We start from the raw sequence: 56,363 nt of genomic DNA on the forward strand, positions 1-56,363 counted from the left end.
TGCGTTCGGCCACTCCCCACGGATCAGGCCCTGCTCGGCGAGGAACGCCAGAATGCCTTCGGCCCAGGCTTCGGCCTGCGCCGGCGTGGTGTCAGCCTGACCGCCGAGTTCAACGGTAGTCGCCAGGCACGCCAGAGGAATCTGCGCGTCCGGGAACAGGCGCGACAGACGCAGCCACGGCAACGAACAGGCTTCATCGAACGAGCTGCCGCCGGAGTCTTCCGCCAGCAGGCCGACCTTCACGTCCAGGTGTGCAGCGAGCGACCGCCACTGCGGCCAGTGTTGCGGCAACGCATACATGTGCAGCGCGGCTTCGCAGTCACAATGCAGATCCAGCACCACATCGGCGGTGGCGGCATGCTGCAGCAGGATGCGCTGCATGCCTTGCAACTGGCTGCCGGCCTCGGGCAATGCGGCCAGATGATCAGCCATCGCCTGACGGATCAGACGGATGTTGGCGTGCGGATCATCACCGAGTTGTCCTTCCAGCGCAGTGGCCACGGGGCCGCTGAGCTCGACGAAATCACGGTTGAAATTCTTGCCGCTGCCGGCCTCGAAACGCCCCTGATGGTTGCCCTGCAGCAACTGGCCAAGGCCCAGCGGGTTAGCCACGGGCACCAGCTCGATGACACCGTTGAGCAAGCCCTTGGCTTCGAGTTCGCCGAGGCGTTTTTTCAGTTCCCAGGCGGTGCGCATGCCGGGCAGTTCGTCAGCGTGGAGGCTGGCCTGGATGTAGGCCTTGCGCTCGCCGCTGCCGAAGCGAAAGACCGAAATCCGGCGCTCGCTGCCCAGGTGGCTCCACGGCAGAACGTGGTCGATGCGTTCCATATCAGTGCTTCCTCGGGGCCAGGTAGCTCAGCCAGCGACGCTCGGCCAGCTTGAACAGGCGCACCAGAATGAAGGTCAGGCACAGGTAGAACACGCCGGCGGTGATGTACGCCTCGAACGGCAGGTAGAACTGCGCGTTGACGGTACGGGCCGCGCCGGTGATGTCGATCAGGGTCACGATGGACGCCAGACTGGTGGTCTGCAGCATCATGATCACTTCGTTGCTGTACTGCGGCAGCGCCCGACGCAGGGCCGATGGCAGCAGGATGCGCTTGTACATCTTGACCCGCGACATGCCCATGGCCTTGGCCGCTTCGATCTCACCGTTCGGCGTGGCCTTGAGGCTGCCGGCGATGATTTCGGCGGTGTAGGCGCTGGTGTTGATCGCGAACGCCAGGCACGCACAGAACGTTGCGCTGGACAGCCACGGCCAGAGGAAGCTTTCACGCACCGCTTCGAACTGGGCCAGACCGTAGTAGATCAGGAACAGCTGAACCAGCATCGGCGTGCCGCGAATCACGTAGGTGTAAAGCCACGCCGCACCGTTGACCACGGCGTTCTTGGACACACGCATCAGCCCCAGCGGCAGGGCCGCGAGCAGACCGAAGAACAACGACAGCGCGAGCAACTTGAGGGTGGTGACCAGACCGCCGAAGTACAGCGGCAGGGCCTCCCAAATGACGTTGTAGTCGAAGATCATAGATCAGCCGCCCTTACGCCTACCGAGTAGCGCTTCTCAAGGTGACGCAGCGCCAGCAACGAAACACTGGTGATCACCAGGTACATCGCCGCCACTGCGAGGAAGAAGGTGAAAGGCTCGCGGGTGGCGTCGGCCGCCTGCTTGGCCTTGAACATCATGTCTTGCAGACCGACCACGGAAATCAGCGCGGTGGCCTTGGTCAACACCAGCCAATTGTTGGTGAAGCCCGGAATCGCCAGACGGATCATCTGCGGCACCAGCACCCGGAAGAACACCTGGAAGCTGCTCATGCCGTACGCCATGCCGGCTTCGGCCTGACCTTTGGGGATTGCCATGAACGCGCCGCGGAAGGTTTCCGACAGGTACGCACCGAAGATGAAACCGAGGGTGCCGATACCGGCGGCCAGCGGATTCAGGTCGATATAGTCGTCATAGCCGAGCATCGGTGCGACGCGATTGAGCAGGTCCTGACCGCCGTAGAAGATCAGCAGGATCAGCACCAGGTCGGGAATCCCGCGGATCACCGTGGAATACAGATCGCCCAGCCACGCCAGCCAGCGCACCGGCGACAGGCGCAATGCGACACCGATCAGCCCGAGAACGATGGCCAGGGCCATGGACGACAAGGCGAGCTGAAGCGTCAGCCAAGCGCCATCGAGGATGACAGCCCCGTAGCCTTTCAACATGATTCAGGTCCTCGAAAGTTGGGATGAAAAAATGGCGCAAACCGCAGAGATCCTGTTGCTTGCGCCATTTCGGACGGGTCGAGCGACGTCTTTACTTGCCGTAAATGTCGAAGTCGAAGTACTTGTCCTGGATTGCCTTGTATTTGCCGTTCTCGCGGATGGCCGCGATGGCGGTGTTGATCTTGTCTTTCAGGGCGTCGCCCTTGCGCACCGCGATGCCTACGCCGTCGCCGAAGTATTTGACGTCGGTGAACGCCGGGCCCACGAACGCGAAGCCTTTGCCGGCGTCGGTTTTCAGGAAGCCGTCATTCAACAGCGTAGCGTCCGCCACGGTGCCGTCGAGGCGGCCGGCGGCCACGTCGAGGTAGATTTCGTTCTGCGAACCGTACGGCTTGATCTCGGCACCCAGCGGGGCCAGGACTTCGCGGGCGAAACGCTCGTGGATCGAACCACGCTGCACGCCGATGTTCTTGCCCTTGAGCTCAGTCAGACCTTCGCTGACCTGAGTGCCTTCTTTCATGACCAGGCGGGCCGGGGTGTTGTAGTACTTGTTGGTGAAGTCCACGGACTTCTTGCGGTCTTCAGTGATCGACATGGACGACAGGATCGCGTCGATCTTGCGCACTTTCAGTGCCGGGATCAGACCGTCGAACTCTTGCTCGACCCACTGGCACTTGACCTTCATTTCTTCGCACAGCGCGTTGCCGATGTCGTAGTCGAAACCGACGATGCTGCCGTCCGGCGCTTTGGAGGCGAATGGAGGGTAAGCCGCTTCGATACCGATTTTCAGAGGCTTTTCATCGGCGAATGTCGGCAGGGACAGCACGGACAGTGCCAGGGCGCCAAGCAGCACAAGTTTCTTCATCTTGGGACTCCATCGGTAAAGGGCAAAAACGGCAGAGTGAGCGACAGCCCAATATGCGAATGGGTGGAACGAAAGCGGTTGCTGCGTGCGTGGGATATTTCCGAACAAACCCTGAAGGCTTCAACGCGAGCCACGACGAGCGAGTGATCGGCATTCTAACGACAGGCCCGAAGCCGATATTTCTTCAATGCGACAACTAATTACAGATGCACCGAGAAACCCGCTTGAGCACATTGACAGCTCCGCAATTTCATGCAAGAGCGAAAGACAGTGAACCGATCTATGCTGCAAATTGCGGGCCTATTATTCGCAAACCCTTCTAATCCGGCAAGCGCGGGGTGATGTCTTATTTTTCACCGGGGGTTTTGAGGCCCTGAAACAGGGCAATGCGTTTCCGGATGCCCCGTTGCGGAGCGGGCGGTTACACATTCAGTTACTTGAAGGCGGACGGGTAACAGTGGGAATGGGCTGACGGAGCAATTCGATAATTATTGGCTGGATGCCGATAGGGTAAGACAGCGGAACACTGCGGAGAATGACAGGCCGTCTTCGCGAGCAAGCCCGCTCCCACACTTGATCCGCGCCAAACACAATTCCAATGTGGGAGCGGGCTTGCTCGCGAAGAGGCCCACCCCGACGCCACAAAAACATCAGACACAAAAAAGCCCCACCCGGCTAAACCGGACAGGGCTTTCTGCACTTCAGACCCGCCGCTTACGCGACGTTCATGGTCTTGTGCGTATCGATCAGGTGCTGCACCACACTCGGATCGGCCAGGGTGGAGATGTCGCCCAACCCTTCGTATTCGGCGGTAGCGATCTTGCGCAGGATGCGGCGCATGATCTTGCCCGAACGGGTCTTCGGCAGCCCCGGCGCCCACTGGATCACGTCCGGTGAAGCAATCGGCCCGATCTCCTTGCGCACCCAGTTTTTCAGTTCCAGACGCAGTTGCTCGCTCGGCTCTTCGCCATTTTTCAGGGTGACGTAGACATAAATGCCCTGCCCCTTGATGTCGTGCGGCACACCGACCACCGCCGCTTCGGCGACTTTCGGGTGAGCGACCATCGCGCTTTCGATCTCGGCGGTCCCCATGCGGTGGCCGGAGACGTTGAGCACGTCATCCACGCGACCGGTGATCCAGTAGTAACCATCGGCATCGCGACGGGCGCCGTCACCGGTGAAGTACATGCCACGGAAGGTCTTGAAGTAGGTGTCGACGAAACGGTCATGGTCGCCGTACAGAGTACGGGCCTGACCTGGCCACGAATCGAGAATCACCAGATTGCCTTCGGCCTCGCCCTCGATGATGTTGCCGAGGTTGTCCACCAGCGCCGGCACCACACCGAAGAACGGACGTGCAGCCGAACCTGGCTTGAGCGCATGAGCGCCCGGCAGCGGGCTCATCATGTTGCCGCCGGTTTCGGTCTGCCACCAGGTGTCGACAATCGGGCAACGGGACTTGCCGACGTTCTTGTAGTACCAGTCCCAGGCTTCCGGGTTGATCGGCTCGCCCACCGAACCGAGCAGACGCAGGCTGCTGCCGTCCGCGCCTTCAACAGCGGCGGTGCCGGAGGCCATCATCGCGCGGATCGCGGTCGGTGCGGTGTAGAGGATGTTGACCTTGTGCTTGTCGACGATCTTCGCCACCCGGGTGATGTCCGGGTAGTTCGGCACGCCTTCGAACAGCAGCGTGGTCGCGCCGTTGGCCAGCGGGCCGTAGACGATGTAGGAGTGACCGGTGACCCAGCCCACGTCAGCGGTGCACCAGTAGATTTCGCCCGGACGGTAATCGAACACGCGCTCGTGAGTCATCGCCGCGTACAACAGGTAACCGCCGGTGGTGTGCTGCACGCCCTTCGGCTTGCCGGTGGAGCCGGAGGTATAAAGGATGAACAGCGCTTCTTCGGCGCCCATCTCTTTCGGCGCGCAGACGGTGCCCGCCACTTTCATCAGGTCTTCGTACCAGATGTCGCGATGCTGGTTCCACTTGATGTCGCCGCCGGTGCGCTTGCACACGATGACTTTCTGGATGCTGCTGGTTTCCGGGTTGGTCAGCGCGTCGTCGACGTTGGCCTTGAGGGAAATCTTCTTGCCGGCGCGGATGCCTTCGTCAGCGGTGATCACCACTTTCGAGCGGCAGTCGATGATGCGACCGGCCAGGGCTTCCGGCGAGAAACCGCCGAACACCACCGAGTGAATCGCGCCGATCCGGGTGCAGGCCAGCATGGCGACCACGGCTTCGGGGATCATCGGCATATAAATGGTCACCACGTCGCCGCGGTGCACATCCTGGCCACGCAGGGCGTTGGCGAATTTGCACACTTGTTCGTGCAATTCGCGGTAGGTGATGTTGCGGCTTTCGGAAGGATCGTCGCCTTCCCAGATGATGGCGACCTGATCGCCGCGCTCGGCCAGATGACGGTCGAGGCAGTTATAGGAAACGTTCAGGGTGCCGTCGGCAAACCACTTGATGTCGACATGGTGATCGTCGAACGACGTCTGTTTCACCGTGGTGAAAGGCTTGATCCAGTCGAGGCGCTTGGCTTGTTCGCGCCAGAAGCCGTCAGGGTTGACGACCGACTGTTGGTACATGGCTTTGTAGGTCGCCTCGTCGGTCAGCGTATTGGCCAGAACCTCGGGACGAACGGGATACAGGGAAGCCGCACTCATCTTTCCTACCTCGGTGTAATAGTTGTTTTTGTATGACCCTGTTGTAGCCGGGGCGCCCGTATAGAACCATTCGACGATGGTAGTAACAAGCCCCTACAAAACATCCAGAAATGACCCAAGCGCCTCTGAAGCAAAGCACGCAGCCCTTGTGGGAGCTGGCTTGCCAGCGATTCAGACGACTCGGTTTTCGGGGAAAATCGCAGCGCTGATAACACGATATCCAGCGATTGTTACCAAATCTGCCAAAGGTGTTTATCAAAACCGGGTCTGTTTACCCCTACCCCGCCTCCCTAAAATTCACCTCGCCGACAAGGCAAAGTGATTAACAACGTTACAGCCCCCACGAAGGCCGTTAATCCAGCTCCGAAGTAACAAAGCAAAACGATGAAGCTGCACACGCAACCCCAAAAAGGTTGCGTGACCCCACTCGACCTCAAGAAGGTAAATTTCAGATGAAAGCTTTATTGGTTCTGGCCCTCAGCAGTCTGTGCGCAACCGCCATGGCAGACGAGGTTCCGACTGATGTCGCACAGCAACAACCGGCTATCGAGGAATACACTTACTCCACTCACCTGGACATCGCCAAAGTTGTATCGATGAGCGAAGTTCCAAATGTCTGCGAAGTTGTTCCGGCGAAAATGGAGTACGACGACTCCAAAGGTCAGCGTCACATCCTGCGTTACAGCGTGATGGGTAACGGCTGCACCAATTGATGCGTTGAGACTGCACCGAATCGGATCACTCAGCGCAACATCGAGGGTCGATTCCAGCCCGGCTTCGGTCGGGCTCAGTTGTGTTTGAAGCGACGTAAAAGGGTTGCAAAACACAAGATATAGTGAAAAACGCGGTTTTTTGCTCGTTTTTTGAGCAATCAATCACACGCCAAAAAATTAATGAAAAAAAATTCTCCGGGACCAATCCCGGCGAAAGCCCTGTAAACCCTCGCTCCGATCGAAATCACCCCAGCGCTCGACCGCCCTGCGCTGTTTCGCCCTCCCCCACGCCCGTGTTTTTTTCCCTATAATGCCGCCCAATCGGGTCAGCAATATTCCCTTACAGGGATCAAAGCCATTCTGAAGCCCCGCAGCAGCGACAACGCTGACCTGCGCCCGTCAGAGGCTCTCGGAAACCCGAAAAAATTTTCTGTTTATTGCCTGCGTAGCACCGCTGCAAAAAACGACATCCAACGCGGCCTGTACGGCCGTGTGAAAAACCAACAATCAGTTTTCACACGGGCACAGGCCCTCACGCAGGAGACGACACGTCATGCTGAGCTGGGACGAATTCGACAAAGAAGACAGTGAAGTAGCAGCAGTGAAAGGCGCCAACGCCGGCCACGCTAGCGAAGCCAACATGGACCGCCTCGACAGCGCCGGCGGTGCCGCCGCCCTCGAAGCCCGCGCCGTGACCGCCGAAGACTCGGCCGCCGTGGCCCGCGCCAAGGCTGCACTGGATTCCCTCGACGTCGCCGAAGGCCTCGCCGAACTCGAAGGCTCCGCCGCCCGTGTCGCCGTTGACGAAAAGCGCATGATCAACTGCCGCGCCGACCTCAACCAGCTCGTGCCATTCAAGTACGACTGGGCCTGGCAGAAATACCTGGACGGCTGCGCAAACCACTGGATGCCGCAAGAAGTCAACATGACCGCCGACATCGCCCTCTGGAAAAACCCGGAAGGCCTGACCGACGACGAGCGCCGCATCGTGATGCGCAACCTCGGCTTCTTCTCCACCGCCGACTCCCTGGTTGCCAACAACCTGGCCCTGGCCGTGTACCGCCTGATCACCAACCCGGAATGCCGCCAGTACATCCTGCGCCAGGCGTTCGAAGAGGCGATCCACACCCACGCCTACCAGTACTGCATCGAATCGCTGGGCATGGATGAAGGCGAGATCTTCAACATGTACCACGAGATCCCGTCGGTCGCGAAAAAAGCCGCCTGGGGCCTGAAATACACCCGCGCCATCTCCGACCCGGAATTCAACACCGGCACCGTAGAGACCGACAAAGAACTGCTGCGCAACCTGATCGCCTACTACTGCGTTCTGGAAGGCATCTTCTTCTACTGCGGCTTCACCCAGATCCTCTCCATGGGCCGCCGCAACAAAATGACCGGCGTCGCCGAGCAGTTCCAGTACATCCTGCGCGACGAATCCATGCACCTGAACTTCGGCATCGACGTGATCAACCAGATCAAAATCGAAAACCCACACCTGTGGGACGCCGAAATGAAGGAAGAAGCCTCGCAGATGATCCTGCAAGGCACTCAGCTGGAAATCGAATACGCCCGCGACACCATGCCTCGCGGCGTACTGGGCATGAACGCGGCGATGATGGAGGACTACCTGAAGTTCATCGCTAACCGTCGCCTATCGCAGATCGGTTTGAAGGAAGAGTACCCAGGGACGACTAACCCGTTCCCTTGGATGAGCGAGATCATGGACTTGAAGAAAGAGAAGAATTTCTTTGAGACTCGGGTTATTGAGTATCAGACTGGTGGGGCGTTGAGCTGGGATTGATTCCTGAATTAACCGCGACTTGACAGATCGATACCAAAACTGAAAAACAAAAAAGCCCCAATTCAATTGGGGCTTTTTTGTTGGGAATAGAAACACTCACTTCCTCAGCTTGACTACCAAAAATCCTACAACACTTGCAGCAGTTTCCACACTGACGGTTTCTGGAAACCTATTAATTTTGCGAAAGCTTGATATTTGAGGGCTCAGCAAAAAATAAATGGATTGGCAGCTTTAACGAGCTCCTTCGTTTAGTAAACTCACTGCCTCTGCCAAGGTTCATTTCTTGCCCGACATCAAGTTAACCGTTACCATTTATCGCACTTAGGGCGTGTCTATCTAACGCCGCATCTCTTCTGAGCGCTGCAATGCGCTTTTTTACTTTCTTCTTAGGCGCATCTACTAAATCAATGAAATACAAGGAATCTATACCGGTCATCGACCTCTTTGCGGGCCCTGGGGGACTTGGTGAGGGATTCTCTTCAATCGGCGGCGCTGAGAAGGGAGTACGTAAGTTTCAGCTTCGCGTTTCGATCGAAAAAGACCCCATCGCTCACAGGACCTTATCGCTCCGCGCACTGTTTCGCAGCTTTCCGAAGGGCGAAGCTCCAGACGCATACTACCAATACATCCGTGGCGAAATTACTCGTGATGAGCTTTTCAATCATCCGGATGTACCGGTAGAAGCAAGGGAAGCAGCGCAAGAAGCCAAGCTCGCAGAGCTTGGTAAAAACTCTCCCGAAGAGGTCGACAATTGGATCAAAGAAGCCTTGGAGGGTGTAGATGAATGGGTGCTTATAGGTGGCCCGCCGTGCCAAGCATATTCAGTAGCAGGTCGTGCACGTCGAACGAGAGAAAGCCAAGAAAAGTTTGAGAGCGACGAGAAGCATTTTCTCTACAAAGAATATCTGCGGATTATTCGCGAATTCAAACCGACTATTTTCGTTATGGAAAACGTGAAGGGCATACTTTCCTCAAAACACAGTGGCTCGCACATATTCCAACAAATCCTTGATGATCTATCGACTCCTGCTGAAAACCTTTCTTACAACATTCGTTCTTTAGTGGTTCCTAAAGACGTAGAAAAACTAGACCCTCACGATTTTGTCATTCAAGCAGAACGTCATGGACTTCCGCAGGCTCGACATAGAGTTATCTTGCTCGGAGTTCGCTCTGACGTTGCCTCAAGCTGCCCTGCCTTGTTGGAGCGTCCGCACACACTTGTAATGGAAACCAGCCAGAAGGTTTTTACCGTTCAACAGGCTATATCGGGCCTTCCACCAATTCGGAGCAAAATATCAAGGGGCGGAGACTCTATCGAGGCATGGCTTTCAACTTTGAATGAAGCAAGCTCTATGCTTTTACACTCCTATGAAGCAGGTCGAGGGGATTTGATAGATGCCGTAAAAAAAGCGGCTGATGATGCAAAAAGTCTGAAAACCAGCGGCAGTAGATTCATACCTTGGAGCGTGTCTCCAGACATGAATGCCAAACAGCGCGAGTGGTTTCTCGACCCTAGGCTGGGAGGGGTTCTACAACATGAGGCAAGGAGTCATATGCGCTCTGACCTGCATAGATATATCTATGCAGCGTCATTTGCAAAGTTGAATGGTATCTCTCCGAAAATACATCAATTTCCTGAGCAGTTTCTACCTGCTCATGAAAACGTTTCCTCTGAGTCCGTCCCCTTCAGTGATCGCTTCAGGGTTCAATTAGAGAATGGTCCATCTACCACAGTCGTCGCGCACATTGCTAAAGACGGCCATTACTACATACATCCTGATGCCAGTCAGTGTCGTAGTTTGACTGTTCGAGAGGCAGCACGATTGCAAACATTCCCTGACAATTACTTCTTTGAAGGAAATCGAACAGAACAGTACACACAGATAGGAAACGCGGTCCCGCCGCTCCTTGCTAGAAAAATTGCAGCAGTTGTCTCAGCAATCATTGACTCTTATCGCGCAGGAAAAAGCCGCCAAACATTAGTAGGCAGCTGATCAAACCTATTATTTTTATATATAAAAGTGTGGCTTCAAGGGGGGGGGAAGGTAGGAATTTGTAAAAAAATTTTAGCCCCCCCCTTCCGCCACGTACCCCATTTCCGCCCTCTTGGAGCTTAATCTACAACGGGCCCGCTGTATCAGACCGCCTCAGGAATATCCACTGACGGAGAAGAAAAAGGCAGTGATAACATAGCATCTCGGCATTCGGGACGCTTTGCCCACTCAGAGATCATCTTGCCTTTCGCTGTTTCATGAAGTCGATCATTTACTTCCCGCGCCCAAACTTCAATCTGTTTAACAAGTTGAGGAGAAACACCTTGTTTACTCCAAATACGCTCAAGATTAAAAGACTTACCATAAGTCTTAGAAATCACTGCTACTGTATAAGCAGCAACGTTCGCGAGAAATGCAGGCACCAATGGCCGCGCTGTTTTATGAACTGCCTTGAACAATAATGCTTTCGAAACAATGTCCTTAAAATAAGTAACATCCGGAGTAAAAGCTGTTCCTTGAGCCTCCATATCAGCCATACCAGCCATGAAACGGTCAAAGCACTTCTGTGCACCCAGACTAACAACATCTGCATGGCCATCCCACGCAACAGCGTACTTCGCCAGTTCAGTTTTTGTAATTTTTCTCGAGGTCGGCACGGAGTCTTTCAGAGCACGAAGCTTGGCGGGTGTTGCACCTTCACGAGCAAGAAGCGTGTTGTAGCTACCTGCTGCTCTCTCATAGAACCATCGCCCCATTCCGTCAGGGCAGTAGACAGAAAGCGACAACCGTTCAATATCAACATGGAACGGTTTGTTAGCGGATAAATCTGACTGCCTGACAGCATTTTGACTATTGGCAAAACGTGAAATATCAGAGACAAGAGCCTCTTCTTTCGCTGGGTCTTGTTCTTTCATAACGATGATTTTGGCGGGGACACGGACTTTACTCAAATCAGTGTCTGCGTACTTTTTCTTGGCAAAAAAAATGGAAGCTGTAGTTTGACCGCCATTAACAATTTGCATGCCACGTAACCAAGCGATACCAGGGGATCCATCTAAAGCACGATCCAACAGCATTTCATCAGCGACTAAAACAATCCCATTATTGTAGGCCATGAACCTTTCCGGTGCGTTCCGTAAAGTGCTCTGCAGTCCTGCATTAACACCCTTGGCCCTCACACTTAGGAATGATCTCACATTGGCCTCTAGCAGGCGAGGCCCAAACTTCTCATAAATAAACCGAAGCGCCTCCCCGGGAATTGCAGTAAGCGCATAGTCATAATCCCCTGTTTCACCTGGCACGAAAACGCAAGGCAGTGGGGAGCCTGAGACATCTTTGAAGTCAACAACAAGCTCATCACGAGGCTTGCCTTCTGAGCGATGCCGGAAAAGCCGCTCGATATCCATAACTTCAAGCTTCACATGCTTTCCGCCAACATCTCGACCTTTGAAGTTTTTCGACTTTGCTATGCCATCCGTGAGTACATAAACACGAACTTGCTCAAGTCCGTCGTAAATTTCTCGAATCGTCAGCGCAAGAGAATGGACGTCACTTGACGGATCTAGCTTTTCCGCAATGCGTCCCGCTGCGCAAAGCTCTAGGAAGCGAACACATTGAGCCGCCGCTGTTTTGACGTCTTGCTCGACAATCGGACTCAAATTTTCAAAGCCTTCGTAGAGACTTACAAATAGGTCAAGTTGGTCTGCATCTTCAGACATGGCATAACCGCTCAAACGCAAATTTGCATTGGCAACTTTACCCTGAAAGTGGCAAACAACTGGATCGAAAGTCATTCCTGCATCAACGAGATGCTGCATCACCACCTCGGAAAAAACTAGCTCACCAAATGCGGCACCTTCAGACATCTGGGCCGCGATCTCTCCCTTGGTCTCTATGAAAAAATCTTCAAGTGTCATCCAATTACTCCTAGTTTTTTTAGCGCAGCGTTGAGATCCAAGAGGAAGTCTTTGGCGTGGTCAAGATTTATTTCGTAGAGGGTCCGCGTTATTCCTGCGGGAACGGTGCCAGAAGTCAGCCTCGGAAAGCCTTCGAATACAGAGAAAACTTGGATCTCTTTTAATTTGAATTTCCGGGTGTAGTGGCTCGAGTGGCCTTCGAAGTAACCGGCAACCATAAGCTTTTCTCTGAAGAGGCTAGTAACTCCCGGCTCTCTACCAAGGCGTAGTTCAGTCTCCCATACCAATCCAGGAAGAGTGTGCCCGTCTTCTTCACGTGAAAATCGCGCGGCAGCTAGAAAGAGAGGTGATGCGACGGAATCGTCCAATTGCTCAAGGGAGGATATTTTCACAGGGAAACCAGATGAAGACATCGTGGCCTTGACTTCAATCGCCCCTCCCCCCAAAAGGAAATCTTGAGGAGCATCATCTGGTCCTACCCAACCTTGGAGTACTTCCACCGTAGGGATTCCCGACTCCAGAAGAACATTCATGATGGCGAGCTCACCTGCCAAGCCGAGTTCAGCCTCTAAGCCAAGAGGGTTTGCACCACGCGACATGAACTGCTTCCAAGCAACTACTCGCTCAATTAAGACCCGTAACAACTTCGCTTCATCAACGCCAGTTGCAGCAATACCATCTAAAGCACCAACTATGTCGCAAACCATGGCAGCAAAAAGTTCAATGCTTCCAGCTTCTTGACGAGTAAGCGCTAGTCGAAGCTCTCCATAATGTGTTGGCTCAGCTCTCTCGATCAAAAAGCCTTGGCCATCAGGCAATTTTTCGGTGCGAGCCAACTTAGCAGTTGGGAAGCAAAATAATATGGCCTCAACATTGGTCGGTGAGTGGCGCCCTGCCTGTACTTCGACTGGACCGGAAGGAGCCAGCGAAATCACCTGCCAGCCAAGTGTACTGTCATTTCCAGACAGTGAGGACCAGGCTAGCAAGAACTCATCATTCGGACGGACCATATTCTTGCATCCAGTAGAGAAGGTTAACTTCGTATTCCACGCTGATTGCTTTGTCACTGCTCGGGAATGCGATGGCGAAGGCCATAATTGGTTTGCTCCATCCGGGAACAATGAGCCGATCAGGCGCCTTTTCCTTGTAGAAATAAGGCGTGAGAGGGTAGAGCAAGAGCAACCCACAATCCGCCTCGCCACCTAGCTTCCCACGGGTTTCACGAATTCCCTTGCCGCTAGGGAAACTTGGCAAGGTAGTCCTGCCGCGTGAGGGCTCAGGTTTCCAAGCCGCACGAGTAAGGCCTAAGGCCTCCCGCCAGATATCATCGCTTAGATCAATGCTTTCATCCTTTGGATCGGTCAGCACACCAATGGCGAAACTTTTGGGATCAACCTTCGCAGGATCGACAGAGTCCTCAGTTTTTCGAATTGAATAACTGTCCGAAGGAATGCCACCTGGGAAGGTGTGAGAATCTCCAATACCGTTCCCACCACCAAGAAGCGCAACGCTCCACTTCGTCAGCTGCCCAGTTTCAACCATCTTGGTTATGAATTCAGAAAGCAAAACAGACTTGGCGCTCGTAGCGTTCGGATGAGTCGCATATGCACCAAGGAACGCTAAAACATTGGAAACGCTGACATCTGTCCAAAGGCGAGCACTTGGCCATGAATCTGGGTCGCCATCGCGAACATACTTCGGTGAATCCTTCCAAGAGTCGCCGAGTGATCCGATTAAAGCATCAGTAGCGTCAAGATTCTTTTGCTGAATCTTGGCGTCACGATGGAAAAGGATGGTCTGAGGTCGAGTCCCGCTGTAAGTCAACGAGAGGGTTTGCGCGTTTCGCATTTTCAAAGGAGAGGTAACTGTAAGCACCTCATGTGACATCACTTTGAGCCCATACTGCTCCGGCGTCAGTTTCGCCTCGGCCATGAAGTCGAACTCTTCTCGTAGCTCTTCCGACGCATCAGCAATGTGGCCAAACCACTTCACTAGATCAGGTGAAGTATAGAGGCGACACAAATCAAGGTAGCCCGGGCGATAGCCGAACCAGCGTCCCATTTGCATGAGCGTGTCATACATTTTCGTTGTACGAACGAAGTAACTCACGCACAGCCCTTCTAACGTCAGGCCACGGGCGAGCTTATCGCCGCCAACTGCAATCACCTTGAGTGCCGCACCGGGTGTCGCGTAATCCAACGCATCCTTAGCTGTGCCGTTAATCGAGCGGACCTCGATATCGGCCAGCACGTCAGGCAAAACTGCAAGTACTTCATTCCAGCTCGGCATGGCTGGTGGACAATCCTCGGCTGGAGAGAGTTTGGCGACTTGTTCACGAGTGGGGAGAAAATCCTTATCCCAGATACCGCGCAACTGATCCAGCAGCTCCTGGGCACCAATGCCACGAGTGATTTTTTGACGCATGCGCCGCACGGCCGTCTCAATCTGTTCACGCACATGGTTTTGCACATCTACATAGCGGGTAACGTGAACCAACATAGAGTTGTGTTGCCCATCCTGACCACGCAGCTCTCGCACCGCACAAGCCAACACGAAAGCACCTATAGCTTCATTTAGGGAAGGAGGGATAACCTCCTGACCATTGTAGGTTGGGACATGTGTTTTCTTGTGTTTGGGCGGCATCCAGCCAGAATCTGTTTCTGAATCAAAGTGATCTACGATGTTTCGGGAGAGAGGAAGGGCACCTTTACGCCCCTCCTTAGTCATCTTACCGAACATGCGAGCAGGACCGACGTAGTTGGAAGGAGCGGCCAAGTTAATTATGAAAGATTTGGGGAAGAGATCCGGACCTTCCTTGGCTGTAGCCCCTTTGTGATGAATGAAGATATTCGCGAACGGAGTAGCCGTGTAACCAACGTAAGCCTTGCGCGAAAATGCGTGAAGCAATTGACGGATGAGTCGATTGATAGTTTTGGGCTCGTGTTCCTTGTCAGGTGTGCCGTCGTCGTTAAACATCTGCTCACCCGTATCGACCGAGGCGTTATCGGCCTCGTCGTCGATCATAAGTAAGGGTAGTTTCGTGACAAGCTTTCGTCCGTCAATCGCATCCGTGCTATCTGCAACGCGTGTTTGTATCCAGCTCAACAAGGCAGTTAAGACAGACTTCTGTTTTTTTACTACAAAGAGCCAAGGCCTCTCTTCAGGTGAGATGCCGTGAAAGTGCCTAGCGATAGCATTGCTGAAATCACCGTTGTCCGCGCGGGTAGTAGCGGAGTTGGTTTTCAGGTCTTCGCCGAACTCAGCTACACCGATGGGCATGCCTGGATCACGGTTATTAGTCGTTTCGTAACCTAGGAAGCTTTCCTCCAGTCGCATCTGGGTTTGTGAGCGAAGATTGTTGTGCATACCCGCAAGTACGATGATTATTTTGTAGCCCGCATCGGCCGCTTTACAAATAAGTCCGGAATAGTTGCTGGTTTTCCCGGACTGGACATGCCCCACGACTAGTCCCCGGCGATCCCAATCATCTGCACGCTGCGGATCTTCCAACAAACCCAGTATGTCGTCGGTGGCCTCATCAATCCCTTCCACTACTGTGTCGGACAGTTTGGATTCCAAAAAATCCTCGTAACGCCGCCAATATTGCCAATCACGTTTTCGCGCAGCATTGAGCCAATCAAAGTGGCCCGTATTGTCTTTCAGTGTGGTTGATTTTCCAATCCAATGGCTGAAGCGCTGGATCAACGTAGCGACGGCCTTTCCCTCATCCACTAAATTAGGTAAACCGCCAGAAAACATTGTCGCCGCAAGCCGAACCTTCTCCGCAATGAGAGTCGGAGTAATTTTGGACTTTTCCTTCTCTGCCTTCACCAGCCGCTGAGCAGTAGCGATAACATTTTCCAGCAGCTCTATTTGCGCAGCCGTCTCTTCCGCTGAGGTCATTCTTTCTCCCCTAATTTGGCGATCAATGTCGGATACTTTTGAAATGGTTCGGTTCTAAGCATCGACTTGCGTGCATCTTCTATACTTAGCCCTTTACGCTCGATCAAATCATTAAATAATACGCTTGCAACCTCGGCCACTGCTGCGCTGGGTTCCCCCTCGAATCCTGTGCGTGGCGTTTCTTTGTTCTCAGCAGTATCGAGCCATATCCGCTGTATGGGCACAGTTTCCTCGACAACTCGTAACATGGCCCGAACGAGTCCAGCATTCCCGGCAACAGCTTCAATTACAGCGGCTACTGCCGGATGTCTTTCATCAATACGGTAGCGGACACCATCTTTTAATCTCTCGACACGCCATGCTTGCTGTTCAATCTTGATACCTCCAGGACCAAGGATCGGCGAGCCTCGAAAAGCGAAAACTCTTCTGGCTCGTTCTCTCGTATCTTCCGCTAATTTCGTAAGCCATGGACGCACTGCCACGGGAGGCCGAGCTGTGGATTTTTTGACGTCGATCTTCCAATCAGAATCGGCTGTATTTGGAATGTCCAATCTGATCCTAGCGAGCCGGTGAGGCTCCTCTCGATTCCAAGCACGTCCCTGCCCAATCCCGAGCCACCCTCCTGCTAACAACAAACGGTGATTACGATAAACGTAAAACCCTTGCTGAGAGGTCCATCCTTCCGCCCCGCCCGCCTTACGAAACTCGTCTTCGGAAAGACGATCCTTGTGTGGTAGAACATGACACTGAGCTTCTATGAGGCCTGATGGGGTGATTATTCGGGCAACTGGCGAATGCCATGGCTTCGAAGGATGCCCCGTCATAAAAGGATCCCATGGACTAACCATCCTGCCGTTGAGGAACAATCGGATAAACGGGTTAGGCCCTTCTAAGAGACGATGAAAAACCATTGCCAGACGTAGCTCAACATCGTCTATTAAATCGGCAAAGTGATTGAGCGTATAACCTGGCGTGACAATTCGGTCCAACTTCTCCCAGATGACAATTGTCCCGGATAGGAGACCATTGAGTGGTTCGACGAATGCTTCAGAGCCACGGGCTGCCCCTTCAAACATCCTCCATCCAACATCCGTCGATGCTGCAATGGCATCGAGATCCCAGCGGAGACAGGAAACTGAACCACTCTTCGGTCTAGACGCAACAGTGAGAGAGCGGCACTGAGAAAATGACGCTGTTTTTAAGCCCATCCCGAAACGCCCAAGATCATTAGCCGCACGATCATCGAGAGGATTTTTAGCTCCAAGCGTCATTGCCACCTCCAACTCGGCGTCGGTCATACCTCGTCCGTTGTCCAAAATGGAGATTCGACTTATTTCACCATCCCAATCAAAAGCCACATGAACTTCCGTTGCTCCAGCGGAGACACCGTTATCAATCACATCAGCTAAAGCAGACGCCGTCGAATATCCGAGGCCACGCAGAGCCTCAAGCATTGCATCGGCTCGCGGCGGGGCATACCTAGTGCGCTCGTTCATGTGAAGTAGATAACTCCAGAAAGGGTCGTGAAACCGACGTCAGCCATCCAGCAAGCTAACTTACACACTCCATCCGGCTGGATTGAAGGCGACCCATGAATTCGATCATCAGCTACGTTCATCTATGACCTCGTCTGATTGTCCATCAGAGGAGACAGACTCTTCCATCTCGAAGTAGTCGCCTACGTACAAGACTAATTTTTCCTTTCTCAACGGATGGCACAGTTTTTTAAGTGCCTTTGATTCGATTTGCCGAATTCGCTCACGAGTGACGTCAAATAGAGACCCAACCTCCTCCAAGGTCATTGCGTCATCTTGGCCGAAGCCAAAACGGAGGTTAATAACCTTCGCCGAACGTTCGTCAAGCTCTCCAATCATTTCCATCAAAATCGCTCGTAAGGAAGCATGCTCTACAGCGATTGCCGGGTCGGATGGTTCCTCCTCCAAGAGGGAATCGATCAGGGAGTTAGAGGATTCTCCAAGCTGCTCATCCAAGCTGCTGATCTTTTCGAATACGGTTAAAAGGAGCCTGAGCTTATCGAGAGAGATCCCCGTTCGATGGGATATCTCACGTTCGCGTTCAGGAAGTCCTAACTTAAATTCGAACTTATCCCGTTCTCGTATGATATTCCTTGCCAAGTCTTGCATGTGAACGGGAACACGGACCACTCGCTCTTGATTAGCGATAGCGCGCGTAATTTGCTGTCGAATCCACCACGTCGCGTAAGTGGAAAACCTGAAACCTTTACGCCAGTCAAATCGTTCTACAGCCCTCATCAGACCTATATTGCCTTCCTGAACTAGATCATCAAAAGCAAGCTCGGACCATCGATATTTGTTGGCTATAGAAAGCACTAAGCGAAGGTTAGAAAGGATCATTCTTTCTCGCGCAGCCTCTTGGCGCCGAATCGCAGAGGCGAAGCTTACACCTGCCAGATCACAATCTGCCTTCCTCGAAAGCTCAATGAGAAAAATTCGGGAAAGATTAGCGGCGGCTAGTCCATTACGGACTTTCATGTAATCGTTGCCAGCAGAGCGTGCAACTGAAATCGACGAAACAAAGGTTGTTGCGATCGAGTCGAGTCCGACCTTATCCTCCTCGTACTCTGCCTCCTCATTGGAGACTGTCTCACGAGTGTTCTCGCTAAAGTCACCTTCACTAATTTGGTCATCGCGAGAGGTAAAGTCCTCATGACTCGCCTGGCCTTGAGCTACTTTGTCGGCAGCTTCGAATACAAGTGCAAGTCCTGAGGGCCAGCGTGAGAGCGCATCCAGCGCCAGCGCTCTTGCCTCCTCCATTTCTCGGCCTAATGCAATTTCTTCTGCAGCCAGAAGCAGGTCTTTCTTTAAGCCCTTAGCGTAGAATCTCAGCGGTTCGTTACGACCTGATAGAAGATCTTCTGCGAACTCCAAGGCTTCCGATAGCTTTAATTCTTCATCATCTGATGGTTCGACAAGATCAGATTGATCGGTACCCCCCACCCACTCATCGATCAAAACTCCAAGATCGCCTAAAACGAAAGTCAGAAGACGCTCAATTTCTTCATTGCGGGAAAGGTCACCCTCTCGGCAAACATCGATAAGAGCTGAGTGCGACACTGCCCCTTCTCGTAAACCCCGGAAGAATAAGTCACGTAGATCAACACGATCATTATTGGTTAAGGGACGCGATTTTTCTGGAAGAAAAAGATCAACATCGTCCCATTCCACATCAGTGTCGATCGCTTTGAACTTGCCTATCGTTCCTTGAAGTGTGCTGACTTCTTTGGCTACGGATATGTTGCCCTTCGGGGCAACCACTTCTGACTCCACCTCCCAGTCATCCTCAAACCCTAAATCGAGAGGCTCGTCGTCAAGTTCGATAAGGACTTCGTGCACTTTTATCTCAACGACGGGAACGGCATGCTCGTCAGCTCCGATCGTTTCCGCATCGTGGATGACAATTTCAAAAGATGGGGAATTTCCAGACACATCAACCTGAGGTGCCACCTTAACGGTTTCATCTTCCGTGTCTTTATGCGGCGATTCGCTCTCGACCGAGTGAGGGTATAAAGCTTTTCCGCTCACATCACTCTGAAGCGAATTTTCATTATCCAAATCGTTATGGAAGGAAAAACCAAGTGCCTCCCGCAACAGGTCAATACATTGAGCACAGTTACTCTTCTCTGCGTAAGCCAGAGCAGTTCGGCCTTCGGGATCGAGTAACTCTGGTTTTGCTCCGGCAGCCAAGAGCAGCCTCACAATGCCGTTTTTCTTTCGAGCAGAGGCAAGCATTAGAGGCGTAGCGCCTGTGCCGTCGCGAGCGTCAAGATCGTCGCCACGCGCAATATGGAGTTTGACTGCAACCTCCACGCCGGCAATGGTCGCCATACGGAGCAAGGGGTTCAATTTAGCCACGGTGCCGCCCACATGCCCAAGCGATTCGCCTCAAAAGCCATTCCACAACAATGAGTTGAGAAATGAGTTTGCTACATCTTTCTTTTTTCAGAACCGACTCCTTGTCCATACTCCGTTTGCAAACTCACATCTCTTGAGGCTGACATTAGCTTGGCCTAACGAGAACGCAGTTGAATGTGGTGCGAGGCCTTCCCAGAGTTATGTACGTTTTTCTTAAAGAAGCGCACAGTGGCGCAACGCCATCCACAATATCCACTTGTTATAGGCACGTAAAGGACAGAGCAAAGATGCCGATCGCTACGCTGACACGGGTGGTCAGCGCTTGCTTTTCTGAGCAGCCGCGCGTTGCCTATTCGCTTGTGAAATGCCGCACCGATCGTCTGAAAGTATTGGTACGCAACAGGTGAACTCATCCGACAGGCGGCACATTGCTGCGTAAGGATCTATTTTTTCAACTGGGCGTATAGGCACGACTTGCCGAGAAGGGCCAATCTCAACTCCCCCGGAATTACAGATGTCATTTTTCGAGCGTCGCTAAAAAATCGAATCAATGGGCTCGTACGGAGGCCCACATTGGATGAGCACAGACATTGTCTCCCCCGAACACCGCTCCAAGATCATGTCAATGATCAAGAGCAAAAACACCAAACCTGAAATGATCGTGCGTTCGATGTGCCATGAATTGGGGTTTCGTTATCGCCTGCATCGAAAAGATCTGCCAGGTTCGCCTGATCTGGTATTCCCCAAGCACCGATTATGTATCTTCGTCCACGGCTGCTTTTGGCACCGACACCCGGGCTGCAAATATGCGTACACACCAAAAAGCAGACTCGACTTTTGGCTTCCTAAACTCGCGAAGAATGTGGAGCGGGACTTGCAGGTTCAGGAGAAGCTGAAGGCGCTTGGTTGGAAAGTAGTAATCGTTTGGGAGTGCCAGACCAAAAACAGAAAAGTCCTACACAATGAAATCCGTTTTGCATTTGGTTTGAATGCGTAGACCTACGGGTATCGGGCAAATAGTCGATGATCTATTTTATAGGATTGACCATGCCGCTTTGACGCCCTAGGCTTCTATTCCGGCGCCTAAGAAACGCCTCAACCAGAGCGGTTCTCCGCACCCGACAGTCATGCGGCTTTTTTTCGTCTGCGGTTTCTCTACGCCTGCGAAAAGTCCCGTTATGTCGGGAGTGGGCGAATACAAGACCCGAAAGGGGAATATGTCCGGCCCGTCTCTGGTGGGTTTCTTAGCTCCCGACACCCTTAACGAATGCCCTAAGAAAGCAGCCAGAGGTAAATGGAAATGCCTGACTACTCAGCCTTCACGATGAAGGCGAATCGCTCTACCCGCCGTTTGAATCCCGTGCTCTCGACTTGGGAGGCACGCCATGTCTGAACCACTTATTCCAACTCGTTTTACCCGCAACAAAACCCACCTCCATGCTCTTCTGGTGGAGAACCAGGCCTGGTTCTGCGTCCATGAACTGGGGCGGTTGATGGGCAAATATCTGGATGAGCGACAGCTGCGCAAACTCGATGCCGATCAGCGGCAGATAATGCGCGTTGAGACCTACGGCGAGCCCGGAGAACATCTGATGGTGAGCGAGTCAGGTGTGTATGCGCTGCTGATCTATCACTACTGCCCTGAGTATCGGCAGCTTCGTGAATGGGTGACGCATCAGGTTGTACCCGCGCTGCGAGATGCCCGTCCGATGCGCTCGGTTGAGCGTCCGATACTGAGTGTCTTGAGCTGGCCCAAGATGTCGTTGAGCACGTTGCACTGGCAGGATGAGCCATGGATTCGCTTGCGGGACATGCCGTGTTTGCTGGCGGAGGATCCGTTCAATCGGCAGGAATCCTGGTGGCGTAAAGCTTCACGAATGCTGCGTAGTTACTGACATCAAAAAACCGCTGCTTGAGTTTCAAGCAGCGGTTTTTTTATGGCCCGGAGTGCCTGGATAGCCAATCCTCGGCAGACTGGTTCCGCATCATTCTGAAAACAATCAGTGCACCCCACCCCACCACCCGCTATTAATACCCCTCCCCCCACTCAAGGACCCGAGCCCCACCATGAAATTCGACCTCGCCTACTGCCTCAGCCTCGACGACAAGTTGTCGATCTATGACGTTCGCGATCTCAATTTCGATGAGACGGTGGCGTTCGATTCTGCGAAGGAGCATTTCCAGTGCCCCAACGACGCCTGTCGTTCGGCGTTCGATGCGTCCAACGAGTTGGGTACGTTCAACGCCAAGAATGTGAATTACGTGCGCACGCCGCACTTCAAGAATCTGCCCGGTACGCAGCATGTGGCGGGTTGTCCGTATGTGAGTGTGAAGACGTCGGCGTCGGGGATTGAGGCGGCGGATGGGGAAACGGATGACGGGCGTGAGGAGCATTTCCCGTCGGAGTTGTTGCTGACGCGCCGTGAGTATGTGCGCAAGCCTGCCGCGCCAGCGGGGGCGGCGGATGTGTTGCGGGATGATCCGGTGCGGGTGGCGACTCCCCCTTCAAAAGAGTCGCCGAGTCGTGAGACGGCGCCGGACAAGACCAGTGTCTTCGCTCACCCCGTGGAGTGTTTTGTGTCGAACTTCGCGGACAAGGACTTGCTCAAGCGTATGCCGTTGAAGATTGGCGAGCATACGGCGCCGTACAGTTCGTTCTTCAAGAAGATCGAGTATTTGATGGACAACAAGGGGCTGATTTACTGGGGCCGGATCAAGAAGATCGAGGACTTCCACAGCGCCAGTTTCCGGATCGATTTCGAGGACAAGGTCTGGTTCAAGAAGCCGGATGACAGCAAGAAGAAGCCTTATCCGGTCAGTGTCTATCTCAACAAAAAGCTGATCGACAACTACCGCAAGCGCAAGGCGTTTCTGGAAGAGATCAAGCACGCCATCGACAGTGACAAGGAGTTGTTCTGCTTCTTCTATGGTGTGACGCCGGAGTTGAAGCAAGTGCCGGGCAAGAAGAACCCCGAAAAGCCTTTCGAGGTCTTCAATGCCAATATCGAGAACCTGGATCACTTCATTATTCGTGAAGCGCCGGGTCTGGCGTGATGGTTAGCCCTGGGGCAGTTGCAGTTGGACGGCGCCGGGGTGTTGTTTGATGAGGGAGTACGGCAGGACTGACCAGTCTGGTCTATCGCAAGAACGTTGTACGCGGGCGAAGTAGGCGCCCAGGTACAAACCTTTCGCAGTGAAGTACCACGGCGAAGAACCCCAAACGCTTTCTTCCGTGAAGTCGCAATCATCATCTTGCGTCGGTTTCTTCATTTCTGCGGGGTACAGGGCGGTGAATTGCTTGATCAGCCAAGGCACAAGCTCTTTGTTTTCATACTGATAACGCGCGTCACTTTCGGCTTGGCTCAAGGGTTTGTCACCCAGACTGTCTCGTTCGGCATGCAGAAGTGGCTTGCCCTCACCTACCCACAACACATCTTCGAGTGACAACGGATGGCCTGTTCTTACATCAATGTTAAGGGGTGAATCACCGAAGTCCGGATGCGCGCCACCACAGTAATAACTGGTCGAGATGTTCAGGCTGACCACGGCTGGAGAAATCATTTTGGGTTCTGCGTTCTGCATGAAGTCGACGTTTTCCCCACCCTGCAGCTGGCAACCGTGATAACGAATGACTTCATTCCACAATCGTCCAAGCAACTGCTGGTTAACCCGTTGCAGATCATCTTTTGGCAGACCGGACTCTACGCTGAACAACGAAATCTTCGACTCGGGCTCTGTCCACCATTGCAGGGTGTAACCCATGAAGTCTTGTTTCTTCAGCGGTTTGAGCTTGAGTCCCTGTAGTCGCAAATATTCATACGGCTCACCGTTTGGCAGCGCGGCGATGAAGGGCAGCGTAGAAGTTGTCGGCGCTGGAAGCCTGGCCTCGGAAAGTTGCACTGAAAGCTTCTTGCCCTTCGGACTTTGCCACTCGCCCTGCCAGCCAGTGGCAGTTTCTTCCAGTTTCAAAGTTGGCAGTGGCTTGTCGTCGCTGTAGCGATTGTTGCCTTCGACCAGCGTCAGGGTGCCGTCCTGCAATGACCCGCTGAGGGGCAGGTCCCGATGGTATTTCTCGTAGAAGTAACGACCGGTCACTTCATCCGGCTGCTGAGTATTGAGTTCAACCACAATCGGCGTCTTACCCAGCGTGCCAGTGAACACACGTCTGCCGTCGTCAGCCTGAGCGGTGGAAAGCAGTGAAAACAGCACGGCGGCGTATGGCGCCAGGCGCAACAGTCCCTTGAGCATGGATCGATCCCTGAATGAATAAGGCTGCGGAGTATGAAGAGGATGCGCGCAGGAATCGAGGTGCTACTTCAGTGTCATGCCCAACATCACGACGATGAGTAGCGCGATATACACCCAAGCATGCACCCGATCCGGTATCCGCCCGATCCACGGCGTGGCCAGTCGAATCCCCAGCATCGAGCCCAGCGTCAGCCCCGCAAATGCCAGCAGATCCACATACCCGATAAACCATGGCCCGAGTTCTGTCTCGCTGAACCCCGCCAACATCATGTACGTCAGCGTCCCCGCCAATGCCACAGGCACGCTCAATGGATTGGCCATGGACGTCGCCTGCGACATGCTCAACCCGCAACGCCGTAACAACGGCACGGTCATGACGCTTCCTCCTACACCAAGAAAGGTTGCGATGGCGCCAATGCCTACACCGCCGCCAGACGTTTCCACCGTTCCCAGTCGACGTGGGACGGCGCCTTGGGATTGTGTAAGAAATCCGCGTCGCAGCAGGCAATCGACAATCGTCACGCCGAGGTAGGCGATGAAGGCATAGCGAATGACTTCGCCGCTGACCCACACCGCGGCGATTGCGCCGACGACCGCGCCCAACCCGATGAACCCGCCCAAGGGCCACAGGTAATCCCGGATGAGGTTGCCGGCGCGGCGGTGTTTGTCGGTGGCGATCAGGGCGTTGACGATCATCACGCAGGTCGAGGTGGCGATAGCGATGTGCATGGCGGATTGGCTGATCGGGTCGTCGGCGCCGTGGCTGGCGGTGAGCATGCGGTACAGCAGCGGCACGACGACGAAGCCGCCGCCGAAGCCGAAGAGCACAGCGGTGACGCCGGTCAGGCAGCCGAAGAGTGTCAGCAGGAGGTAGAGCATGTTGCGTCGTCCGTTGTTGGGGAGTGGTCGACGATAATGCGGCGGCGCTTGGCCTGCTTCAGCAAGTCAGCCAATAATGTTTGCGTTTACGCCAACTGCCGGGTGCCGCTCGATGCGCAATGTTTCGATCAATCTGCTGGATGACACGCCGCGCCCGGTGGTGGCGATCGGTACGGATTATTCCCACGGCTATCTGTTGCCACGTCATACGCATCGGCGGGCGCAATTGTTGTACGGCGCGACCGGGGTGATGCAGGTCAGCACGCATGACGGCAACTGGGTGGTGCCGCCGCAGCGGGCGGTGTGGATTCCACCGGGGGTGGCGCATGAGGTTTTGATGCTCGGGGTCAGCACGCGCAGTTTGTATATCGAGCCGGGGGCGGTGGACCTGGGTGAGCGCTGTCAGGTGATCAGTGTGTCGCCGTTGATGCGGCATTTGCTGATGGAAGCCGTGGAGTTGCCGCTGACGTATGACCTGAGCGGGCGTGACGGCGTGCTCATTGATTTGTTGCTGCATGAATTGGTGCGCAGTGCGCCACTTCCGTTGCATATCCCGCTGCCGTCTGACGGAAGACTGCTCGAGCTGTGTCAGACCTTTCTGCATCAGCCGAATGCCCACCAATCGCCCCAGCAATGGGCCGACCAGCTGCACGTAAGCTTACGCACCTTCAACAGGTTGTTTCGTCAGCAGACCGGCCTGAGCTTCAGTCAGTGGCGCCAGCGCGCCTGCGTGGTACTGGCGCTGGCACGGCTGGCGGCGGGTGAGGCGGTGACGCGGATTGCCCTGGATTTCGGCTATGACAGCCCGGCGGCGTTCTCGACGATGTTCCGCCGGATCCTCGGTCAGGCACCGTCCGTCTGGTTGGAGGCGGCGAACTAGGGCAAATCAAAAAATGCGTTTGATCCCGGCCGAAAACAACTGTACAAAAACACAGTACATTTTCCATCAGCACTCTCGAGCCCGGAGCACACCATGGCCTCTTCAGCGATGAACCTCATCCTCGAACGTATCGCCCTTTTCCAGTTCACCCCGACCCATTGCGCCCAGGCCCGAGGGATGTTGGGCTGGAGCGTGGAGCAACTGTCGCGGGAGACAGGGGTTTCGGTCGATGACATCCAACGGTTCGAAGCTCAGCAGGACGTGGCGGATGCGGCGCGGCTGGCGCTGACCTATAGGTTCGAGGCGCAGGGGCTGGTGTTCTTTCCGGGGTTTGCGCCGGGGCGTTCGACAAGCAATGGTTCGACTGCCGAATCGGTGCGTGGGGATTATGCGATGGCGGAGTGATCCGGTTCGCCTCATGGAGGCGAACCTGCATCAGTGAGTCAGGCCCCTTGCACCACCGCCTCACTCTCCCCTTCAACCACCAACCACCACGCATCCCCGCGTTGTGGATGTGCCAGGTTGAACGCCTCGCCCATTTGCGGCGTGGTGATGGAAACACTGCGCTCCCAGGCCAGCGCAAGAATGCGGTCGAACGGTTCATGCCAGGCGTGCATCGCCAGATCGAACGTGCCGTTGTGGATCGGGAACAGCCAGCGGCCCTTGAGGTCGAGGTGGGCTTGCAGGGTTTCTTCCGGTTGCATGTGCACGTGGGGCCACTCGACGTTGTAGGCGCCGGTTTCCATCAGGGTCAGGTCGAACGGGCCGTATTGTTCGCCGATGCGTTTGAAGCCGTCGAAATAGCCGCTGTCGCCGCTGAAGAAAATCCGCTTGTCGCTGTCGATGATCACCCAGGACGCCCACAGTGTCTGGTTGCCGTCGAACAGGCCACGGCCGGAGAAGTGCTGCGACGGGGTGGCGATGAAGTGGATGCCGGCGACTTCGGTACCCTCCCACCAATCGTTCTGGCGAACCTTGCCGGCATCGATGCCCCATTTGATCAGAGTATCGCCGACGCCCAGCGGGGTGAGGAACACGTTGACCTTGTCCGCCAGTTTCAACACCGCTTCGTAGTCGAGGTGATCGTAGTGGTTGTGCGACAGGATCACCGCTTCGATCGGTGGCAACTCGTCGATGCTGATCGGTGGCTGGTGGAAGCGTTTCGGCCCGGCCCATTGCACCGGCGAGGCACGCTCGGCGAAGACCGGGTCGGTGATCCAGAACTTGTCTTGCAGTTTGAGCAGCAAGGTCGAGTGACCGAGGCGATAGACGCTGTGGTTGGGCGCGGCGATCAGGTCGGCGCGGGTCAGTGGCTGTACAGGGATGGACGACGCAGGACGGGTGTTGCGCGGTTTGTGGAAGATCATGTTCCACATGATGCGCAGCATCTTGCGCAAACCTTCGCGCTGCACGGGCGCATGGTTGCGGAATGTCCCTTCGGCCTGGCGCGAAGCTTCAGGTACAGGACTGACCGCGGAAGAAATTGATTTGGCCATGACTGAATGACTCCAGAAAAACCGCGCAATTCACGGTTTTCCACGGTGGGACGATAAATGGCCAAGGCACGCACGCATCAGCCGGACATCGGGTTTTAGGTTGCACCGATTAACGCAGCATTACACTGATCGGTGTACTTTCTAGGTTGCATCAAATCGGATGACAAGTAAACTGCCGAGTGTAATTTCCTCTTTTTCTTGCCGAATCGAATTTATGACAGCTCCAACGCGCCTCACCGACCGCAAACGCGAAGCCATCATCCTGGCGGCCATTTCCGAGTTCCGAGCCAACGGTTTCGAGGTCACCAGCATGGACAGGATCGCGGCCACCGCCGGGGTGTCGAAGCGCACGGTTTACAACCATTTTCCGAGCAAGGAAGAGCTGTTCGCCGAAATTCTCAATCAGTTGTGGGCACGAATCAGCACCGAGCAGGCCGTGTCGTATCAACCCGACCAGCCCTTGCGTGATCAATTGCGAACGATGCTGCTGGCCAAACTGCAGATGATGGCGGACGACAATTTCATGGACCTGGCGCGGGTCGCCATCGCCGCCGCGATCCACTCGCCCGAGCGCGCACAGAACATGGTGGCGCGCATGGGCGAACGTGAGGAAAGCGTGACCGTGTGGATCCGCGCCGCTCAGGCAGATGGTCGGTTGAAACCGGTCGATCCGGAGTTCGCCGCGCATCAGGTACAGGGGCTGCTCAAATCCTTCGCCTTCTGGCCGCAGATTTCCATGGGCCAACCCTCACTCGACAGCGCCACGCAAAATGCCGTGGTCGATTCGGCACTGGACATGTTTCTGGCCTGCTACCAGCTCTAAATCACGTCTGCGCCGCGTAAATGGCTCACAAGGACACTGAATCTTCCCGCTGGAATAAATGACAATACCTGTCATTGACCGATGAACGGTCGCTCTGAAGCATTACCCTGCAAAGTGTTTCAGAATGAATCTGGCGAAGAACATCATGGAAAACCAACGCGGCAAAGGCTTGTCATTCGCCAGACGTCTCTACTTGCCACGTGCCATTGGACTGGGAATCGGTTTCTTCAGCGTCGGGGCTGCGCTGTATCCATTGAATGTGCCGGCATGGCTCTGGGCGCTCCTGCTGTTCAACGGTTTTCTCTGGCCCCATGTCGCCTATCAATGGTCGGCCCGCTCGGCGTTCCCCTACCGCGCCGAGCTCCGCAATCTGCTCTATGACTCGGTGTTCGGCGGTTTCTGGACCGCGTGTTTCCAATTCAATCCATTGGTTACCGTGACCATTCTGTCGATGATGACCATGAACAATGTCGCGGCCGGCGGCCGGCGGCTGTTCCTGCTCGGCGCCCTCTCCCAAGTGATTGGCGTGCTGCTGGGCTGGTCGCTGTTCGGGGTCAAATTCACCCTGACGGCATCGCAGACCCAGGTCTGGGCGTGCCTGCCGATGCTCACCCTCTATCCGCTGGCGCTGGGCATGGTTTGCTATCGGCTGGCGATCAAGCTCGCTGAACACAAGCGCACCTTGAGTGCCCTGAGCCGCACCGACAGCCTGACCGGCCTGCTCAACCACGGCGCCTGGAAAGATTTGCTGCATCTGAAGTTCCAGCAGTGCCGCGAACACAACAGGCAGGCCACCCTCGCGCTGATCGACGTCGATCACTTCAAGGTGATCAACGACAGCTACGGACACATCGTCGGCGATGCGGTGCTTCAGCAACTCAGTCGAGAACTCAAACTCCTGCTGACTGAAAGTGAACTGGCCGGTCGTTACGGCGGCGACGAATTCTGCGTGATCCTGCCCAATCTGCCACTGAGCAAAGCCGAAGCGCTGATGGAGCAACTGCGTCAGTCCCTGCACCAATACCGTCATCCCGATGTGCCAGAGTTGCGGGTCAGCCTGAGTATCGGACTGGCACGCTTTCACCCGACCTACCCGGACGCGCTGCACTGGCTGGATGACGCCGACAAGGCGCTGTACACCGCCAAGCACACGGGCCGCAACACGATCAGCGTCGCGCTGAGCCGCTCCAGTGCCTGACAAGACTTGTACAACAAAGTGACATCGCTATTTCTTGTACAAGATTGATAAGTTTGTATAAGATCTGGTCGCCAGCCTGGATGCTGGCACTTTAGTGGTCATCGCCCAATGTCATCAGCGCGTTCGGCCGGCCAGCGCAGGAACAGGGATAACACCTCAGCCCTATTTCCGGAGCGCACCCAGCATGTTTTTCAATCGTCATCAGTCGGTCATCGACGACCTGCAACACACCACCACCGAACAATCCGGTTTGCTCGAAGCCATCGACCGTTCCATGGCGGTGATCGAATTCGATCTCGACGCAGTGGTCCTGCGCGCCAACGACAACTTTCTGAAGACCACGGGCTACAAGGCCGAACAGGTGATTGGTCAGTCCCACCGCCAGTTCTGCCCCCCCGAATTTGCCCGCAGCAGCCAGTACACCGAGTTGTGGTCGCGTCTGAAAAACGGGCAGTTCCAGTCCGGTACTTTCGAGCGCGTCGACAGCCAGGGTCGGCCGATCTGGCTGGAAGCCAGTTACAACCCGATCAAGGATGCCTCGGGTCGCGTAGTGAAAGTGGTCAAGTACGCCATGGACGTCACCGCCAAGGTGCAGCGCGAAAGCGAAGCCAACGCCAAATTGCAGGCCATCGACCGGGCCATGGCGGTGATCGAGTTCGATCTCGACGGCAACATTCTTACGGCCAATCAGAATTTTCTGACGCGCATGGGCTTTACCCAAACCGAACTCAAGGGCAAACATCACCGCTTGTTCTGCCCCGCGCATCTGGTCAACAGCAGCGCGTATCAGGACTTCTGGCGCCGGCTCAATCAGGGCGAGTTTTTCCACGGGCAATTCGAGCGCATCGATAAACACGGGCGAACCGTCTGGCTGGAAGCCAATTACAACCCGGTCTACGACGCCGCCGGGCGCTTGTGCAAAGTGGTGAAATTCGCCTCGGACGTCACCGCCCGGGTCGAGCAGCACGAGCAGGATGCCCGCAGCGCCAGCACCGCTTATCACATTTCCGTCGCCACCCGAAAAGTCGCCGAGCAAGGCACACAAGTCATCCAGCAAGCGGCCAGCGAGATGCGCGAAATCGCCGATGACATCGCCGAGTCGTCAACCCTGATCGCGCAACTTGGCGAGCGCTCCGAGCAGATTACCGCCATCGTCAACACCATCCGCGCGATTGCCGACCAGACCAATCTGCTGGCACTCAACGCGGCAATCGAGGCGGCGCGGGCCGGTGAGCAAGGTCGTGGTTTTGCGGTGGTGGCCGATGAAGTGCGACAACTGGCGGCGCGCACCAGTGGCTCGACGACGGAGATTTCCAACATGATCGGCCTGATCCAGAGCGAAACCCGTCAGGCGATCAAAAGCATGGAAGGCACCCGTGGGCGCGCCGCGCAAGGCGTAGAGTTGGCGGATCAGGCGGGCACGGTGATTCTGCAGATTCGCGATGGCGCCAGCGAAGCGGTGGACGCCGTCAGCATGTTCGCCGGCGAACGAGCACCGGGATAAGCCACCATAGGCGACGCAGGGCTATAGTGACTCAACGTCCCAAGCCCTGCCGAGTCCGTCATGACCACCGAAAAAAACGAATCCCCCTGCGCGCCTGTCGATCACCTGCGCTTCCACCGCCCCCACGCCCACCTCAACACCACCTTCGGCAACGACAATTTCGCCCTGCGCGCCGAGGCGTTTGCACGGTTCTTCGGCACGCCGACCTTCCTCGGTGCTCAGACCCTGATCGTGGTGCTGTGGATATGCCTGAACGTGTCTGGCATCACGACCTTCGACGTCTACCCGTTCATCCTCTTGAACCTGGCGTTCAGCCTGCAATCGGCCTACGCCGCACCGCTGATTCTGTTGGCCCAGACCCGTCAGGCTGCGCGGGACAAGGCGCAATCGGAAGCCGACGCACAGCACCGCGAAGCCCTGGCCGTCGCCAACAGCGAACGTCAAGCCCAGGCCGCGAAGAACACCGCGCAATTGCTGGAGCTGCTGGAGCAGAACACCCGGCTCACCGAAATGACCAAGAATCTCACCGAACGCATCGAAGGATTGACCCGCGAGCTGCACGATCACATGCGCCAAAGCCAGCAGCGCTGATCACGGCAAACGCAGCGCCCGCCCCAGTTCATCGAACAACGTGACCACCGAGCGCAATGCGCGGCAGTCCGGGCGGGTCAACAACCACAGCGCGGTGTCATAACCGTGCAGCGGTTGGCTCAAGGCTTGCAGACCTTCGCTGATCAGAAAGTCCGGCAACGCCGCCACGCCGAGCCCGGCACGCACCAGTTCCGTCACCGACAGCATGCTGTTGCAGCGATAGCCCGGCATGACTCCCGGCAAGTGCTGACGACGCCATACGACAGTCGGATGATCGGGCAGGAAATCGTCCGGGGCGATCCAGGTCATGGCAGCCAGATCAGATACATCGGTGTTTTGCAGATAGCGCTCACTGCCACAGACCCGGTAGGAAATCTTCGCCAGCTCCCGTCCGACCAGATGCTCCGACGGTGTACGCGTCAGACGCAGGGCGATGTCGGCATCGCGGCGGCTGAGGTTGGCGAAATCGTTGGAGGTGCTCAGCTCGATGGTCAGTGCCGGATAGTTCGGCATGAACTGCGCCAGCGCCGGCAGTAGCAGACCTTGCAACACCGAGTCGGTACAGGTCAGGCGCACAGTGCCGCTGACCACTTCCCCACCCTGCTCGACGCCGATTCGCGCCGCTTCCAGAGCTTGTTCTGCACGCTCGGCCTGCTCGGCCAGGGTCTGCGCAAGGCTGGTGGGCAGGTAACCGGCGCGGCTTTTTTCGAACAGTTGCTGGCCGAGTGACGCTTCCAGTCGACGCACGGCGCGAAACACCGTCGATACATCGACCTTCAACAACTGTGAGGCCCGGGCCAGAGAGCCGCCGCGCACCAGGGCGAGAATCAGCGCCAGATCCGGGAAGTCGAGCCGATAGTGCGTCGCTGCATTAATCACTTGGGGAAACGCCCATATTGAGTGCGTGAACGCCAATCTATAGTGAGCGTCATCCCTCAACAAGCACAGCGAACCCTCATGGAACCCAGAGCCCTGCGCATCGCCCTGATCGGTGACTACGACCCGCAAGTCACTGCCCACCAGGCCATCCCGGTCGCCCTCGGACTGGCGATGGAACACCTTCGCCGTCCGGTCGATTTCGAATGGTTGCCCACCGACCAGATTCTGCCCGAAACGCCGCTGGAACATTTCGACGGCTTCTGGTGCGTGCCGGCCAGCCCCTACAAAAGCGAAGTCGGTGCGCTGCGAGCCATCCGCTTTGCCCGCGAGCAACAGCGACCGTTCCTTGGCACCTGCGGCGGTTTTCAGCATGCGGTGCTGGAGTTTTCCCGCAACGTGCTGGGCTGGGCCGACGCCGAGCATGGCGAAACCTCGCCCGACGCGAGCCGTGCTGTGCTCACGCCGCTGACCTGTTCGCTGGTGGAAGCGGTGGACAGCATTCATCTGGTACCCGGTTCGTTGATCGCCAAGGCGTACGAAACGTCGGAGATTCGCGAAGGCTATCGCTGCCGTTTTGGTGTGAATCCGCAGTTCGAACATGAATTGCTGACCCATGACCTGCACGCCGTGGGCCACGATTCGGCAGGCGATCTGCGCGCCATCGAGCTGAAAAACCATGTGTTCTTTGTCGCCACATTGTTCCAGCCGGAACGTGCAGCGCTCAAAGGGCAATTGCCGCCACTGGTGCGGGCGTTCGTTGAAGCCTGTGTGGAGCAATCTCGATGAAGTCGAACAATGAGTGTTTCGCCGTGATCTTCACCTCGACCCGCACCGAGGGCGATAACGGCTATACCGAAGCCTCCGAGCGCATGATGCAACTGGTGGCCGATCAACCGGGGTTTCTCGGTATCGATTCGATTCGGGGCGCGGACGGGGTGGGGATTACGGTTTCGTACTGGGAGAGCGAGGCGGCGATTCTGGCCTGGCGCGAGCATCCAGAGCACCGGGTGATCCAGGCGCGAGGGCGGGCCGAGTGGTATTCGGCGTTTCATACGCGGGTATGTCGGGTGGAGCGGGAATATCGGTTTGCTCTGTGAGTATTGAGGCGGGCTCACTGGCCCCTTCGCGGGCAAGCCCGCTCCCACAGGGTACTGCGTTGTTCTCAAGATCACGCGGTACCTGTGGGAGCGGGCTTGCTCCGGGCGGCGCTCCGACGAAGAGGCCAGGACAGTTACGCCAGAACCTCAGCCCTTCACCAGACTGCGCACCGCCTCAATCTCTGGCACTTCGCGTTTATTCATGTAAACACGCAACGGCTCGGTGATGTTGATCCGGTCATCGATGTGCTGATCGAGCAGCAACTGGATCCGTTCGCGCTTGAGGGTCATGGTCTGTTCGGTGGCCGGCGCCCAGACGAATTCGCTGCACGGAATGATGCCGTCATCGGCCACGTCCATGCCGAACGAATCCTCACTGAAGCGCACGATGTACTGGCCGGTCTTGCGGTTGAGGCCGACAAAGCCCTTGAGGTCGTCGGCGGCCTGGCAGATGAGTTGCGATGTGATGCGCATGGTAAACCTCACGAAAAGGATCGATGGTCTACACGCAGGGCAATGAGTGGCGCGCCCTCTGCCGGGGCGGTTGTCGTGGCCAAGCGTACTGCAAACAAACGCACAAAAGCGCGGAAATTTTCGCTTTCAGTACGTTTATGTCGGTCTTGCGATAGCACGTTTTCGTTTGAGTTGCTAAAAGGGACATCTTCGAAAATACCTGCGAAAGGACCTCGACATGCCCGCCACGTTTACCAAAAGCGCTCTGCTGCTGAGCCTGATGCTCGGCCTCGGTCAGGCCCATGCCGCCGCCCAGCCAGGCCCGGTTGCGCTTGCCGCCTCCGAGGGCATACCGCACCCGGCGGTGATCGCCCACCGTGGCGCGTCCTTCGATGCCCCGGAATCCACCGCCGCCTCCTACAAACTGGCCCGCGACCTGGGCGCCGACTACCTGGAAATGGACCTGCAGCGCAGCAAGGACGGCGTGCTGTTCGCCCTGCATGACAACAACCTGCAACGCACCACCGACGTCGCCACCAAGTTCCCGGATCGCAAGGACAGCCCGGCCAACGCCTTCACCATGGCCGAACTGAAAACCCTCGACGCCGGCAGCTGGTACAACGCCAAGTACCCGGATCGCGCGCGTCCGTCCTACGCCGGCCTGAAGATTCTGACCCTGGACGAAATCATCGACATCGCCCAGGCCAACCCGCAGCACAAACCGGGCCTGTACATCGAGACCAAGGAACCGCAACTGTTCCCCGGTATCGAGCATGACCTGAAGGAAAAACTCCAGGCTCGCGGCTGGTTGATTCCGGTGGGCACCAAACCGGCCAAAAACGTCGCCAGCGTCGGCGAAAGCAACGGCAAGGTGATCCTGCAAACCTTCGAGAAAAACAGCCTGGAACTGCTGCAGAAAGAAATGCCCCAGGTGCCGAAAATCCTGTTGCTGTGGGTCGGCGAAGGCAGCATCGAACCGAAATCCAAAGTGACCTTTGCCGAATCCGGTGAGAAGGACAAGAACGTTTTCTACGGCAAGCAGGAGCCGAAATCCGAAGCTGAATTCAAGCAATGGATCGACTACGCCAAGGCTCAGGGCGCCATCGGCACCGGCCCTTCGGCCAAGCTGACCCACGGCGGCGATCAGAGCTATTCGGATCTGGTGCAGCCATGGATGAACCAGTACACCCACGATCAGGGCCTGCTGGTGCACGTCTACACCGTGGATGAGCCGGTGGACTTCGAGAAAGTCATGGCCGCCGGCGTCGACGGCATCTTCACCAACCGCGCCAGCGAACTGCTGAAGTTCTACAAACGCCCGGCCGCCGCCAGTGTGGATCAGGTGTTGAAGAACAACGGTTTCTGATCCGTAAATCGGGCGTCAGTATCGCGAGCAGGCCCACTCCCACCGGGAGTACGGCCTGCTCGCTGCGTTTTAAGGGTGAATTAAGTTGTGGTGATTAACCTGAACTCACTTGAACGAATCACCCAAAGGAATAACCGATGAAAACTTTGACTGCCCTGTTTACCGCTGCCGCCCTGACCCTCACCGCCGGCCTGGCCCAGGCTGATGTTCGCGTCGATCAGATCCCTGAGCTGGTCAAGTCCGGCAAGATCAAGTCGCTGGAGTCGATGAACGCAGAAGCCCTGAAACTGCATCCGGGCGCGACCATTACCGACACCGACCTGGATAACCACTTCAATGGTTACGAATACGAAGTCGAGCTGAAAACCGCCGATGGCAAAGAGTTCGATGTGGACTTCGATGCGACGACTGGCAAGGTGCTGAGCAACAAGCAAGACACTTGATTGGCTGATAAAACAAAGCCGCATGACTTTTGGGTTGTGCGGCTTTTTTGTGTCTGGCGTTTGACGAAACTCCGGTTTCGCCTGTGAGAACCATCCCCTCACCCCAGCCCTCTCCCCAAGGGGGCGAGGGGGAAAGGGAGCCGATCTTCATGCTGTTCAAACCTGAGTTCGACTCAGAACTGTCAGGTCGGCGTAACTCAAACATTCAACTCCGTCAGTCCCCTCTCCCTTTGGGAGAGGGCTAGGGTGAGGGGGAAAGGCTTCACGCGGTCGTACTGACCAACGAACCGGAAGTACCGCTGTCCGAATCCTGCAAAGCCGCCAACAACGCCGCCGTCGCCGTCTGCAACGAAGCCGACGTCGTCGCGATCTGCGACTGCGCAGCCGCGACATCCGCAGCCTTCGCATCCTGACTTTCCTGCTTCGCCTGAGCCGCTTGCAGCGCCTGTTGTTCTTCCTGCAATTGCTTCTGCAGCTCGGCAATCTGCTTGCGCAGTTCTTTCACAGTGTCCGATTCTTCGCTGCTGGAACCGCCGCCCCCCGTCGGCGCCGCGCCACCGCCCGCCGCCACTTTGCTGGTGTCGGCTTTCACGCCGGTGCTGGCCGCCGCGGTGGTCGAGGTGTCGTCACCGGTGTCGGCAATCGAGGTTTTGCTGGTGGGCGTGGTGACGGTCTGATTGATCGAAACTGACGTGAGGCTGACCATGGGAAATCTCCAATGCCGGTTATGGATGACCGGGCATCGGCGGCGGTCTGCACGAATTGAGATCGACTGTGTACCGACTCGGTAACCGAACCGGTACACAGTCACTGGCCGGTCAGACGCTCAGGCGAGCGGTGACGTTGTTGAGTTGCCCGGACAGGCCGTGCAGGTTCTGGCTGGCGCTTTCAGTGCGCTGCACGTTGTCGAGGTTGGTGCTGGCAATCGACGTGATCTCGGTCAGGTTGCGCGAGATGTCTTCGGCCACCGAGGTCTGCTCTTCGGCGGCGGTGGCGATCTGGCGGTTCATGTCGCGGATCGCTTCCACCGCGTGGGTGATGCGCTCGAGCATGGCCCCGGCCTGGGTCACTTGCTCGACGCTTTCATCGCTGCGGGTCTGGCCGCTGTCGATGGCCTGGGCCGCGTCCACCGCGCCGGTCTGCACGCTGTGGATGATCTGGTTGATCTCGATGATCGACTCCGCCGTGCGCTGCGCCAGGTTGCGCACCTCATCGGCCACCACCGCAAAACCACGCCCCGCTTCACCGGCCCGGGCCGCTTCGATGGCGGCGTTGAGCGCCAGCAGATTGGTCTGTTCGGCGATGCCGCGAATCACTTCCAGCACCTTGCCGATGCGGCCGCTGTCGGCTTCCAGACGACGGATCACCGTGGCGGTGTTGGCGATTTCGCCGCGCATCTGGGTGATGCTGTGGATGGTGCTCTGCATGACCTTCTCGCCCTGTTGCGCGGACTGGTCGGCATCGTCGGCGGCGCGCGCCGCGTCGGCCGCATGACGGGCAACTTCCTGGGCAGTGGCGGACATTTCGTTCATCGCCGTGGCCACCTGATCGGTGCGGTTGAACTGCTCATTGGTGCCGCCGGCCATCACGGTGGCGATGGCGTTCAACTCGCCGCTGGCGCTGTCCAGATCCTTGGCGCTGCGCTGCAGATGGTTGAAGGTTTCGGCGAGGAAATCGCGCAGGGTGTTGGCCGCAGCGGCGAGGTTGCCCAACTCGTCCTGACGGTCGCTTGCCACACGCTCGACCAGACGCCCTTTGCTCAGTTGGGTGACGTAGTCGATGAGCTTGCGGATCGGTTCAACCAGATTGCGGTTGACCAGCCACAGGCTCAACAAACCGATCAGCAAGCCTGACGCGAGCATCACCAGCAGCCCCAGCCATACGGTGCGATCGGCACTGGCGCTGATCTGCGCCGATTGCTCTATGCCCTGCTTGCGCAAGTCGGCCACCAGCTCGCTCATCTGCTCGCTGGCAGCTCGGTCGACGCCTTTGACAGCAGCATCGCCCGCCGTCGGATCGGCACCGGCGGCGACGTAGGCATCGCGACCTTTCTGGTACGCGGCACCGAGCACACGGTGCTCTTCACGCAGACGCTCGATGCGGGTTTTCAGCGCAGGCTCGAGGCCTTTCTGATTGGCCAGTTCACCGAGGATGTTCTGCACGTCGCGCTGACGATCTTCGAACTGGCCCCAGTACTTGGCTAGGTCCGCCGGTTGTTTGCCGCGCAGCAGGACGTTTTTCCATTCCTGCACCTGCACCTTGAATTGCAGGTTGGCTTCGTCGATCAGTTGCGAGGTGTGCAAGGGACCGGCGATCAACTGGCTGTAGTTTTGCACGCCGTTGGACAAGAAATGAAAGCAGGCCAGCGCGATCAACAGCATCGCCAGCAGGCTGCCGCTCAGCAGGACGAGAATTTGCGCTCTCAGGGATTTTTGCAGCATCGCAGGTACTCGGGACAGGGATGAGGCACGTCCGGTAAGACGTGAATTGTTGCCGGACATCCGTGTCGGCGGACCTTGGCTCATGGCCGAAGGCGCGCAACCTAACGCATGCGTGATCGGCGTGCCAGAGCGCTTCTTGAGAAAATTCCGACCGCCGGTAAGGCATTGATTTTTTACGTCATTTCGCAGTCACAGAAACGTCATGCGCGGTTGCGATGATGCGGCTCAGGTGAATCTGCAAATCCCGCAACAGACGCCTTCCTTGCAGCGAGACTTCATGAACCACAGCCTGGATATCAGCCATCGCGATCCTGATCTGTTTGGCCTGCTTTACGGCTTCCGTTTTCGTCCCGGCGAGCGCGGGCGCGAAGTGGATTCGGCGACCGCCCTGCGCTGTCTGCAGAACGACAGCGACAGCGACGAATTCCTCTGGCTGCACCTGAACCTGGCCCACGCCGCGTGCGAGCGCTGGATGAAAAGTCATCTGCAATTGCCCGAGGAGTTTTTCGAAGCGCTGCACGAAGGCTCGCGCTCGACCCGCATCGAGCATGTGGACTCGGCATTGCTGGCGGTGGTCAACGACGTGGTGTTCAACCTCAGCAGCATGGTGTCGTCGGACGTGTCGACGCTGTGGGTCTGTGTGCGCAGCAAACTGATCGTCAGTGCGCGCCTGCAACCGTTGCACTCGGTGGACAAGCTGCGTTCATCGGTGAAGGCCGGCGAGTGTTTTCGTTCGCCGTCGGAATTGCTCGTGCACCTGCTGCGCGACCAGGGTGAAGTGCTGACCCAGATCGTGCGCAAGACCAGCATGAGCGTCGATCAGGTCGAGGACGAATTGCTCTCCTCGCGGTTGTCGACCAACCGCGCCGAACTCGGCGCCAACCGACGGGTGCTGGTGCGCCTGCAACGGCTGCTGGCGCTGGAGCCGGGCTCGCTGCTGCGCCTGCTCAACCGACCGCCGCCCTGGTTGCAGAAGGAAGACGTGAAGGAGTTGCGCAAGTCCACCGAGGAGTTCGCGCTGATCATCAACGACCTCACGGCACTCGGCGAGCGGATCAAGCTGTTGCAGGAAGAGATCGCCGCCAACCTCAACGAACAGAGCAACCGCACGCTGTTCACCCTGACCGTGGTCACGGTGCTGGCGCTGCCGATCAACATCATTGCCGGTTTCTTCGGCATGAACGTCGGCGGCGTGCCGCTGGCCACCGATCCGGAAGGGTTCTGGATTCTGGTGGCGCTGGTAGCCACTTTCACCGTGATTGCCGGGCGCTGGGCGTTTCGCAAGCGGCGGGATTATTAAGACCGGCGGCGCGGCTAATTCGCCAAACACTGATCTGCCGCAGCCTCTCTGTAATATTTAGCAACGATCATGGGCGACACTCCTTCCCTCGCTCAGGTTTGTCCGCCCATGGCTACTCCCTCCCTGACCGTCAGCCCGGCCTCCGCTGCCAGCGGCAGGCCGGCGCTCGACACAAAAACCGGCCCCTTCACTTACGTGGTGTTCTTCGCCGTGCTGGCCATGGGGATGCTGTTCACCGCCTACAGCCTGATGCACGACATGCACGAACTCGGCACGGTGGTCACCACCTGGACCCCGTTCCTGCTGCTCGGCGTGGCGCTGTTGATTGCGCTGGGCTTCGAGTTCGTCAACGGTTTCCACGACACCGCAAACGCCGTGGCCACGGTGATCTACACACACTCGCTGCCGCCGAATGTGGCCGTGGTCTGGTCGGGCTTTTTCAACTTCCTCGGCGTGTTGCTGTCCAGTGGCGCGGTAGCGTTCGGAATCATTGCGTTACTGCCGGTGGAGCTGATTCTGCAAGTCGGCTCATCCGCCGGTTTCGCGATGATCTTCGCCCTGCTGATCGCCGCGATCCTGTGGAACCTCGGCACCTGGTGGCTGGGCCTGCCGGCCTCGTCGTCGCACACGCTGATCGGTTCGATCATCGGCGTTGGCGTGGCCAATGCCTTGATGCACGGTCGTGACGGCACCAGCGGCGTGGACTGGGCCCAGGCGACCAAGATTGGTTACGCGTTGCTGCTGTCGCCGCTGGTGGGGTTCGGTTGCGCGGCGCTGTTGCTGCTGGCCCTGCGCGCCTTCGTGAAGAATCGTTCGCTGTACAAGGCCCCGAAAGGCAACACGCCACCGCCATGGTGGATTCGCGGTCTGCTGATTTTGACCTGCACCGGCGTGTCGTTCGCCCACGGATCCAACGACGGCCAGAAAGGCATGGGCCTGATCATGCTGATTCTGGTCGGCACCCTGCCGATGGCCTACGCGCTGAACCGCACCATGCCTGCCGATCAAACGTTGCAGTTCGCTGCGGTGGCCGAAGTCACCCAGCAGGCGCTGGTGAAAAGCGCCCCGCAGCCGGCCCCGGCCGATCCGCGTCCGGTGCTCTCGGATTACGTGCGCAGCAAGGAAGCCGCACCACAATTGATCCCCGCCCTCGCCGCGCTGATCGGGCACATCGGTGAGGAAGTGAAAGGCTACGGTTCGCTGTCGAAAGTCCCGGCGCAGGCCATGGGCAACGTGCGCAACGACATGTACCTGGCCAGCGAAACCATTCGCCTGATGGACAAGAACAAGGTCGGCAGCTTCGACGCCGACACCAGCGGCAAGCTGCAACTGTTCAAGCAACAGATCGACAATGCCACGCGGTTCATTCCGCTGTGGGTGAAGATCGCCGTGGCGATTGCGTTGGGTCTGGGCACCATGGTCGGCTGGAAGCGGATCGTGGTCACGGTCGGCGAGAAGATCGGCAAGACCCACCTGACCTACGCCCAGGGCGCCTCGGCGGAAACCGTGGCGATGCTGACCATCGGCGCCGCCGACATGTTCGGCCTGCCGGTGTCGACCACCCATGTGTTGTCCTCGGGCGTGGCCGGGACCATGGTCGCCAACGGCGGCGGCCTGCAGATGAAGACCATCCGCAATCTGCTGATGGCGTGGGTGCTGACCTTGCCGGCGGCGATTCTGCTGTCGGGCAGTCTGTATTGGCTGTTTACCCAGATCTTCTGAACACTTCAGGTCCTTGTGGGAGCGGGCTTGGTCCGGGCGGCGATCCGACGAATGCGGTCTGCCAGTCACGATGATGTCGACTGACACTCCCCTTTCGCGAGCAAGCCCGCTCCCACTTTTGATCTGTGCAGGACTGTTAGAGCGTCGAACGAATCAAATCCCCCAGCCAGTCCATGAACACCCGCACCCGTAACGGCAGATGCCGCTGCCTCGCGTACAGCAGTGAAATGCCCATCGCCGGCGCGGTGTACTGCGGCAGCACGGTGACAATCTCGCAGCTGTCCAGATAGGTGTTCATGCCGGTACGCGGCACCTGAATCAGACCGAACCCGCCCAGGCACGCCGACTCGTAGGCATCGGTGCTGTTGACCGTCACACTGCCGGCCATCGGTACACGGTGGACCTGCCCGTCCTGCTCGTAGACAAACCCTTCCGAACGCGAACCCAGCACACCGACGTAATGCACCAGTCGATGCTGCGCCAGATCCTCAAGCGTTTGCGGCACGCCGTAGCGCTCGAGATACGCGGGGCTGGCGCAGTTGATCATGCTGAAATCCCCCAGGTGCCGCGCCACCACCGACTGATCGGGCTGCGCGCCGATGCGCACCACGCAATCGAAACCTTCGGCGAGCAGGTCGACCCGGCGATCGGTGCTGCTGATTTCCAGCTCCAGATTCGGATGGCGCGCCATGAATTCCGGCAGCTTCGGCATGATCAGTCGCCGCGACAGAATGTTCGGCATGTCGACCCGGATCCGCCCGGTCAGCGACGCCTCGTCCTGTCGGAACAGGTTCTCGATTTCGTCCATGTGCGACAGCAGATCCTTGCTCCGCTCGTACAGCGCCAGGCCGTCCTGAGTCGCCTGGACCTTGCGCGTGGTGCGTTGCAGCAGACGCGTGCCGAGCAGGGTTTCCAGCGCCTGCACCTGCTCGGACACCGTCGAGCGCGGCAGCCCGAGACTCTCCCCCGCCATCGTAAAACTCGACAATTCGCTGACCCGGACGAAGGTGCGCAGCAGTTCCAGTTTGTTCATGGGCCACCCATTGATTGTTCGGATAATCCGACCAGTGATTCCTGTTCAGGCCTGTTTATCACCTCATGGCGGATAAATAAACTTTGCTGCATCAACCGTCACTGCTCTCGAGGAAATCCCATGAACCGCAAAATCGCATTGATCACCGGTGCCAGCCGTGGCCTCGGCAAGAACGCCGCCCTGCACCTCGCCGCGCAAGGCGTGGACATCATCGGCACCTATAACAGCCGCGCCGATGAAGCCCAGGCGCTGGTCGAGGAACTGAAAGCACTCGGCGCCAACGCCGTGATGCTGCAACTGGATGTCGGCCGCAGCGAAGGCTTTGCCGATTTCGCCGTGCGGGTCGGGCAAGCGCTGCAACAGCTCGGACAACCACGCTTCGACTTCCTGATCAATAACGCCGGGATTGGTGTGCATGCATCCTTCGCCGACACCACGCCGGAGCAGTTCGACCTGCTGATGAATGTGCAGTTGAAAGGGCCGTTCTTCCTGACTCAGCAACTGCTGCCGCTGATCAACAATGGCGGGCGGATCATCAACATCTCCAGCGGTCTGGCCCGCTTCACCCTGCCGGGTTACGCCGCTTACGCGGCGATGAAAGGCGCGATGGAAGTGCTGACCCGTTATCAGGCCAAGGAGCTCGGTGCGCGGCAGATCGCCGTGAACATCCTGGCACCCGGCGCCATCGAAACCGACTTCGGCGGCGGCGCGGTGCGCGACAATTCGGCGCTGAATGCGATGGTCGCCAGCAACACCGCACTGGGCCGTGCCGGGCAGCCGGATGACATTGGTGGTGCGCTGGCACTGCTGCTGGCGCCGGGGGCGCAATGGATCAACGGTCAGCGGATTGAAGCGTCGGGCGGGATGTTTCTCTAAACCCGGCAAAAATCCCGGACAAAAAAAAAACGCAGCCCTCACAGGCTGCGATTTTTTTGTTTCAGTGCTGGCAGACGCTGCGCATCACCAGTCGCTCGCGCACCACGTCATAACCCCAGTGGTAGATGTAGGTGTACGGCAGGAAGAACAGCAGCACGCCGATGTCGAGCAGAAACGCCTGCCACAGACTGACCGACAGCCACCAGGCAATCAGCGGCACGCCCATCACGATCAACCCGCCCTCGAACAGCAGCGCGTGCACCACCCGCACCCAGGCGTTGTGGGCGATGTTCCAGCGTTTGAGCAGGCGGTCGAAGAAGCCGTTGAACACCACGTTCCAGCCCAGGGCGAGCAGTGCAATGGCGATAGTGACGGCGCCCATTTCGACCAGCGGCTTGCCCATGATCCACGCCAGCAAAGGGGTACAGATCAGGATCGCCAGCAGTTCGAAACCGATGGCCTGGAAGATACGTTCAGTGATGGATTTGTTGGCAGTCATGGCCGAAGTCCTCTGTGAAGATGGTTGCCATGATCCAGCACCACACCGATACTTCATAACCAATAACCATCGATCAAGGCGATAGTTCATGGCTTCTCAGGAAGTGTTGCTGGCGTTCGTCCAGGCGGCGACTCAAGGCTCTTTTTCAGCGGCGGCGCGCAAACTCGGGCGCAGTCAGTCCACCGTCAGTGCAGCGGTGGCCAGCCTGGAAATCGATCTGGACCTGGTCCTGTTCGACCGCAGCAGCCGCAAACCGACGCTGACCCCGGCCGGCCACGTAATGCTGCAGCGGGCCGAGGCGATTCTGTCGGCCACCAGCCGCCTGGAAATGACCGCCCGGCAATTGGCCCAGGGCGTCGAGCCGAAACTCACGGTGGCGATCTCCGACACTTATCAGTCCGACCGTTTCGAAGCGGCACTGGTGGGTTTCGAGCAGCGCTATCCGGATCTGGAGCTGGAATGCCTGATCGCCGAATGTGAAGACCTGATCGAACTGGTGCAGCGCGGTCGGGCGCACCTGGCATTCGCCGAGATGCAGGACAATTACCCGCCGGATCTGGCGACCGCGACCGTCGCCGAACGTACTGAAATTGCCTTGTTCGTTGGCCGTAATCATCCGTTGGCGGCGCTGGAATCCGTCGATCAAACAGTCCTGGAGCAACATCGCGAGCTGCGCCTGGCCACCATCGTCAATCCTTATGACAGTCGCGGCAAAGGTCGGGTGTGGTCGGCGCCGAGTTATCTGATGCTGCTGGAAATGGCCGAAAAAGGCTTCGGCTGGGCGCCGCTGCCGCGCTGGCTGGTGGAGCGTTTCGGTAATGATCTGCTGGTTGAACTGAAGGTGCGCGGCTGGCCGAAACCGGTGTTCGTCGATGCGCTGTGGTCGCGGCTGTACCCGCCGGGGCCGGCGGGGAGCTGGTTGCTGAGCAAGATGCTGGAATAGCGGTGCCCTCAATCGCTAGCAGGCTAGCTCCCACACCGGACCTGTGGGAGCCAGCCTGCTGGCGATAGCGGCCGCTCAGGCCGCTGCAATATCGACCGGGCGGTTGACCTGAAAGTACTCGTGCAACCCGCGCATTGTCGGCAGCTCCAACGCCTGCGCCGCATAACACAATCCCACCCGCCGGGTCGGCGCCGGCAGGTGCAGCGCTCGCACCACGATGTGCGCATGCCCGCTGACCAAGGACTGCGGCAACATCGCCACGCCGACACCTGCCGCGACCATGTGAAGCGCCTGTTGCAGTGAACCGGTATGTCCCGCCACCGCTTCCGGCGAACGCCCGTACAGCGCCATCAATCGCTGATGGGAAGGATGCTGCGGGCAGGTGATCCAGTCCTCGATCGGCGCCCAGCCGGCCTGCGCGTTGGCCATCGGGTGATCGAGAGGCAGCGCCATCACATAGGATTCTTCCCACAGCGGCAGGAACAGTTCGTCTTCGCAGCACATTTCCTCGACCGCCAATCGACCATCGCCGTGACAGCCCTCTTCCAGAGTCAGCAGCAGATTGGGCAACGCCTGATGGGCCATGCGCACAAAGGCTTCGATGTGGCTGGCGGCGATATCGCCCTCGATGCCGAGGGTCAGTGGCGCGCGGTTTTCGCGGCCGCGAAACATCCGGCTCAACGCCTCGGATTCGGCCACCATCCGCCGCGCCTGGGGGTACAGCAGTCGCGCTTCGTCGCTGACTTCCACACCACGGGGCTGACGCACGAACAGCGTCGCGCCGAGTTCTTCTTCCAGCTGTTTGATGGTCGCCGACAACGTGGGCTGGCTGATGAACAGCCGTTGCGCGGCGGCGGTGATGTTGCGTTCCTCGAACACCGCGAGGAAGGCTTTGAGATGGCGGATATCCATAGGAGATTCCGATAGCAGACAGAGGAATAAGGCATTTTTCAGCCTCCAGCGGGCTAAATATACTGCGTCCCGAATCTGGTTATTTGTTTTTCTTATCTCAGGAGTTCAACCATGAGCAAGCCATTGATCATCATCACGGGCGCCAGCTCGGGCATCGGCGAAGCCACCGCTCGCCGCTTGAGCGCTGCCGGCCATCCACTGCTGTTGCTGGCCCGGCGCATCGAACGCCTCGAAGCACTGGCCCTGCCGAACACCCTCAGCCGCCGCGTCGACATCACCGACCGCGCCGCATTGCTGGCCGCTGTGGCCGAAGCGGAAGCGCAGTTCGGCCCGGCCGATGCGCTGATCAACAACGCCGGGGTGATGCTGTTGGGCGAGATGAGCAAACAGGACCCGGCGCAGTGGGACCAGATGCTCGACGTCAACGTGAAGGGTTTGCTCAACGGCGTGCATGCGGTGGTCGCCGGGATGATCGAGCGCAAGCACGGCACCATCATCAACGTCAGCTCGGTGGCCGGGCGCAAGACGTTCCCGAACCATGTGGCGTATGTCGGCACCAAGTTTGCGGTGCATGGATTGTCGGAAAACCTGCGTGAAGAGTTGTCGCCGCATAACGTGCGGGTGACCACGATTGCGCCGGGTGCGGTGGAGACCGAATTGTTGAGCCACACCACGGACGAGGCGATCAAGACCGGGTATCAGGCTTGGAAGCAGGACATGGGTGGGACGGTGTTGAGCGCCGAAGATGTGGCTACGGCGATTGCCTATGCGTATGGGCAGCCGCAGGGGGTTTGTATTCGGGAGATTGTGATGGCTGCGACTCGGCAACAGGCCTAAAGGCGAAAGGCAAAATCAAAAGCGCCCTCACCCTAACCCTCTCCCGGAGGGAGAGGGGACTGACCGGGGTGTCTTACGTAATACGCCGACCTGCAAGACCGAGCCGATTATGGATTCACGGAAATTCGTTCAGGTCGGTGATTTTCTGCAATATACCCGGATTGGTCCCCTCTCCCTCCGGGAGAGGGCTAGGGTGAGGGCAAGCGGTCCAAAGCCGAAAGCCGCCCCTCGATAAACCGCCGCTCCGGCTCCTGCCGAGTCAATTCCAAGGCACGCCGGTAAGCCGCCCGCGCCTCTTCACCCCGCCCCAACTGCCGACAAAACTCCGCCCGCGCCGAATGCGCCAGGTGGTAATCCTGCAACTCCCCACGGTCCAGAATTCCCTCGATCAAGGTCAACCCGGCCAGCGCCCCGTCCCGCTTGGCCACCGCCACCGCCCGGTTCAACTCGATCACCGGCGACGGCACCGCCCGCAGCAACACGTCATACAGCCCGACGATCTGCGCCCAGTCCGTCTCCCCCGCCGTCGGCGCTTCGGCGTGCACCGCCGCTATCGCCGCTTGCAGGCAATACGGTCCGAAGCGTCCGGTGGTCAGCGCTTTTTCCACCAGATCGCAGCCTTCGGCAATCAGCTCGGCATTCCACAATCCGCGATCCTGATCATCCAGCAAAATCAACTCACCATCGGGCGATGAGCGCGCCGACCGCCGCGATTCATGCAGCAACATCAGCGCCAGCAACCCCATGACTTCCGGGTCCGGCAACAACTCCAGCAGCAACCGCCCGAGGCGAATCGCCTCGCGGGTCAAATCCTCGCGGGTCACCTGGGCGCCGCCGGACGCCGAATAGCCCTCGTTGAACACCAGATAAATCACCCGCAGCACACTGTCGAGGCGTTCGGGCAATTCGCTCAAACTCGGGACTTGATAAGGGATTTTCGCATCGCGAATCTTCGCCTTGGCCCGCACGATGCGCTGGGCAATCGCTGCCGGGGCCGAGAGAAATGCGCGGGCGATTTCTTCAGTGGTGAGGTCGCAGACTTCACGCAGGGTCAGCGGCACTTGCGCGTCGGCCGCCAGCGCCGGGTGGCAGCAGGTGAAGATCAGGCGCAGGCGATCGTCTTCCACGTCTTCAACGTCCCATTCGGACTGTTCCAGCTCTTCCAGTTGCGCCAGCAACAACGGCTGCGAGGCCTTGAACCGTGCGCGCCGGCGCAACACGTCAATGGCCTTGAAGCGCCCGGTGGACACCAGCCACGCACGCGGGTTATCCGGCACACCATCGCGCTGCCAGCGTTCGACCGCGACGAAGAACGCCTCGTGCAAGGCTTCTTCGGCGAGGTCGAAATCGCCGAGCAGACGGATCAGGGTCGCGAGGATCCGCCGCGAGTCTTCGCGGTAGACCTGCGCGACCCGTGCCGCGACCTCAGACATTCAACTGCCGCACGGGACGCACTTCGACACTGCCGACCCGGGCCGCCGGAATGTTGCCGGCGACCTGAATCGCTTCGTTGAGGTCCCGTGCGTCGATCAGGTAGAAACCGGCCAGTTGCTCCTTGGTCTCGGCGAACGGGCCGTCGGTGATCGACAACTTGCCGTTGCGCATGCGCACCGTGGTGGCGGTCTGCACCGACTCCAGTGCTTCGGCGGCAACCATCCGGCCGCTGCCCTGGATCGACTCGGCGTAGGCCCAGCATTCGGCGTCTTCCGGGCTGTCGGGCGAGGAATGCAGCAGGCGCTCATCGCTGTAGACCAGGCATAAATACTTCATGGCATTCTCCTGAATCGGACGGATCAACTATGGCTGAAGATCAGGGTTTCGCATCAAACAGCGTCGAGCCGGTCATCGGATCGAACGGTGCCGACCAGTGTTCGTGGGCAATTTTCCACGCCCCGCCGACCAGCCGATAGCAGGCGGTGGCGCGCATCCAGCAACTCTGGGTTTCGCCCTTGTCATTGGTCCCGCCGCAATTGGCGACCCAGTGGGCGAAGGCGATGTTGTCGCCAGTCTCGATGGCGATTTCGTGGAACTCGAAGATGTGCGGGCCGGGGCACATTTCCATGCAATCCACCCAGTGGGCGCGATAGGCCTCTTTGCCCTTGAATTGCAGGGCCTTGATCGCATCGAACGAGAGGATGTCGTCGGCGTACAGCGCCATGACTTTCTCGACGTCCTTGGTCATGACGGCTTCGCGGTAGGTGTTAATCAGGGTCTGGATATCGCTTTGTGCGCTCATGGTGTTCTCCGTGTTTTTTGTTGTGAAGACACCCTTTGTCGTTCGGCGATTTGCCGGATCGACAGCTGAAACAAAAAAAATCCAGAGAACGCAAAGTCGCTAGAATCCGAGGCTCATCTTTGTAGGAAAAAGGAAATTCCCTTGTCAGCCAAACTCGTGCCGTACGAGAGCCTTAACGCCTTGCAGCGTCAGCAGGTCGAAGCGATTGAAATCCACGCCGAGCAGATCAAATTCTCCGGCGACATCCACGGTGCATTGCACACCCTGCTGTCGAAACCCGGCCCCGGCGTGAAGGGTTTTGCGCTGCTGGCAGAAGATGAGCCAGTGGCGTTCCTGCTGCTCAAGCGCCCGCCGGTGTTGCCGGAATGGGCCAATGAACACAGCGCCACCCTGCATGCACTGCAAGTCGATCACCGCGCACAGGGCAAGGGTTATGGCAAGGCTTGCCTGCTGGCGTTGCCGGACGTTGCGCGCCAGGCCTGGCCGGAAATCAAAGGACTGGAACTGTCGGTGGACGCCGACAACGACGCCGCGATTGCGCTGTACGCCAAGTACGGTTTCGTCGACAGCGGTGAAGCGTACAAGGGCCGCATCGGCTACGAGCGGCGCATGGGCCTGTTCTTCTAATCGTCGAGGGAACAACGATGATCGATTCAATCCAAGCGCTGGAAGCCATTTACGGATTGCCCCACGAACGGGCTGTGCGCAAGCAGATCGGTTTTCTCAACGAGGACTATCAGGCGATGGTCCGGGTCTCGCCGCTGGTGATTGTCAGCTCGGTCGGCGCCGACGGCATCGACGGCTCCCCGCGCGGCGATGCGCCGGGTTTTGTGCGGATCATCGACGAGCGCACTCTGGCCCTGCCGGATCGCCCGGGGAACAACCGCATCGATACCCTGCGCAACGTGCTGCACGATCCGCGAGTGTCGCTGTTGTTCATCATTCCGGGGATTGGCGAGACGTTGCGGGTCAATGGCACCGCGACCATCAGCGCTGATCCCGAGTTACTGGAAAGCTTCGCGGTCAACGGCAAACCGGCGCGCACGGTGTTGCTGGTGACGGTGGAGGCGGCGTTCTTTCATTGCTCGAAAGCGTTCGTGCGTTCGGATGCGTGGAATCCGCAAACCCATCTGCCGCGCTCGGCGCTGCCGACGGCGGGCGCGTTTCACAAGCGTCTGAATGATGGGCAGTTTGATGCCGAGGCTTATGATCGCGAGGCCCCGAAGCGAGTGCTCGACACGCTGTACTGACCAAAACTTGCAAACACCATTTTCCCTTGTGGGAGCGGGCTTGCTCGCGATGGCGGTGGGTCAGTCAAACTAAATATCGACTGACACGACGCCTTCGCGAGCAAGCCCGCTCCCACAGGGGATTTGCAGTGTTCTTCAGAGGGTCAGGATCATCTCGTGCCACGCCATCCCGCCGTGGTCGGACTCGGACGGTTTGATGTAGGCAAAACCGAATCCGGCGTACAGCGGGATGTGCCGCTCCTTGCACATCAGGTGAATGGTCGCCTTGCCCTGCTCGCGCATGCGTTCGATGAATTCGCCCAGCAGGCGCTTGGCCAGCCCCAGGCCCTGATAGTCCGGGTGCACCACCACCGACATGATCACCACGTTCGGCCCGGCCGGGTCGTGGCCGATCAGTTCCTTGAACGCCTCGTCGGACATCTGCACATCAAATGCCGCGCCGGAGTTGATGAAGCCGGCCACCTGCCCGTCCACTTCGGCGACGATGAAACCGTCCGGCCAGGTGGCGATGCGCGTGGCGATCTTCTCGCGGGTCGCGGCTTCGTCGCCTTCGTAGGCGAGGGTTTCGATGGCGTAGCAACGGTCCAGATCGGCGGCGGTGACGTGGCGGATGACGGTGTTCATGGCGGCTCGAAATCAGTGAAAACAAGGCCGCCAAGGATAAAGGAATAAGGTGTTCATATCGATCCGCACGGGCAGCGTAAAGCCTGCGTATAAGCGCTTTTCTTCGCAATCGGGACGGTCTATTCCTGAGCACTGTCTCTGATCACCCGAAGGGGAAACAGCTTATGAGCAGCGTGGAAATCGGTTTGTTGATGATGTTGGGCATCAGCTTCTTCGGCTTCATCACCTTGGGCATCGACCTGTTGCGGGCGCGACGGATCAAGGGCAAGTAAGACTGGACCGGCAGCGCGAAACGGGTTCGCGCTGCCGGTTGTAGATCAGGTTTTCTTTTCCACCGGGACGCAGATTTCCAGCTTGCCGGTGTTGGTTTTGGGATTGAAATCGGCGCTGTAGCGTTCCAGCTCCGGGGCGTTGAGCCCTTTGTACTCGGACGCCGGCAGCCAGGTGTTATAGATGTAATCAATGGTCTGCGGCAGCTGATCCAGCGAACCCTTGTGTTCGAACACCGCGTACTGGCGTGGCAGGATTTCGATCCACGGATACTTTTCCTGCGGGAAGTCGTCCAGCTTGCGGATTTCGACTCCGGCCATGTAATCGAAACCGCCGTTGCCGTCGAAATTGCTGCAGACACCGTAGGTCACTTCGCCCTTCTGCCCCGGAATGTTTCCGATGTGCGGGATCAATTTTTCCCACAGCGCAGGGATGTCCTGAACGGTCTCTTTGGTGAAGCGATCGCGAAAACCTGCAATCAGCAGGAAGTGTCCATGTTCGAAGCGAGGTTCAGCCACTTCGACGCGTTTTTGCTCATCCATGACTCGACTCCTTGAACGAAAAAAGTGGGTTCGGCTGGGAGTATAGAAGCCAAACCCGATTCGCACATTTACAGCGTATGCAGGGCCTCGGCGGCGCCGGAACCGACGAACTCGTTATAGCCCGATACGATCACGTAGACCGCGAAATAGCAGAAGATCGCTGCCGATGCCAGGTAGGAATAGCGCAGCAGTTTGTCGCCCAGCAACTTGCCGCCATGGCTCGCGGCGAAACACAGCCCCGCCGACCACAGCAGCCCGGCGCACAGGAAGCCGCCAAGGAACAGCGCCGAGCTCAAAGGACCGCCGCCGCCGGAGCGGGCGATCAACGTACCGCCCACGGCCGCGAACCAGAGGATGGCGCTCGGCGACGACATGGCGAGAAAAATCCCACGGAAGAATTCCTTGCGATGGGAGTTCTGGCCAACCTCGGCGGTCGCCGCCAATTGCGCCTCGTGGTGGATCGCCGAATACATCATCTTCGCCGCGAAGTAGATCAACAGCGCCGAACCGCCGATCCACAGCACCCAGCGCACAGTTTCGTATTGCAGCAGAACGGTCATTCCGGCCAGCGCCAGCACCGCGTAGATCAGGTCGCCGACGCAGGTGCCGAGACCCAGTGCGAAGCCTTGAAAATAGCCGCGCTGCATCGCCAGGGTGATCATCGCGATGTTGGCCACGCCGATATCCAGGCACAGCGAAAGGCTCAACAAAAAGCCGCTGGTGAATTCCATTAACCGTTTTCCTTGGGAAAAAATTGTTGTCGTGCACGCTGGACAGCCTGCCATCGCTGCCCTTATCTTCCGCCACAGGTCACCGCAGTGACCAGCGTCGCTCGGACGGTTCCGGGCGCTTACGTTATCCGAGGCAACAATGGCTGAACAAGGTTCGCCGCGCCGCTTTGCGCGCATAGATCGACTCCCCCCTTACGTTTTCAACATCACTGCCGAGCTGAAGATGGCCGCCCGACGTCGTGGCGAAGACATCATCGACTTGAGCATGGGCAACCCCGACGGCGCCACGCCGCCGCACATCGTTGAAAAACTGGTGCAGGTTGCACAACGCGAAGACACCCACGGTTACTCCACGTCCAAGGGCATTCCGCGCCTGCGTCGGGCGATTTCCAACTGGTACAAGGAACGCTACGAGGTCGAGATCGACCCGGAAAGCGAAGCCATCGTCACCATCGGTTCCAAGGAAGGCCTGGCGCACCTGATGCTGGCGACCCTGGATCAGGGCGACACCGTGCTGGTACCGAACCCGAGCTACCCGATTCACATCTACGGTGCCGTGATTGCCGGCGCCCAGGTGCGGTCGGTGCCACTGGTGCCGGGCGTGGATTTCTTTGCCGAGCTGGAACGGGCGATTCGCGGCTCGATCCCGAAACCGAAGATGATGATCCTCGGCTTCCCGTCCAACCCCACCGCCCAGTGCGTGGAGCTGGATTTCTTCGAGCGGGTGATCGCCCTCGCCAAACAGTACGACGTGCTGGTGGTGCACGACCTGGCTTACGCCGACATCGTCTACGACGGCTGGAAAGCCCCGTCGATCATGCAGGTGCCGGGCGCCAAGGACATCGCGGTGGAGTTTTTCACCCTGTCCAAGAGCTACAACATGGCGGGCTGGCGCATTGGTTTCATGGTCGGCAACCCGGAACTGGTCAGCGCCCTGGCGCGAATCAAGAGCTACCACGACTACGGCACCTTCACCCCGCTGCAGGTGGCCGCAATTGCTGCGCTGGAAGGCGATCAGCAATGCGTGCGCGACATCGCCGAGCAATATCGCCAGCGTCGCAACGTACTGGTCAAAGGCCTGCATGAACTGGGCTGGATGGTCGAGAACCCGAAAGCCTCGATGTACGTCTGGGCGAAGATTCCCGACGCCTACGCCCATCTCGGTTCGCTGGAGTTCGCCAAGAAGCTGCTGGCCGAGGCCAAGGTCTGCGTCTCGCCGGGCGTTGGTTTCGGTGAGTACGGCGACGATCACGTGCGCTTCGCGCTGATCGAGAACCAGGACCGGATTCGCCAGGCCGTACGCGGGATTCGCGGGATGTTCCGGGCGGATGGCCTGGCACCGAAAATCGTCTGACGACACGCTCCCACAGGGTTCGGTTGTCCAGCCTGTAAATTGATCGCCCACAAAAAACCGCATCGCTGCGGTTTTTTTGTGTCTTGCGTTCGAGGTTAAACGAACAGGGACAACAACAGAATAAAGCCCAGGCCAACCACCGACAGGATGGTTTCCATCGCCGTCCAGGTCTTGAAGGTCTCAGCCACGGTCATGTTGAAGTACTGCTTCACCAGCCAGAAACCGGCATCGTTGACGTGGGACAGGATCAAGGAGCCGGCACCGGTGGCCAGCACCAGCAGCTCACGGTTCACGCCCGGGATCATCCCCACGACTGGCACCACAATACCCGCACCGGTGATGGTCGCCACAGTGGCCGAACCGGTCGCGATGCGGATCACCGCCGCCACCAGCCACGCCAGCAGGATCGGCGAGATCTGCGCGCTGACCGCCATGTGGCCGATCACGTCGCCCACACCGCTGGTCACCAGCATCTGCTTGAAGCCACCGCCGGCGCCGATGATCAGGATGATCGCGGCAGTTGGCGCCAGGCTGGCGTCGAGCCACTTGAGCATCTGTTGGGAACCGATGCCCTGCTTGGCGCCGAAGGTGTACAGCGACAGCAGCAATGCCAGCAGCAGCGCCGAAATCGGGTGACCGATCATGTCCATCCAGGTGCGGAAGAAATGACCGTCCGGCAGCGCCACATCAGCGAAGGTTTTCAACAGCATCAGGAACACCGGCAGCAGCACGGTGACCAGGGTGATACCGAAGCTTGGCAGTTTGGTCGAATCGGTTTCACGGGCCAGTTGATCGACCAGTTCCTGGTTCGGATGACCCGGGATGTGCTTGGCGATGAACGTACCGAAGATCGGACCGGCAATGATGGCGGTCGGCAGCGCGACGATCAGACCGTAGAGAATGGTCTTGCCGATGTCGGCACCGAACACGCCGATGGCCAGCAGCGGGCCCGGGTGCGGCGGCACCAGGCCGTGCACGGCGGACAGGCCGGCGAGCAGCGGAATACCGATCTTGATGATCGACACACCGGTGCGGCGAGCGACGATGAACACCAGCGGAATCAGCAGCACGAAGCCGATTTCGAAGAACAGCGGAATGCCCACCAGGAACGCGGCGAACATCATGGCCCACTGAACCTTGTCCTTGCCGAACGCGCGGATCAGGGTCTGGGCGATCTGATCGGCACCGCCGGATTCGGCCATCATTTTGCCGAGCATGGTGCCCAGCGCGAGGATGATGCCGACGAAACCGAGCACACCACCGAAGCCGTCCTGGAACGCCTTGATGATGGTGCCGATCGGCATGCCGGACGTCAGGCCGAGGAACGCGGCGGCGATGGTCAGGGCAATGAAGGGATGGAGCTTGAACTTGGTGATCAGGACGATAAGCCCGATCACCGTGACCACTGCATCAAGCAGCAGGTAGGCGTCATGGGACATGCCAAACATTGGGGGTGTCTCCTGGTTTGTTGTTGTTATTAAAGCGGGTTAATCAGAAGTCGAAAGGACAGCGCTATCTTCGCAATCACACTCATACCGCCTGTTTCAGGCCATGGGCCTGCCACCAGACGTGGGCTTGCGACGCCAGTTCTTCAACGCTGTGGATCGAAGCATTCAGGGCCAGGGTCAACGGCTCGCCCTTGGGCGATTCGAGGGTGGCGAACTGGCTTTCGATCAAGGTCGCCGGCATGAAGTGGCCCGGACGGTGGGACACACGTTCGGCGGCCACTTCAGGCGTCAATTCGAGGAACACGAAGCCCAGACCCGGCAAGGCGCTGCGCAGCACTTCGCGGTAACTGTGTTTGAGGGCCGAGCAGGTCAGCACCGGACGTTCGCCCAGGGCGTCGACGCGGCGCAGTTCATCGCACAGGCTGTCGAGCCAGCCGGCACGGTCTTCGTCGTTCAGGGGGATCCCCGCGCTCATCTTTTCGATGTTCGCGGCCGGATGGAAAGTATCGCCTTCAATGGCAGTGGCGCCGCTCAATTGGCACAGGGCCTCGCTGACGCACGTCTTGCCGCAACCGGCAACGCCCATGATGACCAGGGCGGTGATGGGATGATTCATGTAACACCTCAGCGCGCAGACAGCGCTACCTTTGCTAGCTATGACTCTAGTGCACAGGCAGAAGTTGCCGACGCCTTCTTGTCGTTTTTTTGGGTTGCAGCAGGTTTTGTCCGTACGCCAAAAAGCGAGGATCAGGCAGGACCTCGCTTACGCATTTGCAGCTGCATAAGGACAGCGCTACCTTAGTGCCTTGATTTTTGTTTGGCAAGCCGCCCGATGACCACCCCTAAAAACGATAAAAACACCCGCACCACCGGCCGTCCCACCCTCAATGAAGTTGCCCGGCTGGCCGGGGTCAGTCCGATTACCGCCTCGCGCGCCTTGCGCGGGGTCAGCACGGTTGCCACAGATCTGGTGGAAAAAGTGCAAAAAGCCGCGCTGGAACTCAACTACGTGGTCAACCCCGCCGCCCGCGCCCTGGCGTCGGCCCAGAGCCATTCGGTGGTGGTGCTGGTGCCTTCGCTGTCCAACCTGCTGTTCATCGACACCCTGGAAGCCATTCATCGGGTGCTGACGCCCAAAGGCTTTGAAGTGCTGATCGGCAACTTCCACTACTCGCGTGATGAAGAAGAAAACCTGCTGCGCAACTACATGGCCTATCAGCCACGCGGTTTGCTGCTGACCGGCTTCGACCGCACCGAAAGTTCGCGACGGATGATCGAGGCCAGCAACATTCCCTGCGTGTACATGATGGAACTGGACAGCGCCGCCGGGGTGAACTGCGTCGGTTTCTCCCAGCTCAGCGCCGGGGAAACCGCCGCCGAGCATTTGCTGTCCCGTGGCCGCAAGCGTCTGGCGTACATCGGCGCGCAACTCGATCAGCGCACCCTGCTGCGCGGTGAAGGCTTTCGCAAGGCGTTGCAGAAGGCTGGTCGCTATGACCCGGATTTGGAAGTGCTG

52 protein-coding genes and 2 pseudogenes (2 of these 54 running past the window's edge) are annotated in these 56,363 nt (G+C 57.8%); 26 read left to right on the forward strand and 28 right to left on the reverse strand.

Going from position 1 to position 56,363, the window contains the following annotated elements; translation table 11 throughout:
• From ACSPX5_RS16425 to acs, 5 genes are all read right to left on the reverse strand, one after another.
• Positions 1–828, reverse strand: the 5' portion of a protein-coding gene (locus tag ACSPX5_RS16425) for a succinylglutamate desuccinylase/aspartoacylase family protein (RefSeq protein ID WP_439819908.1). It extends 285 nt beyond the left edge of the window; 828 of the gene's 1,113 nt are visible here — the first part of the coding sequence; it begins with the start codon at positions 826–828; its stop codon lies off the left edge, out of view.
• 1 nt (position 829) lies between these two features.
• Entirely contained in the window at positions 830–1,528 is a 699-nt protein-coding gene (locus tag ACSPX5_RS16430; RefSeq protein WP_011335540.1) for an ABC transporter permease, read from the reverse strand.
• Positions 1,525–2,214, reverse strand: a complete 690-nt coding sequence (locus ACSPX5_RS16435) for an ABC transporter permease (RefSeq protein WP_007951063.1) — start codon at positions 2,212–2,214, stop codon at positions 1,525–1,527. The genes ACSPX5_RS16430 and ACSPX5_RS16435 overlap by 4 nt, the downstream gene beginning before the upstream one ends.
• Before the next feature lie 91 nt (positions 2,215–2,305).
• Positions 2,306–3,079 (reverse strand): ABC transporter substrate-binding protein, encoded by a 774-nt coding sequence (locus ACSPX5_RS16440; protein WP_169431539.1) that lies wholly within the window; start codon positions 3,077–3,079, stop codon positions 2,306–2,308.
• Between the two features lie 714 nt (positions 3,080–3,793).
• Positions 3,794–5,749 (reverse strand): acetate--CoA ligase, encoded by a 1,956-nt coding sequence (acs, locus tag ACSPX5_RS16445; RefSeq protein WP_169431540.1) that lies wholly within the window; start codon positions 5,747–5,749, stop codon positions 3,794–3,796.
• A 452-nt stretch (positions 5,750–6,201) separates the two neighbouring features.
• On the opposite strand from acs, the gene ACSPX5_RS16450 reads away from it, so the two are divergent.
• From ACSPX5_RS16450 to ACSPX5_RS16460, 3 genes are all read left to right on the forward strand, one after another.
• Entirely contained in the window at positions 6,202–6,462 is a 261-nt protein-coding gene (locus ACSPX5_RS16450) for a DUF2790 domain-containing protein (protein ID WP_047599663.1), read from the forward strand.
• A gap of 553 nt (positions 6,463–7,015) precedes the next feature.
• Positions 7,016–8,266 (forward strand): ribonucleotide-diphosphate reductase subunit beta, encoded by a 1,251-nt coding sequence (locus ACSPX5_RS16455; RefSeq protein WP_007951068.1) that lies wholly within the window; start codon positions 7,016–7,018, stop codon positions 8,264–8,266.
• A 365-nt stretch (positions 8,267–8,631) separates the two neighbouring features.
• Entirely contained in the window at positions 8,632–10,260 is a 1,629-nt protein-coding gene (locus ACSPX5_RS16460) for a DNA cytosine methyltransferase (RefSeq protein WP_439819909.1), read from the forward strand.
• Positions 10,261–10,403: 143 nt separating this feature from the next.
• On the opposite strand, the gene ACSPX5_RS16465 is transcribed toward ACSPX5_RS16460, so the two are convergent.
• From ACSPX5_RS16465 to ACSPX5_RS16485, 5 genes are all read right to left on the reverse strand, one after another.
• On the reverse strand, positions 10,404–12,176 hold the full coding sequence (locus tag ACSPX5_RS16465) for an AIPR family protein (RefSeq protein ID WP_439819910.1): 1,773 nt from the start codon (positions 12,174–12,176) through the stop codon (positions 10,404–10,406).
• Positions 12,173–13,186, reverse strand: coding sequence for a PD-(D/E)XK motif protein (locus tag ACSPX5_RS16470; RefSeq protein ID WP_439819911.1), 1,014 nt, complete (start codon positions 13,184–13,186; stop codon positions 12,173–12,175). The genes ACSPX5_RS16465 and ACSPX5_RS16470 overlap by 4 nt, the downstream gene beginning before the upstream one ends.
• The gene (locus tag ACSPX5_RS16475; protein WP_439819912.1) at positions 13,170–16,079 is read right to left on the reverse strand and encodes a Z1 domain-containing protein; all 2,910 of its coding nucleotides are present in this window, start codon (positions 16,077–16,079) and stop codon (positions 13,170–13,172) included. Before ACSPX5_RS16475 ends, ACSPX5_RS16470 begins: the two co-directional genes overlap by 17 nt.
• The gene (locus ACSPX5_RS16480; RefSeq protein ID WP_439819913.1) at positions 16,076–17,575 is read right to left on the reverse strand and encodes an ATP-binding protein; all 1,500 of its coding nucleotides are present in this window, start codon (positions 17,573–17,575) and stop codon (positions 16,076–16,078) included. The genes ACSPX5_RS16475 and ACSPX5_RS16480 overlap by 4 nt, the downstream gene beginning before the upstream one ends.
• A 108-nt stretch (positions 17,576–17,683) precedes the next feature.
• Positions 17,684–19,972: a sigma-70 family RNA polymerase sigma factor gene (locus ACSPX5_RS16485; RefSeq protein ID WP_439819914.1), complete on the reverse strand. Its 2,289-nt coding sequence runs from the start codon at positions 19,970–19,972 to the stop codon at positions 17,684–17,686.
• A 577-nt stretch (positions 19,973–20,549) separates the two neighbouring features.
• Between ACSPX5_RS16485 and ACSPX5_RS16490 the strand changes: the two genes are divergently transcribed.
• From ACSPX5_RS16490 to ACSPX5_RS16500, 3 genes are all read left to right on the forward strand, one after another.
• Positions 20,550–20,969 carry a very short patch repair endonuclease gene (locus tag ACSPX5_RS16490; RefSeq protein ID WP_439819915.1) on the forward strand — a complete coding sequence of 140 codons (420 nt, stop codon included), beginning with the start codon at positions 20,550–20,552 and terminating at the stop codon, positions 20,967–20,969.
• A gap of 388 nt (positions 20,970–21,357) precedes the next feature.
• Entirely contained in the window at positions 21,358–21,867 is a 510-nt protein-coding gene (locus ACSPX5_RS16495; RefSeq protein WP_439819916.1) for a BRO-N domain-containing protein, read from the forward strand.
• Between the two features lie 172 nt (positions 21,868–22,039).
• Positions 22,040–23,026 (forward strand): hypothetical protein, encoded by a 987-nt coding sequence (locus ACSPX5_RS16500; protein WP_439819917.1) that lies wholly within the window; start codon positions 22,040–22,042, stop codon positions 23,024–23,026.
• Positions 23,027–23,029: 3 nt separating this feature from the next.
• Here ACSPX5_RS16500 and ACSPX5_RS16505 read toward each other — a convergent pair whose 3' ends face one another.
• Both ACSPX5_RS16505 and ACSPX5_RS16510 read right to left on the reverse strand, forming a co-directional pair.
• Positions 23,030–24,220, reverse strand: coding sequence for a hypothetical protein (locus tag ACSPX5_RS16505; RefSeq protein WP_439819918.1), 1,191 nt, complete (start codon positions 24,218–24,220; stop codon positions 23,030–23,032).
• 63 nt (positions 24,221–24,283) lie between these two features.
• Positions 24,284–25,099 carry a sulfite exporter TauE/SafE family protein gene (locus tag ACSPX5_RS16510; protein WP_439819919.1) on the reverse strand — a complete coding sequence of 272 codons (816 nt, stop codon included), beginning with the start codon at positions 25,097–25,099 and terminating at the stop codon, positions 24,284–24,286.
• A 112-nt stretch (positions 25,100–25,211) separates the two neighbouring features.
• Between ACSPX5_RS16510 and ACSPX5_RS16515 the strand changes: the two genes are divergently transcribed.
• Positions 25,212–25,979, forward strand: a complete 768-nt coding sequence (locus ACSPX5_RS16515) for an AraC family transcriptional regulator (RefSeq protein ID WP_169431545.1) — start codon at positions 25,212–25,214, stop codon at positions 25,977–25,979.
• Positions 25,980–26,072: 93 nt separating this feature from the next.
• Positions 26,073–26,384, forward strand: a complete 312-nt coding sequence (locus tag ACSPX5_RS16520) for an XRE family transcriptional regulator (RefSeq protein ID WP_169431546.1) — start codon at positions 26,073–26,075, stop codon at positions 26,382–26,384.
• 38 nt (positions 26,385–26,422) lie between these two features.
• Here ACSPX5_RS16520 and ACSPX5_RS16525 read toward each other — a convergent pair whose 3' ends face one another.
• Positions 26,423–27,475, reverse strand: coding sequence for an MBL fold metallo-hydrolase (locus tag ACSPX5_RS16525; RefSeq protein ID WP_207867031.1), 1,053 nt, complete (start codon positions 27,473–27,475; stop codon positions 26,423–26,425).
• Between the two features lie 214 nt (positions 27,476–27,689).
• Here ACSPX5_RS16525 and ACSPX5_RS16530 point away from each other — a divergent pair, with 214 nt between their 5' ends.
• The 5 genes and pseudogenes from ACSPX5_RS16530 (at position 27,690) to ACSPX5_RS16550 (ending at position 31,591) form a co-directional block, all read left to right on the forward strand.
• Complete coding sequence (locus ACSPX5_RS16530) at positions 27,690–28,298, forward strand: TetR/AcrR family transcriptional regulator (protein WP_439819920.1); 609 nt, start codon at positions 27,690–27,692, stop codon at positions 28,296–28,298.
• A 145-nt stretch (positions 28,299–28,443) separates the two neighbouring features.
• Complete coding sequence (locus ACSPX5_RS16535; protein ID WP_439822037.1) at positions 28,444–29,496, forward strand: diguanylate cyclase; 1,053 nt, start codon at positions 28,444–28,446, stop codon at positions 29,494–29,496.
• A gap of 274 nt (positions 29,497–29,770) precedes the next feature.
• Positions 29,771–30,454: pseudogene (locus ACSPX5_RS16540) on the forward strand (PAS domain-containing protein); the annotation flags it as partial.
• A gap of 108 nt (positions 30,455–30,562) precedes the next feature.
• Positions 30,563–31,000, forward strand: a pseudogene (locus ACSPX5_RS16545) (methyl-accepting chemotaxis protein); the annotation flags it as partial.
• Between the two features lie 60 nt (positions 31,001–31,060).
• Positions 31,061–31,591 carry a DUF1003 domain-containing protein gene (locus ACSPX5_RS16550; RefSeq protein WP_439819921.1) on the forward strand — a complete coding sequence of 177 codons (531 nt, stop codon included), beginning with the start codon at positions 31,061–31,063 and terminating at the stop codon, positions 31,589–31,591.
• Here the strand turns inward: ACSPX5_RS16550 and ACSPX5_RS16555 are convergent, their stop codons facing one another.
• On the reverse strand, positions 31,592–32,533 hold the full coding sequence (locus ACSPX5_RS16555; protein WP_439819922.1) for a LysR family transcriptional regulator: 942 nt from the start codon (positions 32,531–32,533) through the stop codon (positions 31,592–31,594).
• Between the two features lie 15 nt (positions 32,534–32,548).
• On the opposite strand from ACSPX5_RS16555, the gene ACSPX5_RS16560 reads away from it, so the two are divergent.
• Together ACSPX5_RS16560 and ACSPX5_RS16565 are read left to right on the forward strand one after the other, a co-directional pair.
• Positions 32,549–33,256: a CTP synthase C-terminal region-related (seleno)protein gene (locus ACSPX5_RS16560; protein WP_439819923.1), complete on the forward strand. Its 708-nt coding sequence runs from the start codon at positions 32,549–32,551 to the stop codon at positions 33,254–33,256.
• Positions 33,253–33,567 (forward strand): antibiotic biosynthesis monooxygenase family protein, encoded by a 315-nt coding sequence (locus tag ACSPX5_RS16565; protein ID WP_207867027.1) that lies wholly within the window; start codon positions 33,253–33,255, stop codon positions 33,565–33,567. Before ACSPX5_RS16560 ends, ACSPX5_RS16565 begins: the two co-directional genes overlap by 4 nt.
• Before the next feature lie 147 nt (positions 33,568–33,714).
• On the opposite strand, the gene ACSPX5_RS16570 is transcribed toward ACSPX5_RS16565, so the two are convergent.
• Entirely contained in the window at positions 33,715–34,041 is a 327-nt protein-coding gene (locus tag ACSPX5_RS16570; RefSeq protein WP_108563034.1) for a DUF2025 family protein, read from the reverse strand.
• Between the two features lie 217 nt (positions 34,042–34,258).
• Here ACSPX5_RS16570 and ACSPX5_RS16575 point away from each other — a divergent pair, with 217 nt between their 5' ends.
• Together ACSPX5_RS16575 and ACSPX5_RS16580 are read left to right on the forward strand one after the other, a co-directional pair.
• Complete coding sequence (locus ACSPX5_RS16575) at positions 34,259–35,386, forward strand: glycerophosphodiester phosphodiesterase (RefSeq protein ID WP_439819924.1); 1,128 nt, start codon at positions 34,259–34,261, stop codon at positions 35,384–35,386.
• A 137-nt stretch (positions 35,387–35,523) separates the two neighbouring features.
• Positions 35,524–35,829, forward strand: a complete 306-nt coding sequence (locus ACSPX5_RS16580) for a PepSY domain-containing protein (protein ID WP_007917758.1) — start codon at positions 35,524–35,526, stop codon at positions 35,827–35,829.
• A 262-nt stretch (positions 35,830–36,091) separates the two neighbouring features.
• Here ACSPX5_RS16580 and ACSPX5_RS16585 read toward each other — a convergent pair whose 3' ends face one another.
• Positions 36,092–36,535, reverse strand: coding sequence for a hypothetical protein (locus ACSPX5_RS16585; protein WP_439819925.1), 444 nt, complete (start codon positions 36,533–36,535; stop codon positions 36,092–36,094).
• A 112-nt stretch (positions 36,536–36,647) separates the two neighbouring features.
• Positions 36,648–38,270 (reverse strand): methyl-accepting chemotaxis protein, encoded by a 1,623-nt coding sequence (locus tag ACSPX5_RS16590; protein ID WP_169431557.1) that lies wholly within the window; start codon positions 38,268–38,270, stop codon positions 36,648–36,650.
• Positions 38,271–38,547: 277 nt separating this feature from the next.
• On the opposite strand from ACSPX5_RS16590, the gene ACSPX5_RS16595 reads away from it, so the two are divergent.
• Positions 38,548–39,570 (forward strand): transporter, encoded by a 1,023-nt coding sequence (locus tag ACSPX5_RS16595; protein WP_439822038.1) that lies wholly within the window; start codon positions 38,548–38,550, stop codon positions 39,568–39,570.
• A 108-nt stretch (positions 39,571–39,678) separates the two neighbouring features.
• Complete coding sequence (locus ACSPX5_RS16600) at positions 39,679–41,292, forward strand: inorganic phosphate transporter (protein ID WP_169431558.1); 1,614 nt, start codon at positions 39,679–39,681, stop codon at positions 41,290–41,292.
• 136 nt (positions 41,293–41,428) lie between these two features.
• On the opposite strand, the gene ACSPX5_RS16605 is transcribed toward ACSPX5_RS16600, so the two are convergent.
• The gene (locus ACSPX5_RS16605; RefSeq protein ID WP_439819926.1) at positions 41,429–42,325 is read right to left on the reverse strand and encodes a LysR family transcriptional regulator; all 897 of its coding nucleotides are present in this window, start codon (positions 42,323–42,325) and stop codon (positions 41,429–41,431) included.
• A 120-nt stretch (positions 42,326–42,445) separates the two neighbouring features.
• On the opposite strand from ACSPX5_RS16605, the gene ACSPX5_RS16610 reads away from it, so the two are divergent.
• Entirely contained in the window at positions 42,446–43,201 is a 756-nt protein-coding gene (locus tag ACSPX5_RS16610) for an SDR family NAD(P)-dependent oxidoreductase (protein WP_439819927.1), read from the forward strand.
• Between the two features lie 61 nt (positions 43,202–43,262).
• On the opposite strand, the gene ACSPX5_RS16615 is transcribed toward ACSPX5_RS16610, so the two are convergent.
• Entirely contained in the window at positions 43,263–43,700 is a 438-nt protein-coding gene (locus tag ACSPX5_RS16615; RefSeq protein ID WP_439819928.1) for a multidrug/biocide efflux PACE transporter, read from the reverse strand.
• Between the two features lie 88 nt (positions 43,701–43,788).
• Between ACSPX5_RS16615 and ACSPX5_RS16620 the strand changes: the two genes are divergently transcribed.
• Positions 43,789–44,643, forward strand: a complete 855-nt coding sequence (locus ACSPX5_RS16620) for a LysR family transcriptional regulator (RefSeq protein ID WP_169431562.1) — start codon at positions 43,789–43,791, stop codon at positions 44,641–44,643.
• A 75-nt stretch (positions 44,644–44,718) separates the two neighbouring features.
• Here the strand turns inward: ACSPX5_RS16620 and ACSPX5_RS16625 are convergent, their stop codons facing one another.
• Positions 44,719–45,555 carry a LysR family transcriptional regulator gene (locus ACSPX5_RS16625; RefSeq protein WP_439819929.1) on the reverse strand — a complete coding sequence of 279 codons (837 nt, stop codon included), beginning with the start codon at positions 45,553–45,555 and terminating at the stop codon, positions 44,719–44,721.
• Positions 45,556–45,666: 111 nt separating this feature from the next.
• Between ACSPX5_RS16625 and ACSPX5_RS16630 the strand changes: the two genes are divergently transcribed.
• Positions 45,667–46,392 (forward strand): SDR family oxidoreductase, encoded by a 726-nt coding sequence (locus ACSPX5_RS16630; protein WP_011335572.1) that lies wholly within the window; start codon positions 45,667–45,669, stop codon positions 46,390–46,392.
• A gap of 188 nt (positions 46,393–46,580) precedes the next feature.
• Here ACSPX5_RS16630 and ACSPX5_RS16635 read toward each other — a convergent pair whose 3' ends face one another.
• The 3 genes from ACSPX5_RS16635 to ACSPX5_RS16645 are packed head-to-tail and all read right to left on the reverse strand — an operon-like array spanning position 46,581 to position 48,628.
• Complete coding sequence (locus ACSPX5_RS16635; protein WP_439819930.1) at positions 46,581–47,825, reverse strand: RNA polymerase sigma factor; 1,245 nt, start codon at positions 47,823–47,825, stop codon at positions 46,581–46,583.
• Positions 47,818–48,162: a YciI family protein gene (locus ACSPX5_RS16640; RefSeq protein ID WP_007951101.1), complete on the reverse strand. Its 345-nt coding sequence runs from the start codon at positions 48,160–48,162 to the stop codon at positions 47,818–47,820. Before ACSPX5_RS16640 ends, ACSPX5_RS16635 begins: the two co-directional genes overlap by 8 nt.
• A gap of 40 nt (positions 48,163–48,202) precedes the next feature.
• Positions 48,203–48,628, reverse strand: coding sequence for a YybH family protein (locus ACSPX5_RS16645; protein WP_169431566.1), 426 nt, complete (start codon positions 48,626–48,628; stop codon positions 48,203–48,205).
• A 141-nt stretch (positions 48,629–48,769) separates the two neighbouring features.
• Here ACSPX5_RS16645 and ACSPX5_RS16650 point away from each other — a divergent pair, with 141 nt between their 5' ends.
• Complete coding sequence (locus ACSPX5_RS16650) at positions 48,770–49,255, forward strand: GNAT family N-acetyltransferase (RefSeq protein WP_439819931.1); 486 nt, start codon at positions 48,770–48,772, stop codon at positions 49,253–49,255.
• A gap of 17 nt (positions 49,256–49,272) precedes the next feature.
• Entirely contained in the window at positions 49,273–49,878 is a 606-nt protein-coding gene (locus tag ACSPX5_RS16655) for a pyridoxamine 5'-phosphate oxidase family protein (protein ID WP_439819932.1), read from the forward strand.
• Positions 49,879–50,013: 135 nt separating this feature from the next.
• On the opposite strand, the gene ACSPX5_RS16660 is transcribed toward ACSPX5_RS16655, so the two are convergent.
• From ACSPX5_RS16660 to ACSPX5_RS16670, 3 genes are all read right to left on the reverse strand, one after another.
• Positions 50,014–50,502, reverse strand: coding sequence for a GNAT family N-acetyltransferase (locus ACSPX5_RS16660; protein WP_007951113.1), 489 nt, complete (start codon positions 50,500–50,502; stop codon positions 50,014–50,016).
• 317 nt (positions 50,503–50,819) lie between these two features.
• Positions 50,820–51,314 (reverse strand): GyrI-like domain-containing protein, encoded by a 495-nt coding sequence (locus ACSPX5_RS16665; protein ID WP_439819933.1) that lies wholly within the window; start codon positions 51,312–51,314, stop codon positions 50,820–50,822.
• A gap of 68 nt (positions 51,315–51,382) precedes the next feature.
• Complete coding sequence (locus tag ACSPX5_RS16670; RefSeq protein WP_439819934.1) at positions 51,383–52,045, reverse strand: LysE family translocator; 663 nt, start codon at positions 52,043–52,045, stop codon at positions 51,383–51,385.
• Between the two features lie 139 nt (positions 52,046–52,184).
• On the opposite strand from ACSPX5_RS16670, the gene alaC reads away from it, so the two are divergent.
• Positions 52,185–53,399: an alanine transaminase gene (gene alaC / locus ACSPX5_RS16675; RefSeq protein WP_439819935.1), complete on the forward strand. Its 1,215-nt coding sequence runs from the start codon at positions 52,185–52,187 to the stop codon at positions 53,397–53,399.
• 95 nt (positions 53,400–53,494) lie between these two features.
• Here the strand turns inward: alaC and ACSPX5_RS16680 are convergent, their stop codons facing one another.
• Together ACSPX5_RS16680 and ACSPX5_RS16685 are read right to left on the reverse strand one after the other, a co-directional pair.
• The gene (locus tag ACSPX5_RS16680; RefSeq protein ID WP_169431577.1) at positions 53,495–54,847 is read right to left on the reverse strand and encodes a GntP family permease; all 1,353 of its coding nucleotides are present in this window, start codon (positions 54,845–54,847) and stop codon (positions 53,495–53,497) included.
• Positions 54,848–54,929: 82 nt separating this feature from the next.
• Positions 54,930–55,463: a gluconokinase gene (locus tag ACSPX5_RS16685; protein WP_064598881.1), complete on the reverse strand. Its 534-nt coding sequence runs from the start codon at positions 55,461–55,463 to the stop codon at positions 54,930–54,932.
• Between the two features lie 216 nt (positions 55,464–55,679).
• On the opposite strand from ACSPX5_RS16685, the gene ACSPX5_RS16690 reads away from it, so the two are divergent.
• On the forward strand, positions 55,680–56,363 hold the 5' portion of the coding sequence (locus ACSPX5_RS16690; RefSeq protein ID WP_439819936.1) for a LacI family DNA-binding transcriptional regulator. 348 nt of this gene lie beyond the right edge of the window; the window shows 684 of its 1,032 coding nt (coding positions 1–684); it begins with the start codon at positions 55,680–55,682; the stop codon falls past the right edge of the window.

The organism is Pseudomonas sp. HLG18 (assembly GCF_051903985.1).
GTDB lineage: Bacteria > Pseudomonadota > Gammaproteobacteria > Pseudomonadales > Pseudomonadaceae > Aquipseudomonas > Aquipseudomonas fluorescens_BT.

Bases quoted from the DNA above. Each gene is read 5' to 3' on its own strand.
- ACSPX5_RS16585 (WP_439819925.1), bottom strand. From the start codon at position 36,535: ATGGTCAGCCTCACGTCAGTTTCGATCAATCAGACCGTCACCACGCCC.
- ACSPX5_RS16640 (WP_007951101.1), bottom strand. From the start codon at position 48,162: ATGAAGTATTTATGCCTGGTCTACAGCGATGAGCGCCTGCTGCATTCC.
- ACSPX5_RS16525 (WP_207867031.1), bottom strand. From the start codon at position 27,475: ATGGCCAAATCAATTTCTTCCGCGGTCAGTCCTGTACCTGAAGCTTCG.
- acs (WP_169431540.1), bottom strand. From the start codon at position 5,749: ATGAGTGCGGCTTCCCTGTATCCCGTTCGTCCCGAGGTTCTGGCCAAT.
- ACSPX5_RS16450 (WP_047599663.1), top strand. From the start codon at position 6,202: ATGAAAGCTTTATTGGTTCTGGCCCTCAGCAGTCTGTGCGCAACCGCC.
- ACSPX5_RS16595 (WP_439822038.1), top strand. From the start codon at position 38,548: ATGAACCACAGCCTGGATATCAGCCATCGCGATCCTGATCTGTTTGGC.
- ACSPX5_RS16685 (WP_064598881.1), bottom strand. From the start codon at position 55,463: ATGAATCATCCCATCACCGCCCTGGTCATCATGGGCGTTGCCGGTTGC.
- ACSPX5_RS16550 (WP_439819921.1), top strand. From the start codon at position 31,061: ATGACCACCGAAAAAAACGAATCCCCCTGCGCGCCTGTCGATCACCTG.
- ACSPX5_RS16535 (WP_439822037.1), top strand. From the start codon at position 28,444: ATGGAAAACCAACGCGGCAAAGGCTTGTCATTCGCCAGACGTCTCTAC.
- ACSPX5_RS16515 (WP_169431545.1), top strand. From the start codon at position 25,212: ATGCGCAATGTTTCGATCAATCTGCTGGATGACACGCCGCGCCCGGTG.
- ACSPX5_RS16660 (WP_007951113.1), bottom strand. From the start codon at position 50,502: ATGAACACCGTCATCCGCCACGTCACCGCCGCCGATCTGGACCGTTGC.
- ACSPX5_RS16480 (WP_439819913.1), bottom strand. From the start codon at position 17,575: ATGAACGAGCGCACTAGGTATGCCCCGCCGCGAGCCGATGCAATGCTT.
- ACSPX5_RS16495 (WP_439819916.1), top strand. From the start codon at position 21,358: ATGTCTGAACCACTTATTCCAACTCGTTTTACCCGCAACAAAACCCAC.
- ACSPX5_RS16475 (WP_439819912.1), bottom strand. From the start codon at position 16,079: ATGACCTCAGCGGAAGAGACGGCTGCGCAAATAGAGCTGCTGGAAAAT.
- ACSPX5_RS16500 (WP_439819917.1), top strand. From the start codon at position 22,040: ATGAAATTCGACCTCGCCTACTGCCTCAGCCTCGACGACAAGTTGTCG.
- ACSPX5_RS16670 (WP_439819934.1), bottom strand. From the start codon at position 52,045: ATGGAATTCACCAGCGGCTTTTTGTTGAGCCTTTCGCTGTGCCTGGAT.
- ACSPX5_RS16510 (WP_439819919.1), bottom strand. From the start codon at position 25,099: ATGCTCTACCTCCTGCTGACACTCTTCGGCTGCCTGACCGGCGTCACC.
- ACSPX5_RS16625 (WP_439819929.1), bottom strand. From the start codon at position 45,555: ATGGATATCCGCCATCTCAAAGCCTTCCTCGCGGTGTTCGAGGAACGC.
- ACSPX5_RS16580 (WP_007917758.1), top strand. From the start codon at position 35,524: ATGAAAACTTTGACTGCCCTGTTTACCGCTGCCGCCCTGACCCTCACC.
- ACSPX5_RS16565 (WP_207867027.1), top strand. From the start codon at position 33,253: ATGAAGTCGAACAATGAGTGTTTCGCCGTGATCTTCACCTCGACCCGC.
- ACSPX5_RS16455 (WP_007951068.1), top strand. From the start codon at position 7,016: ATGCTGAGCTGGGACGAATTCGACAAAGAAGACAGTGAAGTAGCAGCA.
- ACSPX5_RS16490 (WP_439819915.1), top strand. From the start codon at position 20,550: ATGAGCACAGACATTGTCTCCCCCGAACACCGCTCCAAGATCATGTCA.
- ACSPX5_RS16655 (WP_439819932.1), top strand. From the start codon at position 49,273: ATGATCGATTCAATCCAAGCGCTGGAAGCCATTTACGGATTGCCCCAC.
- ACSPX5_RS16615 (WP_439819928.1), bottom strand. From the start codon at position 43,700: ATGACTGCCAACAAATCCATCACTGAACGTATCTTCCAGGCCATCGGT.
- ACSPX5_RS16520 (WP_169431546.1), top strand. From the start codon at position 26,073: ATGGCCTCTTCAGCGATGAACCTCATCCTCGAACGTATCGCCCTTTTC.
- ACSPX5_RS16460 (WP_439819909.1), top strand. From the start codon at position 8,632: ATGCGCTTTTTTACTTTCTTCTTAGGCGCATCTACTAAATCAATGAAA.
- ACSPX5_RS16645 (WP_169431566.1), bottom strand. From the start codon at position 48,628: ATGAGCGCACAAAGCGATATCCAGACCCTGATTAACACCTACCGCGAA.
- ACSPX5_RS16620 (WP_169431562.1), top strand. From the start codon at position 43,789: ATGGCTTCTCAGGAAGTGTTGCTGGCGTTCGTCCAGGCGGCGACTCAA.
- ACSPX5_RS16470 (WP_439819911.1), bottom strand. From the start codon at position 13,186: ATGGTCCGTCCGAATGATGAGTTCTTGCTAGCCTGGTCCTCACTGTCT.
- alaC (WP_439819935.1), top strand. From the start codon at position 52,185: ATGGCTGAACAAGGTTCGCCGCGCCGCTTTGCGCGCATAGATCGACTC.
- ACSPX5_RS16440 (WP_169431539.1), bottom strand. From the start codon at position 3,079: ATGAAGAAACTTGTGCTGCTTGGCGCCCTGGCACTGTCCGTGCTGTCC.
- ACSPX5_RS16605 (WP_439819926.1), bottom strand. From the start codon at position 42,325: ATGAACAAACTGGAACTGCTGCGCACCTTCGTCCGGGTCAGCGAATTG.
- ACSPX5_RS16680 (WP_169431577.1), bottom strand. From the start codon at position 54,847: ATGTTTGGCATGTCCCATGACGCCTACCTGCTGCTTGATGCAGTGGTC.
- ACSPX5_RS16590 (WP_169431557.1), bottom strand. From the start codon at position 38,270: ATGCTGCAAAAATCCCTGAGAGCGCAAATTCTCGTCCTGCTGAGCGGC.
- ACSPX5_RS16530 (WP_439819920.1), top strand. From the start codon at position 27,690: ATGACAGCTCCAACGCGCCTCACCGACCGCAAACGCGAAGCCATCATC.
- ACSPX5_RS16570 (WP_108563034.1), bottom strand. From the start codon at position 34,041: ATGCGCATCACATCGCAACTCATCTGCCAGGCCGCCGACGACCTCAAG.
- ACSPX5_RS16430 (WP_011335540.1), bottom strand. From the start codon at position 1,528: ATGATCTTCGACTACAACGTCATTTGGGAGGCCCTGCCGCTGTACTTC.
- ACSPX5_RS16600 (WP_169431558.1), top strand. From the start codon at position 39,679: ATGGCTACTCCCTCCCTGACCGTCAGCCCGGCCTCCGCTGCCAGCGGC.
- ACSPX5_RS16575 (WP_439819924.1), top strand. From the start codon at position 34,259: ATGCCCGCCACGTTTACCAAAAGCGCTCTGCTGCTGAGCCTGATGCTC.
- ACSPX5_RS16665 (WP_439819933.1), bottom strand. From the start codon at position 51,314: ATGGATGAGCAAAAACGCGTCGAAGTGGCTGAACCTCGCTTCGAACAT.
- ACSPX5_RS16635 (WP_439819930.1), bottom strand. From the start codon at position 47,825: ATGTCTGAGGTCGCGGCACGGGTCGCGCAGGTCTACCGCGAAGACTCG.
- ACSPX5_RS16435 (WP_007951063.1), bottom strand. From the start codon at position 2,214: ATGTTGAAAGGCTACGGGGCTGTCATCCTCGATGGCGCTTGGCTGACG.
- ACSPX5_RS16560 (WP_439819923.1), top strand. From the start codon at position 32,549: ATGGAACCCAGAGCCCTGCGCATCGCCCTGATCGGTGACTACGACCCG.
- ACSPX5_RS16465 (WP_439819910.1), bottom strand. From the start codon at position 12,176: ATGACACTTGAAGATTTTTTCATAGAGACCAAGGGAGAGATCGCGGCC.
- ACSPX5_RS16505 (WP_439819918.1), bottom strand. From the start codon at position 24,220: ATGCTCAAGGGACTGTTGCGCCTGGCGCCATACGCCGCCGTGCTGTTT.
- ACSPX5_RS16610 (WP_439819927.1), top strand. From the start codon at position 42,446: ATGAACCGCAAAATCGCATTGATCACCGGTGCCAGCCGTGGCCTCGGC.
- ACSPX5_RS16630 (WP_011335572.1), top strand. From the start codon at position 45,667: ATGAGCAAGCCATTGATCATCATCACGGGCGCCAGCTCGGGCATCGGC.